Below are 55,411 nucleotides of genomic sequence, written 5' to 3'. Positions count from 1 at the left end.
GCCAGCACGCTGATGAAGGCAAAGGCGCCGCCGAGCCCACAGGCAACCGCCAGCCTGAGGTCGCTCAGGCTGATGCCATGCTTGCCGGCGACCGTCACCGCGGCAAAGAAGCCGAAGATGAACAGCAGCGTGTTGCCGGTCGGGCCAAACCCGCTCTCCTTCATGATCGCGTCGAGCGCCGTGCCGAAGAAGAAACCGAAGCCGGCAATGATCAGGAAGGCGAACAACAGCCAGGTCGTGTCGAGATGCAAAAACATGCCCACCCATGGCGCGCCGACGCGCCATGCCCCTCTTGGCACGGTTTGTTGAATTCGACTTAGCTTATGGATCAACCGTTTCGTTTTGCTTGCCGGATTGAACGGCATTAGAGCAATTGCCGTCATCAACCGTTCACCCCGGCAGCCTCCCACCCATGCAGAGCATCAAGCGGCTCATTCCCGCCTCCTTCGTCGTTCTGTGGGCGACAGGCTTCATCGGCGCGCGCTACGCCATGCCCTGGGCCGAGCCCTTTACGTTCCTTGCCATCCGCTTCGTCATAGCGGCGATCCTGTTTGCCGGCCTCGCCGTGCTGCTTGGCTCGCGCACGGCGACGCGCGACGAGGCGTTGCATGCGACGATGGCCGGCGTCCTCATGCATGGCGTCTATCTCGGCGCCGTCTTCTGGGCGATCCACCGGGGCATGCCGGCAGGGTTTTCGGCATTGATCGTCGGCCTGCAGCCGCTGATCACCGCCGTGCTCGCCGGCAGATTCCTCGGCGAGGCGATCCTGCCCCGCCATTGGGCCGGGCTCGCTGTCGGGCTTGTGGGCGTCGTCATTGTGCTGTGGCCGAAGCTCGGAGCGGTCGGCGGCGGCGTGACCGCGGCAACATTGACCGCCTCGCTCGTCTCGGTGCTTGGCATGAGCGCCGGCACCATCTGGCAGAAACGCTATGCTTCCGGCGGCGACCTGGTGTCGGCGACGATGTGGCAGTATGTCGGCGGCTCCGCCGTGATGATCCTGGGCTCGCTCGCCTTCGAGACGCGCGCCGTCACCGTCAATGGCGAGCTGATCTTTGCCATGGCCTGGCTGGTCCTGGTGCTGTCGGTCGGCGCCATCTTCCTGTTGATGGTGATGATCAGGGACGGCGAGATGTCGAAGGTCGCTTCGCTGTTCTACCTCGTGCCCGCCGTGACCGCGGTCATCGCCTGGATGCTTTTCGACGAGCAGCTCAATCTGCTGCAGATCGCCGGCATGGCGATCGCGACCCTTGGCGTAGGCCTGGCGACGGCGGGCAGGCAAGGGAAGGGAAGGGGAATTGAGGAATTGAAGAATTGAAGAACGGAGAACTGAGGAACTGAAGAACTGAAGAACTGAAGAAGAAGCCGGCAGCGCCGGATCGCTTTTTCTTCAATTCCTCAATTCTTCATTTCTTCAATTCCTCTACCGACGCAACTCACCCGACGCGCGCACGCGCCTCCAGATAGCGGCTGATGGCGGCGTTGAGCTCGCCGCCGAGGATGAAGATCGCCGAGATGATGTAGAGGAAAACCACCGCGATCATGATCGAGGCGAGCCCCGCATAGGTCGTCACGTAGGACGAGAAATGATCGAGATAGGTGGCGAAGATGGTCGAGCCGGCGAGCCAGGCGATCAGCGTGAAGACGATGCCCGGTATGATCGAGACAAAGCGGCGCTTGCCGGCCGGCAGCCAGATATGCACCGAGAACAGCCCGATGACGATGACGGTGGAGGCGACGACGTAACGCCACAGCGTGATGGTGCCCATATAGGGCTTGATCCATTCGAGATGCGCCTCCGCCAGCCTGGCCAGCAGAGGGGCGAACACCAGAAGCACGCTGACGGCCAGGAAACAGGCCGTGGCGATCAGCACGAAAATGATGCTTTGCACCCTGCGGTGGATGATGCCGCGCGTTTCGGTGACACGATAGGCCCGGTTGAGCGAGGTGCGCAGCGCCTCGATGCCGTTCGACGCGAAATAGGCGGCAAGCACGACGCCGTAGGTCAAAAGGTCGGTTCGCCTGACGGTGAGAACGTTCTGCACCTCGCGCGCGATCGGCTTGGCGATCTGCTCCGGCCAGGTGTCGAAGACGAGATGCACCGCCGTGTCCGAGAACGCCTGCGCGCCGAGGAAGCTGGCCAGTGTCGTGGCGAAGATCAGGAACGGAAACAACGCCATCAGCGAGGTGATGGCGAGATGGCTGGCCATCGCCCAGCCGTCGTCATTGTTGAAATGGCCGATCGCATCGTAGAGCACGCGCTTGACGGCGACGATATTCCTGAGCAAGGACCCGCGCTCCGCTCGATTGTGTCGACGCCGCGAATATGGGAAGTGATTGCAGCAAATGGCAACCCCAGGTCAGACAACGTCCACCGTCGCGAAAGAATTGCGCACCGTCATCGTCACCGGGGCCTCCTCCGGCATCGGCGCGTATTGCGCGCGGGCGCTGAAGGCGGAGGGCTGGCGGGTCTTCGCAACGGCGCGCAAGCCGGCCGACATAGCCGTGCTCGAGGCCGACGGCCTGGAGGCCTTCTATCTCGATTATCGTGAGCCGGAATCCATCGCCGCGCTGGTCGAGGCGGTGCTTGAACGCACCGGCGGCACGCTGGACGCGCTGTTCAACAACGGCGCCTACGCTCAGCCCGGCGCCGTCGAGGACCTGCCGGTCGCAGCGCTGCGCGAGCAGTTCGAGGCCAATTTCTTCGGCTGGCATGATCTCACCCGGCGCGTCATGCCGGTCATGCGTCGCCAGGGGCACGGCCGTCTCGTCCATTGCTCCTCGATCCTCGGACTGGCGCCTGTCCGCTTCCGCGGCGCCTATTCGGCATCCAAGCACGCCATCGAAGGCCTGATGCTGTGCATGCGCCAGGAACTCGACGGCAGCGGCATCCACCTTTCCCTCATCGAACCGGGACCGGTGACGTCGAAGATCGCCAGCAATGGCCTGCCCTGGTTCCTGAAGAACATCGATGTCGAAAAGTCCGTCCACCGCGCGGATTATCAGGCGCAGCTCGCCCGGCTCCAGGCCGGCGGCAGCGTGTCGAAGCTGAAGCCCGGGCCGGAGGTCGTGCACAACGCGCTCCGCCACGCGCTTCTGTCACAGCGCCCGCGCCCGCACTATGTGGTAACGGTGCCGGCCAGGATCGGCGCGGCACTCAAACGCATCCTGCCGGCGTCAATGCTGTACCGCGTGCTCGCCAGGCGCGCCTGACCGAAACTGAACCGGAGCCAGCCAGATGGTCATCGTCTTGAAGATTCTCGCCGTCATCGCGATGGCGGCCGTGCTGATCGTGCTGGTTCGCGGCCTGATCAACATGATGCGCGGCGGCTCCGGCGTCACCTCGAACAAGCTGATGCAAGCCCGTGTGATGCTGCAGGCCGTGGCGTTGGCGCTGCTGTTGCTGGTGGTCTATTTCACGCGCAAATAGAGGTCTTTTGGGGACGTTATGGTCAAGCTCAACAAGATCTACACCCGCACCGGCGATGACGGCACCACCGGGCTCGGCACCGGCGAGCGGCGGCTGAAATCCGACCTGCGCGTCGACGCCTATGGCACGGTCGACGAGGCCAATGCCTGCATCGGCATGGCCCGCATCCATACCGCCGGCCAACATCCCGCGATCGAGGCCATGCTGTCGCGCATTCAGAACGATCTGTTCGATCTGGGAGCCGACCTCGCCGTGCCCGACGGCGGCAAGCCCCTGGAATACGAGCCGCTGCGTATCGTCGCCGCCCAGACCGGCCGCGTCGAACAGGACATCGACCTCCTCAACAAGGACCTGCAGCCGCTGAAATCCTTCGTGCTGAACGGCGGCACGCCGGCCGCGGCCGCGCTCCATCTGGCCCGCACCGTGGCGCGCAGGGCCGAGCGCCTGATGGTGGCGCTGGCCCAGGATCCGACCGAGCATGTCAACCGCGAGGCGCTCAAATACGTCAACCGCGTCTCGGATTTCCTGTTCGTTGCCGCCCGTGCGGTCAATGACAATGGAAAGGCCGACGTGCTATGGGTTCCCGGCAAGAACCGCTGAATCCAGGGGCGGGAGGGTCCGATGTTCATCCCGCTTTACGACACCAACAGGCTGCGCCACATCCGTCTGCAATATGTGACGATCGGTCTGATGGTGGTGAATGCGCTGGTCTATCTGGCGACCACGCTTGGCGGTGAGAACTTCACCAATGCCGCGGTTCTCGGCCTCGGCTTCATTCCCTCGGTGGTCCACCACAAGGTCGAGCTGTCGCCTGAATTCGTCGTCATACCCGAAAGCCTCAGCTATCTCACCTATTCCTTCCTGCACGCCGACATTTTCCATCTAGGCGGCAACATGCTGTTCCTGTGGGTGTTCGGCGACAATGTCGAGGATGCGCTCGGCCACATACGCTACCTGATCTTCTACTTGGCCTGCGCTGTCGCCGGCGCTTTCTTCCAGGGGCTGGTGGCCTGGGATTCGCAGGTGCCGCTGATCGGCGCGTCCGGCGCCATTGCCGGCGTCGTCACCGCCTATCTGATTCTCTACCCTCGCGTGAAAGTCTGGGTGCTGGCCTTTGCCCGCATCCCCTTGCGCATTCCGGCCTTCATCCCGCTGATCCTCTGGATCCTGTTCCAGATCGTGATGTTCGCCGCCGGCGGAGAGGACCGGATTTCCTGGGCCTGCCATATCGGCGGCATCCTCGCCGGATTCGTGCTGGTGCTGGTGCTGCGCAGCCGCGGCGTGCCGCTGCTGGCCGGCGCCGACGGCGAGCCGGACCCGACGCCGAACATCCAGCAGCCGCCTGTCCCCGTCGAGCCCGCCGCGAGCGACGGCACCCCGGCGCAGCCGGGGTCGCAATGGGGCCGTGGAGCAGCGACGCCTCGGGACTGAACCGATTTGGGTGCCTCGTGGGATATTGACGCGCGGATTTGCCGCCACTACGGAAACGGCACCGCTGGGCGGATATTCCGCCCGTAATGTCGGCTTTCGACAACTCTGACAGGGCGTACGCTGCTATAGCGCCCCGACTATCTCAGGAGAGGTGACAGGAAAATGAAGATCCTTGTGCCCGTGAAGCGGGTTGTGGATGCCAACGTCAAGGTCCGGGTGAAAGCCGACGGACTCGGCGTCGAGCTCGCCAATGTCAAGATGGCGATGAACCCGTTCGACGAGATCGCGGTCGAGGAAGCGATCCGCATCAAGGAAGCCGGCAAGGCGGAAGAGATCATCGTCGTCTCGGTCGGCCCGCAGCAGGCGCAGGAAACGCTGCGCACCGCGCTCGCCATGGGCGCCGACCGGGCCATTCTGGTTAAGACTGACGAGCAGACCGAGCCGCTCGGCGTCGCCAAGGTGCTGAAGGGCGTGGTCGAGGCGGAGAAGCCCGGCCTCGTCATCCTCGGCAAGCAGGCGATCGATGACGATTCGAACCAGACCGGCCAGATGCTGGCGGCGCTGCTTGGCTGGTCGCAGGGCACCTTCGCCTCCAAGGTCGAGCTTGCCGGCGATCATGCCAAGGTGACGCGCGAGGTCGACGGCGGCCTGCAGACGGTCGAACTGAAGATGCCGGCGATCGTCACCGCCGACCTTCGCCTCAACCAGCCGCGCTATGCATCGCTGCCCAACATCATGAAGGCGAAGAAGAAGCCGCTCGACGAGAAGAGCCCGGCCGACTTCGGCGCCGACGTCAAGCCGCGCCTCAAGGTGATCAAGACCGAGGAGCCGGGCGGCCGCAAGGCGGGCGTCAAGGTGAAGTCGGTGGCCGAGCTGGTCGAGAAGCTGAAGAACGAAGCCGGCGTGCTCTAAGCGATCGGGAAAGGATAAAGACAATGGCAATTCTCCTCATCGCCGAACACGACAACGCAAGCCTTTCCGACCAGACCGCCAAGGCGCTGTCGGCGGCGCTCCAGATCGGCGCGGAAGTCGACGTGCTGGTGGCCGGCAAGGGCGCCAAGGGCGCGGCCGACGCCGCCGCCAAGCTGAAGGGCGTTCGGAAAGTGCTGCTGGCCGAAGCGGACGAGCTTTCGGAACGCCTCGCCGAGCCGACTGCGGCTCTCGTCGTCTCGCTTGCGGGCGGCTACGACACGATCATCGCGCCGGCCACTTCCGCCGGCAAGAACATCGCGCCGCGCGTCGCCGCCCTGCTCGACGTCGCCCAGGTGTCGGAAATCATCGAAGTGGTCTCGCCTGACACCTTCAAGCGGCCGATCTATGCCGGCAACGCCATCCAGACCGTCCAGTCGACCGACGCCAAGAAGGTCATCACGGTGCGCACCGCCTCCTTCGCGGCAGCGCCGGAAGGTGGTTCTGCCGCGGTCGAGACGGTCGGCGCCGCCGCCAACCCCGGCCTGTCGTCCTTCGTCGAGAACAAGCTCTCGGAGAACGATCGTCCGGAACTGACCTCGGCCAAGATCATCATCTCCGGCGGCCGCGCGCTCGGCTCTTCGGAGAAGTTCCAGGAAGTCATCCTGCCGGTCGCCGACAAGCTCGGCGCCGCGGTCGGCGCGTCCCGCGCCGCGGTCGACGCGGGCTATGCCCCGAACGACTGGCAGGTCGGCCAGACCGGCAAGGTGGTCGCGCCCGACCTCTACATTGCCGTCGGCATCTCCGGCGCCATCCAGCACCTGGCCGGCATGAAGGACTCCAAGGTGATCGTCGCCATCAACAAGGACGAGGAGGCGCCGATCTTCCAGGTTGCCGATTACGGCTTGGTCGGCGATCTCTTCGTCATTTTGCCGGAGCTGCAAAAGGCGCTTTGACGCCGTCCGTTCTGGCATATTAAAATCCAAAGGGTGGGGTAGACGAAGTCGCCCCGCCCTTTTAGTTTGCACTGCACAAAAAGCGGGCCATCAAGGTCCGGAGCCAATCCGGCGGTTCGCCTCCGGATTGCGGGAAACAAACAAGCAGGAGCGTCTTTGTACTTCAAGGAAGTGCGGACGTTCCGGACGGGATCGGGGTTCATGAGCAAGATCGAGACGATCGGCATTGTCGGCGCGGGTCAGATGGGTGGCGGTATCGCCCATGTCTCTGCGCTGGGCGGCTACAAGGTCCTGATCCACGACATATCGGCCGACCGGATCGAGAAGGGCATCGCCACCATCAGTGGCAACATGGCCCGCCAAGTCGGTTCCGGCAAGCTTGAGGAAAAGGCGCGCAACGAAGCGATGGCGCGCATCTCCGCCGCTCCGGCCATGGCCGACCTCGCCGCCGCCGACCTCGTGATCGAGGCGGCGACCGAGGACGAGACGGTCAAGCGCAAGATCTACGCGCAGCTCTGCCCGCAGCTCAATCCGGAAGCGATTCTGGCGACCAACACCTCGTCCATCTCGATCACCCGGCTTGCCGCCCAGACCGACCGTCCCGAGCGCTTCATCGGCATACATTTCATGAATCCTGTGCCGGTGATGAAGCTGGTCGAGCTAGTGCGCGGCATCGCCACCGAGGACCAGACCTTCGAGGCGGCCAAGACCTATGTGAAGCACCTCGACAAGACGATCACCGTCTCCGAGGATTTCCCGGCCTTCATCGTCAACCGCATCCTTTTGCCGATGATCAACGAGGCGATCTACACGCTCTATGAGGGCGTCGGCACGGTCGACGCCATCGATACCGCCATGCGGCTCGGCGCCAACCATCCGATGGGCCCGCTGCAGCTCGCCGACTTCATCGGCCTCGACACCTGCCTGTCGATCATGCAGGTGCTGCATGAGGGCCTGTCGGACTCGAAATACCGCCCTTGTCCGCTGCTGGTGAAATATGTCGAGGCCGGCTGGCTCGGCCGCAAGACTGGTCGCGGCTTCTACGACTATCGCGGCGACCATCCGGTGCCGACGCGCTGATCTTCCGCGGCTGAACCCTTCCGACGCCGTTCAGGACGCCGCGGCGAGCGGCATGGGCGGCACATCTCTCGAAGCTTCGTCCGGCGCGGCGGAAACGCAGCCGCGGCCTGCCGCCTTGGCATCGTAGCAGGCGGCATCGGCGCGGGCGATGATCTCATCCACCTCGCCGCAACCGGCGCGGATCGGCGCGAGCCCGATGCTGGCGCCGATCAAATGCGGGCGGCCGTCCCAGCTGAAATTGAGGTTGCAGATGGCATCGATGATCGAGCGCGCCGCGATCGGCCCGCGCGCCGCGTCGCCCGATTTGAGGATGACGGCGAACTCGTCGCCGCCGAGCCGCGCGACGATCTCTTCCGGGCCAAGCACATTGCGCAGGGTGTCGGCCACGCGCCTGAGCAGCGCATCGCCCGCGGCATGGCCGCCGGTGTCGTTGACGGCCTTGAAGTGGTCGAGGTCGACGAACATGAACTGATGCTCGCCGCCATTGAGGCGGCACTGGTCGACCAGTTCCTCCATGGTGCGCATGAAGCTCGAGCGGTTGGCGAGCCCGGTCAGCGCGTCATGGGCGGCGGCGTAGGCCAGTTGTCGCTGCAGGGCGCGCGCGTCGGTGAAGTCCTGGAAGACGATGACCAGGCCGCAGAACTGCTTGCGGTCGTTCATGATCGGCGACACCACCTGGCGGATGCTGCAGCGCGTGTCGTCGCGCCGCACGAGAACCGCGCGCGTGTTCTGGTCGCAACGAGGCTGTTCGCACGCCGAAGGACGCGTCAGGCCGATTCTCTGCCCGCTTTCCTCGTCGACCGCCCAATAGACATGGCCGAGCACCTTTCCAAGGGCTTCGCAGACGTCAACGCCGGTGAGCTTTTCCGCGACGGGGTTCATGAAGGTGATGCGGTTGGCGGCATCGGTGCAAATCACCGCGTCGCCGATCGACTGCAGCGTGACCCTCAGACGCTCCTTCTCGTCGGCCAGCATCGCCGCCGAAACCATCAGCCGCGTCTCGGCCTCCTTGCGCTGCGTGATATCGGTCAGGCTGCCGATGGCGCGGATCACCCGGCCCTCGGCGTCGCGCTCGATCGTCTTGCCACGGTCGAGGATCCAGACCCAGTGGCCGTCCTTGTGGCGCATCCGGAACTCGGCTTCGAAAAAGGGCGTCTCGCCGGCAAGGTGCGCGCGATCCGCCTCGGCGACGCGTGCCTGATCGTCGGGATGGATCATGGTCAGCCAGCGGTCCGGGTCTCCGTCGAGCTCGCCAGCGGCATAGCCCAGCATCTTCGCCCAGGTTTCGGAATAGGTTGTGCCACCCTTGCGCATATCGAGGCTCCAGACTCCCTGTCCGGTGCTGGTGAGCGCGAAATTCCAACGGGTCTCGGCCTCGGCGATGCGCGCCTCGGCCTGCTTGCGGGCGTCGATGTCCTCGATCTGCGACACCAGATAGAGCGGGCGGCCTGTCCCCTCTTCGCGGATGACCGAGCCCGCAAGCTGCGCCCAGACCGGAGTACCGTCCTTGTGCAGATACCGCTTCTCGAAATGGAAGGAGTGGATCTTGCCTTCCTTCAGGCTCATCATCGTCTCGCGGCCGATCTGCAGGTCGTCGGGATGGGTGATCTGGAGGAACGTCAGCGCCTCGATTTCCGATCGGGTATAGCCGAGCATGTCGGCGAAGGCCGGATTGGCCTGAACGATGCGCCCGTCGAGCCCGACAATGGCGACGCCGATCGCCGAATCCTCCATGGCCCGGCGGAAGCGCTGTTCGCTCTCGGCGATCTGCCGGCGATCGTCGACGATGCGTTGGATGAACATGGCCGACAGAAACAGCGTCGCGGCTGTGATGGCGATGGAAATCTGCAGGCAGAGCCTCAGCGCGTCGGCGCCAAATTCGAGGCGTGGCAGCAGGATCGATGCGGCGGCGGCAACCAGGCCGATTGCGAGCAAACCCTGCGCGGCGTGCCTGTCGGCACGAAGCCCTTTCCAGTTCAACCACGCCACGATGCGACCCACCCCAACACGCAACTGCACGTTGCCGCAACCCTGGCGGATCGGTTTTAAGGAATGGTTGCGCAGATGATGGCGATCGCTCCGCTAACCGGCAAACAATTGCCGGCATGATTAAAGGACTGTTTCGAAACAGCCCCGGCGGGCTACCAGCGCACGAAAAGCCGCCCGCCGATAGCCCCGAGCAGCGTCAGGAAGGCGATGGCGATCGTATACCAGGTGGCGACGAAGAGCGGCGAATCGTCGAAACAATGCGCGGCGTAGAAGGTTGCCGCGAGCCCGCCCGCGAGCAGCCCGGCCACCGCGCCAGCAAGCACCGGCCTGGTCGGCGCGCCGTAGCGCAGCATGCCGAGGAAGACCGCCAGCGGGCCGATGCCGATCAGCGGGATGAAAGTCATGCAGATCATCATGTTCGAGCCGACGAGCCGCTTGCCCCAATCGGCCTGGGGTACGACGAAAAGCTCCAGGACCACCGCCAGCACGACCAAAAGCGGCGCGGCGAGCATCCAGGCCATCTTCTGCCTTGTCGAAGCGCCCGGCACCGACAGCGCGCGGATCAGCGCGAAGGCGCTGACCGCAAGCACCAGCGTGAACACGAATTTCGACATGAAGCGCATCGTGTGCATGGCCGGCATGATGTCGGGACGCGGCCCGATGGTCGTGAAGAACACGGCTGCCGCGATCGCCACGGCAACGGAGACCGCCAGCCACCAGGCCTTGCCCATCGGCATGGCCTTCTTGCCGGCATCCGCGTCGAGCGCTTTGATCAGATCCTCTGTCCTCATGTCACTGTCGCCCGAATCTTTTAGCGATCGCGGCGAGGCCGCGATGCAGCGACACGCGCACAGCCGTTTCACTGACGCCGAGCTTGGCGGCGGTCTCGCCGATCGAATGACCGTCGACCGAAATTGACGAGACGACCGAGCGTTGCGTCGGCGGCAGTCCCTCGAGCGCCCGATTTATGTCGCGCTGGCTGACCGTCTCCGTCTCCGGCTCGGCGAAGGTCTCGGCGATCTCGTCGATCTCGACCTCGATGCGGCGCCCTCGCCGGCGGAACGCGTCGATAAGCTTGAAGCGGGCGATCGCGTAGACCCAGGGCAGCACCGGCGCATCCGGCCGCCAGGTGTGGCGTTTCACATGAATGGCAAGCAAGGTTTCCTGCACGACATCCTCGGGGTCGACTCCGCCCTGAACGATCTTGCGCCGGACAAAGCCGCGAACGAGGGCGGCGATGCGATGCAGAAAGTTGGCATAAGCCCTTTCGTCTCCCGCGATCGCGGCCCTGAGCAGCCCGGAGAGCTCTGCCTCGTCCTTGCCGGTCACAAGAGTTTACCCCCGAAGTTCGCGTCTCGGCCCTGGTTTGTTACGTGGCCGGCGAAATAATGTCCAAGCCAAACTGCCGCAAAATCACGAAAGTTTGCGGCATGGCGACGGATTGAAGCAGGGGCACAATCTTGACTACAATAATCAGGTATTGGTAGGTGAGCCGAGCCTGACCCCTGTCTCCAGATTTGAGGACGATGCCCCATGAAGAATGCCCTTTCCACGCTCGCCGGCGCTGCGATGGCGCTCGGCGTGATCGCCGGCCCGGCCATGGCGGAGGATCAAGGCATCGTCGTCTACAATGCCCAGCATGAGAGCCTCGCCAAGGAATGGGCTGCCGGCTTCACTAAGGAGACCGGCATCAAGGTCACGCTGCGCAATGGCGGAGACAGCGATTTCTCCAACCAGATCGTCGCCGAGGGCGCGGCCTCGCCGGCCGACGTCTTCCTGACCGAGAATTCGCCGGCCATGGCGCTGGTCGAGGCGGCCGGTCTGTTCGCCCCGGTCGACGCCGACACCCTCGCCCAGGTTCCCCAGGAATACCAGCCGTCGAGCGGCAAGTGGGTCGGCGTCGCGGCCCGCAGCACCGTCTTTGCCTACAACAAGGACAAGCTGAAGGAAGACCAGCTCCCCAAGTCGCTGCTGGACCTCGCCGATCCGAGCTGGAAAGGCCGCTGGGCCGCCTCGCCGTCGGGCGCCGACTTCCAGGCCATCGTCAGCGCCCTGCTCCAGCTGAAGGGCGAGGCCGCGACCGCCGACTGGCTGAAGGCGATGAAGGAGAATTTCACGGCCTACAAAGGCAACAGCACTGTCATGAAGGCGGTCAATGTCGGCGAGATCGATGGCGGCGTGATCTACCACTATTACTGGTTCGGCGATCAGGCCAAGACCGGCGAGAACAGCAAGAATGTCGGCCTGCATTATTTCAAGAACCAGGACCCGGGCGCCTTCGTTTCGGTATCGGGCGGCGGCGTGCTGGCCTCCAGCAAGCATCAGAAGGAAGCCCAGGCGTTCCTGAAGTGGGTGACAGGCAAGGGCGGCCAGGACGTGCTGAAAACGGGCACGTCGTATGAATATGCGGTCGGCAAGGATGCCCAGTCCAACCCGAAGCTGGTGCCGCTGGCCGACTTGCAGGCGCCGAAAATCGATCCGGCGACGCTGAATTCCAAGAAGGTCATCGACCTGATGACGCAAGCCGGCTTGCTTTAGTTCGCGTTCGTCCTAAAAGGGCAAGCGACCGTGCTCCCGCGGGAACTCGCTTCCGTGGGAGCGCTTTTGTTTTGGAGATGGCCTCGTCGATGACGATCATCTGCGTTTGCGGCCGCGGCCGCGGTTCATCACGTCGCTTCCGGGCGGCCTATTCCGACTGATGGCGTCCGCGATCCACCTCACGGCTTCCGCGCTGCCGGCGGCCGGAATGAAGAAGCGCCGGGCCATGTCGTGGATCACGCTCGCCGCGGCTTTGATCTCGCTCATCGCGCTGCTGCCTCTCGGCTTCATCGTCTGGATCGCGATCCAGACCGGCTGGGATACGGTGGTGGCGCTGATCTTCCGCCCGCGCGTCGGCGAGTTGCTGATCAACACGGTGCTCCTCGTCATCGTCACCGTGCCGATCGCCATCGCGCTGTCGGTGGCGCTGGCTTGGCTGACCGAACGCAGCGACCTGCCGGGCAATCGGCTGTGGTCGTGGCTGTCGGTGGCGCCGCTCGCCATCCCTGCTTTCGTGCACTCCTATGCCTGGATCAGCTTTGTCCCTGGCCTGCACGGGCTCTGGGCCGGCGTGCTGGTCTCCGTCATCGCCTATTTCCCGTTCCTCTATCTGCCGATCTCCGCCGCGTTGCGCCGTCTCGACCCGGCGCTGGAGGATGCGGCGGCGGCGCTTGGCCTTGGCCCGTGGCGGGTTTTCGCGCGCGTCGTACTGCCGCAGTTGAGGCTTGCCATCTGCGGCGGCTCGCTGCTGGTCGGCCTGCATCTTCTGGCCGAATATGGCCTCTATGTCTTCATTCGCTTCGACACCTTCACCACCGCGATCGTCGACCAGTTCCAGTCGACCTTCAACGGCCCGGCTGCCAACATGCTGGCCGCCGTGCTTGTGGCTTGCTGCCTTTTCCTGCTCGCCCTCGAGGTGATGATACGTGGCGAGGAGCGCTATGCGCGTGTCGGTTCCGGCGCCGCACGCAAGCAGCAGCGTGCCCGCCTCGGCCGCGCCGCCCTGCCTTGCCTGCTTTTGCCGGCCGGTGTCGCACTGCTGTCGCTCGGCGTGCCCTTCGTCACTGTCGGCCGCTGGCTGCTCGCCGGCGGCGCGGATGTCTGGCGCTGGGACGAGATCGGCCTGGCGCTCGGCCAGACGCTGTTCCTCGCCATCGTCGGCGCTGTGCTCGCGACGGTTGCCGCCATGCCGATGGCCTGGATCTCGATCCGCGCGCCAGGCCGGCTGCAGCGCCTGCTCGAGGGCTGCAACTACATCGTCGGCGCGTTGCCGGGCGTGGTCATTGCGCTGGCGCTGGTGACGATCACCGTACGCGTCGCGCTGCCGCTCTACCAGACGCTGTTCACCATCCTGTTCGGCTATGCGCTGATGTTCCTGCCGCGCGCGCTGATAAGCCTGCGCGCTTCGATCGCGCAGGCTCCGGTGGAGTTGGAGCGTGCCGCTTCCAGCCTCGGCCGGCCGCCAGTCAAGGCACTGTGGGCGACAACCATCCGCCTGTCGGCGCCCGGCGCCGCGGCCGGCATGGCGATGGTGGCGCTCGGCATCACCAACGAGCTCACCGCCACCCAGATGCTGGCGCCCAACGGCACCCGCACCCTGGCGATGGCCTTCTGGTCCTACAGCAGCGAGATCGACTACGCCTCCGCCGCTCCTTACGCGTTGATCATGGTGGCGATGTCGCTGCCGATGACCTGGTGGCTCTACGTCCAGTCGAAGCGGATGGCCGGACGATGAGCTTTCTCGAACTGAGCGATGTCGCCAAGAAGTATGGTCCGGTGACGGCGCTGGCCGGTGTCGACCTTCAGGTCGAAAGCGGCAGCCGCACCGCGATCGTCGGGCCGTCCGGCTGCGGCAAGACCACCTTGCTCAGGCTGATCGCCGGCTTCGAGGCGCCGGACCGCGGCCGCATCGCGCTTGACGGCAAGGTGCTCGCCAATGGCGACGCGGCCGTGCCGGCGCATCGCCGTGGGATCGGCGTGGTGGCCCAGGACGGTGCCCTGTTCCCGCATCTCAGCATCGCCGACAATATCGGTTTCGGCATCGCGCGGAATGCCGACAAGCGGGCCGAGCATATCGTCGAGCTTGCCTATATCGTCGGGCTGGACAAGGCGGTCCTGAAACGCCGGCCGCATGAGCTTTCCGGCGGCCAGCAGCAGCGCGTCGCGCTTGCCCGCGCCATGGCGATGAAGCCGCGGCTGATGCTGCTCGACGAACCCTTCTCGGCGCTCGACACCGGGCTTCGCGCTTCGATGCGCAAAGCGGTGGCAGAGCTTCTGGAAGAGGCGGGCATCACCACCATCCTGGTCACGCACGACCAAGCCGAAGCGCTGTCCTTCGCCAGCCAGGTGGCGGTGATGCGCGACGGCCTGTTCTCGCAGGTCGGGACGCCGCGCGAGCTCTATTTCCAGCCCAAGGACAGGATGGTCGCCGAATTCCTTGGCGACGCCATCATCGTGCCCGCCAGGATCGCGGATGGCTTCGCAGTGTCGCGGCTCGGCCGCATCGCCGTCGATACGAAGGAACGGCGCGATGTCGCGCGCATCATGCTGCGGCCCGAGCAAATCCTGCTCAAGCTCACCTCCCGCGAAGGTATGTCGGGCACGCCGGACATGCTGTTCGGCGAGGTGACGGACTGCGAATTCGCGGGCGCCGTCTGCACCGTGGCGGTACGGCTGCTCAACAGCCCGGATCCGCCGGACGCGGCCGCCATCGGCAACACGCCGCTCGTCTTGCGCAGGACAGGCATGGACGCGCCGTCCATCGGCGAGATCGTGCGGCTGACCGTCACCGGCAAGGCGCACGTATTCGCTTAATCTCCGCCTTGAAATAATGCAATTCTGCATTATCTTCAGCAGCCGGAGGCTGCACCATGACGACATTGACAGTTACAGCGCGTGGCCAAGTCACGTTCCGGAAGGATGTGCTCAAGCACCTCCGCATCCAGCCCGGTGACAAGATCAGGCTTGATCTTCTACCTGGTGGCCGGGCGGAGCTGAAAGCCGACCAGGGCAAGGGCTCCTGGCAAGAGCTGAGCGGGATGCTCAAGGGCAAAACCAACGGCGCCCGGCTTTCGATCGAGGAGATCAACGATGCGATCGCCGACGCCGGCGCTTCGAGCGGGATGCGCGGAATCGAGCGCAAGTGAAGGTCAGCCTCGACACCAACGTGCTGTTGTGGCTCATTGTCGGGGACGACGAAGCGCAGCAGCAGACCGCAGCCGAGACCCTGGAAAGGGCCGAACTGGTCGCGATCAGCGTTCAAGCGCTCTGCGAGTTCGTTTGGGTGCTGGACAGAAGCTACCGGGTCGCGCGGCCCGACATATCAGCCTCGATCCGTCGCATCCTCGATATGCGCAACGTCGTAGCCAACCGACCAACGATCGAGGCTGGCCAGGCCGTGCTCGACGCCGGCGGAGATTTCGCCGACGGCGTGATAGCGTTCGACGGTCAGTGGCTCGGCGGCAAAACCTTCGTGTCCTTCGATAGAAAAGCGGCAAAGCTGGTCGAAGGACAGGGAACGCCCACACTGCTGCTCGAGTGATCTACCGCACGCGTTGTCCCGTCGCCGGCGACCAGAGCGGCCATTGCTCGAGAAAGTCGTGGCTGTGGATAACGACGCGCTGCCCGTCGATCAGGATGATCGAATAGGCGGGCGGCGCCTGCTCGACCATCTCGTCGCCGACCACGTCGAGCATGAAGCGGGCATGCAGGCCCCGTTGCACCGAGAACGGAATGCCGGCGACGGTGCCGGCGATGTCGCGGTGGACATGGCCGAAGAAGATGTAGCGGACATTGCCGTGGCGCGTCAGCACGTCGATGAGCCGCTGCGGCTGCTCGAGCCCGAGCGGGTCGAGCAGCGTAAGCCCGAGCTCGACCGGCGGATGGTGCAGGAAGATATAGGCCGCCTTCCCCGCCACCTCGGCGAGCCTGGCATCGAGCCAGCCGAGCCGGTCGTCGCACAACTCGCCGGTGACGCGGCCTTCCGCCAGGCTGTCGAGGAAAATGAGCCGCCCTTCCGGCGTGTCGAAAACCGACTGCACGAAACCGTTTCCGTCGGTCCCGTTTTCCGGGAAGGCGGCGATGAGGTTGGCGCGCCGGTCGTGGTTTCCAGGCAGCAGCCGGTAAGGCACGGCAAGCCGGCTCAGCGCCGCCTTCAGGTCGGCATAGCTGTCGGCCTCGCCGTCGTCGGTCAGGTCGCCGGTGAAGATGCAGAGCGCCGCATCGCTGTGGCGCTGATTGATATGGTCGATGCAACGATCGAGCCGCTCATTCAGGTTCGCGCCATATCGTATCTCGCGCAGACGACCGAGATGGACGTCCGTAACCTGGATGACCTTCATGCCCTGAACCCTCAATCAAAATGTTCGCAAAAGCCGACGGAAAGGGATCATCCTTGGAGCGCCGGCTCCGGCACAGAAGCCTTGAACACCTCCAGCCTACCGCCTGTCTCCGAGGAGAAGAAGTGCAGGTCCGATTCGGCGAACTGCAGGCCGATCGTGCTGCCCGGTTCGGGGTGGACGGCCTCAGACGTCACGACGGAGAACGGCGCGCCGTCGAGATCGACATAGATGACACGGCCGGCGCCCAATTCCTCGATGAGGTCGACCGTCGCCGCGAGCGCTCCGGGCGTCCCCGGCGCCACCATGCGCACCGCTTCCGGCCGGACGCCGACCGCGACCTTCGAGCCCACGGCAAGGCCCGTGCGCGACACGCTGAGCTTGCGGCTGCCGCCGAGCAGCGAAATGCCGTCGAGCGTCACCGTGCCTTCGAGCATGTTCATCGCCGGCGCGCCGACGAAGGTGGCGACGAAGCGGCTTGCCGGCCGGCCGTAGACTTCCGCCGGCGTGCCGACCTGCTCGACGCGGCCGCCATTCATTACCACCAGCCGGTCGGCCAGTGTCATCGCCTCGACCTGATCATGCGTGACGAAGACGGAGGTGGCATTGAGCCGCCGGTGCAGCTTGCGGATTTCCGAACGCATCTGCACGCGCAGCTTGGCGTCGAGGTTGGAGAGCGGCTCGTCGAAGAGGAACACCTTCGGCTCCCGGATCATGGCGCGGCCCATGGCGACGCGCTGGCGCTGGCCGCCGGACAGCGCCATCGGCTTGCGGTCGAGCAGGTGCTCCAGTTCCAGGACGCGCGCCACCGCCTGGATGCGCTGGGTCCGTTCGGCCGACGGAACGCCGGCCACCTTCAGCGAATAGCCGATGTTCTGCGCCACGCTCATATGCGGGTAGAGCGCGTAATTCTGAAACACCATGGCGCAGCCGCGCTCGCGCGGCTCGAGCTTGTTGACGACCGTGCCGTCGATGGCGATCGTGCCGTCGGATATCTCTTCCAGCCCTGCGATCATCCTGAGCAGCGTGGACTTGCCGCAGCCGGAGGGTCCCAGGATGACGACGAATTCGCCCGAGGCGAAGTCGAGGTCGACGCCGTGCACGACCTGCGTCTTGGCATAGTTCTTCTTGACGCCGCGAATGGTGATGGAGGCCATTTCCTGTCTCCTTATTTTTCGGTGGCGATCAGGCCGCGCACGAACCAGCGCTGCATCAGCACCACGACGATCATAGGCGGCAGCATGATGATCAGTGTGCCAGCCATGGCGATATGCCATTCCGGCGCGCCGCCGACATTGGGGATGAGCTGCTTCAACTCGGTCACCGCCATCGCATGCGACTGGTCGGTGGTGATGAGCAATGGCCACAGATACTGGTTCCAGGCCCACAGGAACATGATGGTGCCGAGCGCCGCCATGTTGTTGCGCGACAGCGGCAGAAGGATATCGACGAAGAAGCGCAGCGCGCCGGCCCCGTCCATGCGCGCCGCCTCGGTCAATTCGTCCGGCACGGTCAGGAAGAACTGGCGGTAAAGGAACGTGCCGGTGGCGGTCGCGACCAGCGGCAGGATCAGGCCGCTATAGGAATTGAGCAGCCCCAGGCTGAGCTGGACCTGAACCCCAGACACCTTTTCGATCAGCCAGGACAGCCCTGTTAGGTCCATTATCGTCTGATAAGGCTCGAGCACATTGGCGACCACCGCATAGGTCGGCACGATGCGCACTTCGAGCGGCAGCATCAGCGTGATGAAGATCAGCCAGAAGATCAGCATGCGGCCGGGATAGCGGAAATAGACGATCGAGAAGGCGGTGAGCGCCGAGATGATCACTTTGCCGGCGGCAACGCCAAACGCCATGATGAAGGAATTGAGCAGCTTCGGGCCGAGATCGGCCGTCGTCCAGGCCGTCTTGATGTTGACCCAGAAATCGCTGCCCGGCAGCAGCGACATCGGCACGTCGTTGACGTCCTTCAGATTGTGCGAGGCGGCGATCGCCACGATGACGAACGGCGCCACGCAGAAGACGAAGCCGGCGAACAGGATGAGATGCGTGAAGAAATTGAGGATCGGAGTGCGCTCGACCATGGCCCGCCTCAACGATAATGCACGCGCCGCTCGATGAAGCGGAACTGGACGATGGTGAGCGCGATGATCAAGAGCATCAGGATGATGCTCTGCGCGGCCGCGCCGGAGTAATCCAGGCCTTTGAAGCCGTCGGAATAGATCTTGTAAACCATCAGATTGGTGGCATTGGCCGGCCCGCCGGCGGTCATGATGTCGACGATGCCGAAGGAATCCTGGAAACTCTCGGTGATGTTGATGACCAGCAGGAAGAAGATCGTCGGCGTGATCAGCGGGAACTGGATGTCCCAGAACCGCCGGATGACGCCGGAGCCGTCCATCGCCGCCGCCTCGATCAGCGAACGCGGGATCGCCTGCAAGGCAGCGAGGAAGAAGATGAAGTTGTAGCCGACATATTTCCAGGAAAAGGCGATGATGACGGATGCCATCGCGTCGGCGCCGTCGAGGCCGGGGTCCCAGAAGCCCGGCCAAACCTTGTTGACGACGGCCATGAAGCCGGCTTCCGGCGCCAGGATGAAACGAAATGCCAGCGCCAGCGCCGGCGCGGCGATGCCGTAAGGCCAGATCAGCACCACGCGATAGAGCCACGAGCCGGCGAGCTGCCGGTCGGTCAGGGCGGCGAGCACCAGCGCGATGACCATCGCCAGGCCCGTGCTGATCCCGGCGAAGATCATGCTGGCGGTGATGGAATTCCAGTAGTCGGCATTGGCGAGGATCGAGCGGAAATTGTCGAGCCCGACCCAGATGTTGCCGCCACCCCAGGGCTGCTGCAGCGTCAGCGACCAGTAGACCGCCTGGCCGGCCGGCCAGTAGAAGAAGGTGAAGATCAGGATGAGCTGCGGCACCGCGAACAGGATGCCGATCGTCCATCTGCCGAAAGTGACGCGTTTTTCCATCGATCCGCCGATGCAGTGGAATCCATCAGCCCGCCTTCGCGGGACAAACTAGATATGAAATGGCCGCCCGTCGAATCTCGACGGGCGGCCGTTGCGCTATCCGGGATCAGGGCAGGGTCTTACCTGGATAGGTCTGCTGGAAGCGATCGAGGATGGCGTCGCCGTTCTTGACCAGGGTGTCGAGGCCTTCCTGCACGCTGACCTTGTTGGCGAAGATCGCCTGCATCTGCGTGCCGAACTCGGCGCGGATCTGGGTGAAGTTGCCGAGGCGGATGCCGCGGGTGATCTCGGTCGGCTCCGACGCGGTCAGGCTGGCGATGGCCACCTCGCGGCCCTTATAAGGCGCCTTGTCGTAGAAGCCGTTGGATTTCATGAAATCGAAGCCCGATTTCGTCACCGGGATATAGCCGGTGTTGGTCGACCAGAACAAAGCGGTCTTGGGGTCGTGGATGAAGTTGAGGAAGGCGGCCGCGCCCTTGTATTCGGCGTCCGACTTGCCGGACAGCACCCACAGCGAGGCGCCGCCGACCAAAGAGTTCTTGCGCTCGGTGCCGGCATAGACCGGCAGCTCGGCGACATCCCAGCTCATGCCTTCCTTCTGGGTGCGGCCGACAGTGCCGTGGTCGCCGACCGAAGTCAGGATGACCTGGCAGGTGCCGGTGGCGAAGGCCTGCACCATGTCCTGGCCGAGATCCTTGGATTTGATCTTGATCAGACCCGCGTCATACCACTTCTTCAAGTCGGTGACATACTGGACGAACTTGGTCTTGTTGACTTCCAGACGCGCATCGAGGCCGTCATAACCGTTGTTCTTGGTGGCGATCGGCTGGTTGTGCAGCGCCGAGAACTGCTCCATCAGCTGCCAGCTTTCGTTGGCCGAGATGTTGATCGCCATCGGGCAGTCATAGCCGGCGTCCTTCAGCGCCTTGAGGTCGGCGCCGACATCTTCCCAGGTCTTCGGCGCCTCGGTCTTGCCGATCTTGGCGAAGGCGTCCTTGTTCCAGTACATCAGCGCCGTCGAGGAGTTGAACGGGAAGGACAGCATCTCGCCCTTCGACGTCGCGTAATAGCGGGCGATGCCGGGGAAATAGTCGCTGTAGTCGATCTTGTAGCCGTTCTCCTCCATCAGCTTGTCGGCGGGCTTGTAGGCGCCCGACAGCATCATGGTGGCGGTGCCGACGTCATAGACCTGGACGACGGTGGGCTGCTTGCCGGCGCGGAAGGCGGCGATCGTGTTCTGCAGCGTGGCGTCGTAATTGCCCTGGCTGGTGCAAACGACCTCGTAGTCCTTCTGCGAAGCGTTGAAGTTCTTGCACAGCGTGTCGACGACGCGGGCGAGATCGCCCGAAAGACCGAACCAGAAATCGAATTTGACCGGCTCGGCAATAGCAGGAACCGCAAGCGCGGTGCTGAGCGCGCTGGCGGCAAGGGCAGCAAAGCCCCGCTTGATGATCGTCATGGTCTTCCCTCTTGAGTGGCAGTGTGACAAGGGTTTTGCGCAAGTCCTTGCCCGCTCTCATAGAGAAGGTATGTGACAGTTCTGTTGTGGGCCCGAAGCCCCTGTGGACAGCCAGTCTCTCCTCCCCTGGCAGCGGCAGCGCCGGCATGAAAACGTCACATCGGCGCTCTAGAGCATGATCCCGAAAAGTGGGAACCGGTTTTCGGACAAGATCATGCTCCAACAAAGAATTGGATCAGGATGGCGATTCAACGAAACGTCATCCTGATCAGGTAGCTAGGGCGCCGCCAAGCGGTGAAAAGACCTCTTTGATTAACCGGCTAACTGAATGAGACAAGACATGCTGGTTCCGCAGCTCACGCACGTGCCCGTCGCCGTCCGCAACGCCATGCGGGACGGGCCGCGCGACAGCGCCACCCATCTGCGCCACGCCGCCGCCGTTCCCGCCCTCGGCGAGATTGAGATCGGCGGCAAGGCTTCGCGTGAAAGCGCCGGTGAGAGCCTGACCGTCATGGCCTGGAATGTCGAGCGGCTGCGCCACGTTGATGCCATCGCCGAAATCATCGCCGGCCAGGCGCCACACGTCGTGCTGCTGTCGGAAGTCGACAAGGGCATGGCGCGCTCCGGCAACGGCCATCTTTTGAGCCGGCTTGCTGATCGCCTGGGCCATTCCTACGCCTATGGCGTCGAGTTCCTCGAACTCGGCACCGGCAATGAGACGGAGCAGGCGGCAAATGGCGGCGCCGAGAATGCGGAGGGCTTCCACGGCAACGCCATAACCAGCACCGTTCCGCTGCTGCGGCCTTTTCTCGTTCGCTTCGACGCCGCTGGCGCCTGGTTCCTGCCGGAGCACGGCCAGCCACGCATCGGCGGCCGCATGGCGCTCGGCGGCCAGGTGATGTTAGGCGACCGCCGTGTGACCGTCGTTTCGGTGCATCTCGAGAACCGCACCACGCCAGCAGGCCGCGCCGACCAGACCCGCCATCTGCTCGATGCCATCGACAGATATGATGCGGAAACGCCTGTTCTCATCGGCGGCGACTTCAACACGCTCACCGCCACCTATCCCGAACGCAATGACGACCCAGACGCGTGGCGAAAGCGCATCGCCGCCGAACCGGACCGGCTGATGTGCCCGGAGCGTCATGAGCCCTTGTTCGCGGTGTTTGCCGAGCGTGGCTACGACTGGCGCGAGGCCAACGCCTTCGACAAGCCGACGCAGCGGCGCGCGGCCGGCGACCTGACGCCCGCCGGCCATATCGACTGGTTCTTCACCCGCGGCCCTTCGGCAAGCGCACCCGCGACGCTGCCGGCGGTCTTGCCGGACGGCAGCCCGAGCGCCGACCACGAGGCGCTGGTGGTCACGGTGCGGGTGAAGTGACGGCCTTCAGGATCGACCAATTCCCGCTGGCTCGGCCCAATGATTCCAGGCATGGCCTCCCTGACAGATACAACCTGGGACGCACGCAGCGGTTGCGGGCGGCATAACCGATTCTTCAGCTGCCGGGCCCTAATCAATTCCGTTGCCTTGATTGATGTGGGAAGATCAGGTGAAGCAAGATGTTGACCGTCTATAATTGTATCGTGAACGAGCACGATCTGAGACTGGTCGCACTGGCCGCGCTGATTTGTGGAATTTCTTGTTTCACCGCTGTCAATCTGCTCCGCCATGTCGTGCAATCGACCAGCCGGAACCGTTATGCCTGGCTGCTGATTGCCGCCGCTTCCACCGGCTTTGGCATCTGGGCGACGCATTTCATCGCCATGATCGCCTTCACGCCGGGAATACCCAACGCCTACAACGCCGAGCTTTCGGTCGCTTCGCTGGCGGTTTCCGTTCTTCTGACGGCCGCTGGGATATGGATCGCAACCGTGCGCACCGGCATCGACCACTATCTCGTCGGTGGCGCCGTGCTCGGCATTGGCATCGCGGCGATGCACTATACCGGCATGGCGGCTTTCGAGGTCGAAGGTCGGATCGTCTGGAACCAGCTGCTGGTCGCGGCATCGCTGGTCTCGGGTATATCACTTGCCGCGCTTTCGCTGTTTATCGTGCTGCGTCGCCCGTCGACCCTGGCGACAGTCGCCGGTGCCGTCCTGCTGACGCTGGCGATCTGCACGCTGCATTTCATCGCCATGGCCGCCGTCTCGATCTATCCGGATTCCTCGATCGAGATCTCGAAATTCACGATCGCTCCGATGTCGCAGGCTTTCGCAGCCGCGACGGCAAGCCTCGTCATCCTGGTGCTGGCGGCCACCGCGCTGTGGATCGATCTGCGCTTCCGCCGTCACAGGATCGAGGCGGAGCGCATGCACGGCCTCGCCAATGCTGCCGTCGAAGGCCTCATCGTCTGCGACGGCAACCGCATCGTCAGCGCCAACGACAGCATCGCGGCGCTGAGCGGCATCGCCGCCGGCGCGCTGAACACGATGAGGCTGGGCGAGCTGTTCGGCGAACGAATTGCGTCGGCCGTTGCCACCGGCAACGGACAGGCGCAGGAAGCCGACCTCCGCGGTCAGGACGACAGCCGGATACCGGTGGAGCTGATCGCCAGGAGAATCGATTATTGCGGCAAGCCGCATCTGGTCGTGGCCGTGCGCGACATACGCGAACGCAGGAAGGCCGAACAGGAGATCATGCGGCTTGCGAATTACGACCCGCTCACCGGCCTTGCCAACCGCCGTAGCTTCGCCAGCCGTCTGGAAGCCGAGATCGCCGCGTCCGCGCCAGATGGCAAAAGCAGTGGCAAAGGTAGCCAGCTGGCGCTCATGCTGCTCGACCTCGACCGGTTCAAGGAAGTGAACGACCTCTTCGGCCACGCCGCTGGCGACGCCGTGCTGCAAAAGGTGGCTCACTGCGCCTCCAGCGTGCTGCGCCACGGCCAGATGCTGGCCCGGCTTGGCGGCGACGAATTCGCCATCATCGCCCCCAACCTTCCTGACCCGCAGGCGGCGGGCCGCATAGCCGAGGCGGTGCTTTCGGCTCTGCGCCAGGAAAACCGGTTGTCGCCCGGCGGCATGGTGTCGGCCAGCATCGGCATCGCGCTTTACCCGCTCGATGCCGACGAACAGGCGGCGCTGGTCAGCCATGCCGACACCGCGCTTTATCGCGCCAAGGCCGAAGGCAAGGACACCTTCCGCTATTTCGAGGCCTCCATGGGTGCCGAGGCGCGCGACCGGCGCAGCCTGGAGCAGGATCTGCGCCAGGCAGTGGCGCGCGGCGAATTCCGGCTCGTCTATCAGCCGCAGAAGGAAATCAGCAGCGGCAGGATGATCGGCTTCGAAGCCCTGCTCCGCTGGCAGCATCCCGACCGCGGCGAGGTTCCGCCTTCGGTGTTCATCCCGGTGGCCGAGGATAGCGGTTCGATTGCCCAGATCGGCGAGTGGGTGCTGTCGACCGCCTGCGAGGAGGCCGCGACATGGAAGAACCCGCTGACGGTCGCTGTCAACGTCTCGGCGGTGCAGCTTCACAATCCAGATTTCAGCCGCAAGGTGCATGAGGTGCTGCTTCGCACCGGCCTGGCGGCGGGCCGGCTCGAGCTCGAGATCACCGAGACGGCGTTGGTGAAGGACATGCCGCGCGCGCTGGCCACCTTGCGTCAGATCAAGGCGCTGGGCGTACGCGTGGCGATGGATGATTTCGGCACCGGCTATTCCTCGCTCTCCAACCTGCGCGCCTTCCCCTTCGACAAGATCAAGATCGACGGGTCCTTCATCAAGTCGGTCGACCGCAACGGCCAGGTCGCGACCATCGTGCGCGCCGTGCTCGGCCTGGGGCGCGGCCTCGGCCTGCCGGTCCTGGCCGAAGGCGTCGAGACGCTCGACGAATTGCGCTTCCTCGATGCCGAGGATTGCGACATCGGCCAGGGATATTTTCTGGGCAGGCCCGGCCCGATCGAGGCGTTCAGCGAGCTCACGGGTGTTCCGGCGGCCGATGACGGCGTCAAGGAAGACGCGGCAACCGCCAAGGTCGAAAATGTCCGGGGCGGCAGCATCCTGATGCTGCAGCCGGCAGCGGCCGCGCGTTCAGGCTGAAGCAGGACCCCAAAAGTGGAAACCGCTTTCGAAGGAGATTCTGGTGTGACAAATGATGAAATTAGGATGACGGTTCAACGAAACGTCGTGTTGTAGCAGGACGGAACGCGATCGCACTCCCTGCTTCCAGCGGCGCATCGCTTGGCCGACTGATCTGCGAACGAAGCGCTGTGGCTAAGGCAAACCCAATCTGCTCGCCTTGGCGGAACTAGATCCGCAATATGAGATTTGGACTCTTCGTTCCTCACAGTCTCTCTTGTGGAAACCCACGTGAACTTGAACACGTAATTTGACGTTTACTCAAGTCCCCCCCAATTTCGGCTAATGTTCGAGATCACCCGCGACGATATTGCTGCACTGAACGATGAAAATTTGCGGTCGCTAATCGGCCGTCTCTGCGAGGCCACGCTCCAGCGCGCGAATCTCCCTGTCTCTGCGGCGACTTGGGGCGGCGACCAAACCGCCAAAGACGGCGGCGTTGATGTGCGTGTGGCGCTGCCCGCAGGAAGCAAGATCGAGGGCTTCATACCAAGGGCCGCAACCGGCTTTCAGGTGAAGAAGCCTGACATGCCCCGATCGGAGATTCCGAAGGAAATGAGGCCGAATGGCGTCATTCGTCCGGTGATTGAGGAACTGGCTGCCGCGGATGGCGCCTACATCATCGTAAGCTCAAGTGGATCCACCGCCGATTCAGCGCTTAACAATCGCCGAGCGGCGATGGCGGAAGCGGTAAACAGCATTGCTGACGCCGAAAAGCTGCATCTCGACTTCTATGACCGCAATCGTATCGCGAGCTGGGTGCGTGCCAATCCGGGGCTGATTGCGTGGGTTCGTTCCCGGGTTAGAAGGCCCATCCCCGGGTGGAAGTCTTACGGGGACTGGTCAAGCGTGCCGGCGGGCGCGGATAAACGCTATCTTCTTGATGACGAGGCACGCATCAAGACGGGCAACAAAGACGATGGTGAAGGCCTGTCGGCCGTAGATGGCATCAACCGCATGCGAGATGCGCTGCGAAAACCAGGTCAGGTTGTTCGTCTTGTTGGCCTCTCAGGTGTTGGCAAGACACGGCTGGTCGAAGCCTTGTTTGACAATACTGTGGGCGCGAACGCGCTGGACCCTTGCCTCGCCTTTTATACCGACGTTGCCGATGGGCCTGATCCACAGCCAAAGGTTCTTGCCTCTGAGCTGACCGCGGCCGGCACGCGCGCGATTTTGGTGATTGACAACTGCCCTCCGGAAACGCACCGGCACCTATCGGAGGTGGTGCGTGCCTCGGGCTCAGCGGTCAGCGCCATCACCGTAGAATATGACATCCGCGAGGATCAGCCAGAAGGCACAGACGTTTTCTCGCTGGAAACATCGTCGGTGCCTCTGATCGCAAAATTGGTGGCGGGTCGCTTCCCGGACTTATCACAGCTCGACAGCCGCAGGATTGCCGAGTTCTCAGGCGGCAACGCGCGGATAGCACTTGCGCTTGCCGGCACCGTAAAGAAAACCGAGACGGTCTCTGGGCTCACCCACACCGAATTGTTCAAGCGTCTCTTCCAGCAACGCCACGAGCACGATGCGGGGCTGTTGCAAATCGCGGAAGCCTGTTCGTTGGTTTACTCATTTCAAGGGGAAGACCTGACGGGCGAGAATGCGGAACTGCCCGTGCTCGGCGGGTTGATCGGAAAGACCGCCCAGGAGGTGTTCACCGCAGCCGCTGAACTGAAGCGGCGGGATCTTTTGCAAAAGCGTGGGGAATGGCGCGCGATCTTGCCCCACGCTATCGCAAACCGACTTGCGGAACTGGCTCTTCAGAATATCCCCTATTCCATTATAGAAGCCGCGATTGTGAATGGGACGTCAGAGCGCCTGTTGCGCTCTTTCTCGCGCCGCCTTGGCTATCTCGACAGCAGCAAGGAGGCCCAGGCCATCGCCAAAGGCTGGCTTGCACCGGGCGGCCTTCTCTTCGATGTGTCGAACCTAAACCCGCTTGGCCACGCGATGCTCGAAAATGTCGCGCCGGTACAGCCTCGAGCAACACTTTCCGCGCTTGAGAATAGCTTCGCCAATACAGACGTGGATGCGCTACTGGCCGGCGCACCTCTTATCCGGCTGTTGCATGCGCTCGCCTATGACGCTGAATTGTTCAAACGTTCCGTGGCATTGTTGTGCAAGTTCGCGGGCATGCATGGTGTGGTGGTCGACAGCGATGCCGAGAAGGCAATCGCGCCTCTCTTCTACGTCGCTTTTTCCGCGACCCACGCACCGTTGTCGATGCGCCTCGAAGTAGCGACAGAATTTCTAAAATCAGACATGCCGGTTGAATGCCATCTCGGCGTCAAGGCGTTGGAAGCCATGATGACAACCGAGCACTTCAGGCCCTATTCCAGTTTTGAGTTCGGCGCGCGGTCGCGGGACTATGGCTACCATCCAAAGAGTAAAGCCGAGTACGATCAGTGGTTCGGCGATGTGCTCAAGACAGCGGAACCCTTCGCGCTACATGACAGCAAAGTCAGAGTACGGGTTCAGAAAAGCATCGCCCGCAAATTTCGAGGCCTCTGGGCGAATGCGGGCCAGTACTACGCGCTGGAGCGCATCTCCAGGGCAATTGCCAAGGACGGTTTTTGGCGCGAGGGTTGGATCGCAACACGGCAAACCCGGCGATACAGCGCGAAAATGCTGGATGCCCGGGCACTGCAACGCCTTACCGAACTGGAGGAATTTTTAAGACCGAAGGATTTGATCGATAGCGTACGGGGAATCGTGCTCGGAGAAAGAGGAGGCAGCCTTGATGACTTCGAGGATGATGACGAAATGGACATTGCCGAGCGCTTGAAGCGCGTCGCCGAGGCTGTTGTGGAATTTGGAAAAGAAGCCGCAGCCGACGAAAAAGCTCTCGCTACAGTCCTTCCGGAACTCATCGGCGGCCATGGGCGGCTTTTCGAATTTGGGCAGGGACTTGCCCTGGGCGCGGACGAGCCGCGCGTCATGTGGAAGCGATTGGCCGCCCAAGTGGCCTCAGCCCAACAGCCAAATGTGCAACTGTTGCGTGGCTTCCTCAATGGGCTTCAAACAAAGGAAGCCACGGCAACACAGGCATTCCTTGATGAAGCCGTAGATGATGCCGTTCTCGGCAAATGGCTGGTCGATCTTCAGGCGAGCGTCACGATCGATGAGGTAGGTGTTGGCCGCTTCCATCGCGCCTTAGAGCTTGGCAAGGTCACTGCCCACGACTTCTTCGTTCTGGTTGGCGGGCGCGTTTGCGATCCAATTCCGGGACCTGCATTTCGTGACCTAGTGGTTGCGATTGCTGCGAAACCCGACGGCTATCCCATCGCCCTGCAAATCGTCATGATGCGCCTACATTCGGACGGCAGCGCGGGACGGAAGCCAAAAGCTGAAACACTTGAGGCTGGGCGCATTCTTCTTAGCCGGCATTCATTCGAGCCAGATCCCAGGCGAATTGATCACAGTGACCACACACTGGGCGGTATCGCAAAGAGCTGCTTGAACGGGCCAGAAGGCGCTCCCGTTGCACGCAAGATATGGCGCGACTTGAAAGCGGCCATTGAGAAGGACGAGGTTTACGCCTGGGACCACAACGACCTTTTGCAAGCCCTATTCAAGATCCAACCTGTAATCATGCTGGACGAGCTCGTTGCGGGTAACGAGCAGGATCGCCGGAACAGCATTGATATCGTTCAGGATGTGATGCACGGCCATCCAAATCCGGTTAGTGAGGTTCCAGATCATGTCATTTTAGAATGGTGTGCGGCCGACCCGGAACCTCGCTATCCCTTTGCTGCTGCCGTCGCCGAGCTTTTCACCCGCTACGATGGTACGGCCGCGCTGGAATGGCGGCCAATCGCCAAAGCGCTTTTGGAGCGCGCGCCTGACCCGGTCGCGGTGTTTGAAGAGATTAACCTCTGGCCAAGAAGCTTTGAGGGGGTCGTACGCGACGGAATGCGAGGTTCGCCTTAACTTGCTCGACCGGCTTGAGACCGGAACCAACCCAGGCCTGATCGCGACGGTCAAGGAAACGCGCGCCAGGCTCGCCGAAACGATAGCCAAAGAACGACGCGAGGAGTTGGAGAAAGACCGGGCGGAAAGCGGTCGCTTTGAATGAACGCGGCCGGCTTATGTTTCGCGATTTAGCCGAAAAATTCGTCGCGGTGGATGCCTCACCTCTCGGCGCACCAGCAGCAGCGCGGTTTCCGTGCGGAATTGCGTTCCCCGACTGGCGTCACGGCGCGAGCGCCGCTTCCACCAGGCGCTTGGCGTCGGGGCTCGACCATTCGGCCGGGCCGTTCATATGCGCGATCAAGCAGCCGTCCGCGTCGATCAGCATGGTGACCGGAAGCCCGAGCGCCAGGCCGCGCGTCTTCGCCTCGTTGAACAGGGCGATCGTCGGATCGCGGTAGAAGCCGAGCGTCTCGACGCCGATTTCCTTGAGGAACTTCTTCGGCTTGGTATCGTCGCCCGTATCGACATTGACCGCGACGACCTCGAAGTCCTTGCTGCCCTTCTCCTTCTGCAGCGCGTCGAGCGCCGGCATCTCGGCGCGGCAAGGCGCGCACCATGTCGCCCACAGATTGAGCAGCACCGTCTTGCCGGCATGGTCGGCGATCGTCATCGGCTTGCCATCGGGACCGTTGAAGGCGAGGCTTTTCAGCGATTGCGGCGGATCGGCTGGCTGCAGCGCCGCGACCTGGCCAACCGCTTTTGCGGCGACGGTCTTGGCCCGGGTTGCCTTGGCCGCACAGGCGGTGTCGTCTTTGCCGGCGGCCGCAGCGACCTTCTCCGGAGCGTTGTTGCCAGAACCGCTCTCGCTGACATATACCGCGACCGCGCCGGCCAGCACGCCCGCCACCAAAGCGGCAAGGATTAGGCGCGTAGCCGGAAAAAAGAATCTCTTGCCGTCTGCCATTTTCAAAACTGCTCCGGAGCACGGGTTATAGCGATGAGCGACAAGAAGGCCAGCAACCAGATGTGGGGCGGACGTTTTGCCTCGGGTCCGGCCGCGATCATGGAAGCGATCAACGCGTCGATCGGCTTCGACCGCAAGCTCTATGCGCAGGACATAAGCGGATCGATCGCCCATAGCGAGATGTTGGCTGAAACGGGCATTATTTCGGCGGCCGATCAAGAAAAAATCGCTCACGGGCTGAACACGATCCTGAAAGAGATCGAGGCCGGCACCTTCGAATTCTCCACCAGGCTGGAAGACATCCACATGAATGTCGAGGCCCGCCTTGCCGACCTGATCGGCCCTGCGGCCGGACGTCTGCACACCGCCCGCTCGCGCAACGACCAGGTGGCGGTCGATCTGAGGCTCTGGGTCAAGCAGGAATGCCAGCGCGTCGCCGAGGCATTGAAGGACTTGATCGCCGCATTCCTCGAACGCGCCGAGGAGCATGCGGCGACCGTCATGCCCGGCTTCACCCATATGCAGGCCGCGCAGCCGGTGACTTTCGGCCACCATTGCATGGCCTATGTCGAGATGTTCGGCCGCGACCTCTCGCGCGTCCACGACGCCATCGAGCGCATGGACGAAAGCCCGCTTGGCGCGGCGGCGCTTGCCGGCACCAGCTTTTCCATCGACCGTCATATGACCGCGAAGGCGCTCGGCTTCCGCGAACCGACGCGCAATTCGCTGGACAGCGTTTCGGACCGCGACTTCGCGCTGGAATTCCTGAGCCTCGCCGCGATCTGCGCGACGCACCTCTCGCGGCTCGCCGAGGAGATCGTCATCTGGTCGACGCCGCAATTCGGCTTCATCCGCCTGTCGGATTCCTTCTCCACCGGCTCCTCGATCATGCCGCAGAAGAAGAACCCGGACGCCGCCGAGCTGGTGCGCGGCAAGACCGGCCGCGTCAACGGCCATCTCGTCGGCCTGCTGACCGTGATGAAGGGCATGCCGCTGACCTATGGCAAGGACATGCAAGAGGACAAGGAAGCGGTCTTCGACGCCGCCGAGACGCTCGACCTGATGCTGGCGGCGACCACCGGCATGGTGCGCGACATGACCGTCAACGCCGCCGCCATGAAGAAGGCCGCCGGCGCCGGTCACGCCACCGCGACCGACCTCGCCGACTGGCTGGTGCGCAATCTCGGCCTGCCCTTTCGCGAGGCGCACCATGTCACCGGCCGCGCCGTGGCGCTCGCCGAGGAGAAGAAGGTCGGCCTGGAGAAGCTCTCGCTGGAGGACCTGCGCTCGATCCATCCCGGCATCACCGACGACATCTTCTCGGTGCTTGCCGTGCAGAATTCGGTGAAGAGCCGGGTGAGCTTCGGCGGCACCGCGCCGTCCGAAGTGCGCAAGCAGATCCGCTACTGGAAAAAGCGGCTCGCCAAGGCTTAATGCCTGTCGCCAGAAGTGCATAGCGGTTCTGGGACAACGACATGCATCAAAACAAATGCATGTCGCCCGGACGTGTGCAGCGGTTCTGGGCACGATATGCATCAAAACAATTGCCCGGATGCAAAGTGCCGAAAACTCGGCTAAAAGCGGCGGCACAGGAAACAATTTCAAACGGATGGATCGATGACCCGTAGCAGGATTTTGGTGACGCTAGCGCTGCTGGCGGCGGTTGTCACCGTCACGGCCTGCGGCAGGAAGACCGGCCTCGACACGCCCTATGAGGCGGCGGAGCAGGCGCGCAAGGATGCGGAAAAAGCCAAGCAGCCCCTCCCGCCCGAGCCGGAGAAACCGGTCAAGGACAGGAAGTTCATCCTCGATCCACTGCTCTAGAGCCGACGGGATCGCTCGATCTCACCACGCTCCAACTTTCGGGACCAACCCTCGTGAACCATTTCGACTACCGCGACGGCGTGCTCCATGCCGAGGACGTCGCCATCCCCGATATAGCAGCCGAGGTCGGCACGCCTTTCTACTGCTATTCGACGGCGACGCTGACCCGGCATTTCCGCGTTTTCAGAGAAGCCTTCGCCGGCCTCGACGCGCTGGTCTGCTACGCCATGAAGGCGAACTCCAACCAGGCCGTGCTGAGGACGCTGGCCAGGCAAGGTGCTGGCGCCGACGTGGTCTCGGAAGGCGAATTGCGCCGTGCCCTGGCCGCCGGCATCCCGGCCAGCAAGATCCTGTTTTCCGGCGTCGGCAAGACCGCGCGCGAGATGGATTTCGCGCTCTCCGCCGGCATTCTTTGCTTCAATGTCGAATCCGAGCCTGAACTCGAACTGCTGTCGGCGCGCGCCGTGGCGCTCGGCAAGGTGGCGCCCATCTCGCTGCGCATCAATCCGGATGTCGATGCCAGGACACACAAGAAGATCTCGACCGGCAAGGCCGAGAACAAGTTCGGCATCCCGTGGCAGCGCGTGCGGCAGGTCTATGCCCGCGCGGCCGAATTGCCCGGCATCAAGGTGACCGGCATCGACACCCATATCGGCAGCCAGATCACCGAATTGCAGCCCTTCGACGACGCCTTCGCGCTGCTGGTCGAGCTGGTCGGCGCGCTGCGCGCCGACGGACATGCGATCGAGCATGTCGATCTCGGCGGCGGCCTCGGCATCCCCTACCGCGTCGACAACAGCCCGCCGCCGCTGCCCGACGCCTATGCCGAGATCGTCAGGAAGCATGTCACCAGGCTCGGTCTCAAGGTGATGTTCGAGCCCGGGCGCCTGATCGTCGGCAATGCCGGCATCCTGGTGTCCGAGGTCATCTATGTGAAGGAAGGCGACGCCAGGAATTTCCTTATCGTCGACGCCGCCATGAACGACCTGATCCGGCCGACGCTCTATGACGCTTTCCACGACATCCGGCCGGTGGTGCAGCCGCCCGCCTCCACACCCCGCATGAAGGTCGACGTCGTCGGCCCGGTCTGCGAGACCGGCGACTTCCTCGGCCACGACCGCGACCTGCCTAGGCTGAAGGCCGGCGACCTGATCGCTGTTTCGACCGCCGGCGCTTATGGCGCGGTGCAGGCCGGCACCTACAACACCAGGCTTCTTGTGCCGGAGGTTCTGGTCGACGGCGACCGCTTCCATGTCGTGCGCCCCCGCCAGACCTATGAGGACCTGATCGGGCTGGATTCCGTTCCCGACTGGCTGAAGTAGCCGAGCGGTGACGCCTTAAGGAGCAAGCCATGCTGGAGAAAAAGACGATCACGCGCGAGCGCATCGCCGCCGTGGAGCCGCGCATCCGCCCCTATATCCGCCATACCCCGGTCATACGCGTCGACATGGCGGATTTCGGCCGTCCCGCCTTTCCGGTCGACCTGAAGCTCGAAAGCCTACAGCATTCCGGTTCCTTCAAGGCGCGCGGCGCCTTCACCAACCTGCTCGAACGCCAGGTGCCCGAGGCCGGCGTGGTGGCCGCGTCCGGCGGCAACCACGGTGCGGCCGTCGCCTACGCCGCCATGAAGCTTGGGCACAAGGCCACGATCTTCGTGCCCGAGGTCAGTCCCCCGGCCAAGCTCGCGCGCATCCGTAGCTACGGCGCGGATCTGGTCGTCGGCGGGGCCCGCTATGCCGAGGCGCTGGCCGCCAGCGAGGACTTCGCGGCGCGGACCGGCGCCCTGCAGATCCACGCCTTCAACCAGGAGGAAACGCTGCTCGGCCAGGGCACGCTCGGCCTGGAGATCGAGGCCGATCTGCCCGAGATCGACACGCTGCTGGTTGCCGTTGGCGGCGGCGGCCTGATCGGCGGCATAGCCGCCTGGTTCGCGGGTCGCATCCGCATCGTCGCCATCGAGCCCGAGGGCGCTCCGACGCTTTATCGCGCTTTGGAGGCCGGAGAGCCGGTCGACGCCCCGGCCGAAGGCATTGCCGCCGACTCGCTGGCCCCGAAGCGCGTCGGCGAGATGATGTTTCCGATCGCCGAAGCCTTCGTCGAGCGCTCTATCCTGGTCAGCGACGACGACATCATAGCTGCGCAGAAGGCGCTGTGGGACCGCGTGCGAATCATCGCCGAGCCGGGTGGCGCAGCGGCCTTCGCCGCCATGCTTTCCGGGCGCTATGTGCCGGCGGAGGGCGAGCGCGTGGCGGTCCTGGTCTGCGGTTCCAATACGAATCCTGGCAATTTCTGATCATAACCCGGCAAAACCGCTTCACGTTTTTGGAACCCGCCTCGCCTTTGCCGTGTTTGCTGGTATCCTTCTGGTGATGACGTCCGGGCTTACGCCCGGGCAGGAAGGGCCGATGACGGAACGACCCATTTCCAGCGGCGAACGCGGCCTGGCCTTGCGCTTGGCGCTCAGCCGGTTGGCGACGCGGGCCTCGATGGTCTTCGAGCGCGGCTGGCCGCTCGTGCTGCCGCTGTTGATCGCCATCAGCCTGTTTCTCAGCTTTTCGTGGTTCGGCCTGTTCCCGCGTCTGCCCGACGTCGCGCGCATCGGCCTCTTGATCCTGTTCGCCCTGTCCGGGGTCGCGGCGCTCTATCCGCTGCGTTTCTTCCGCATGCCCTCTGCCGCCGAGATCGACAGGCGTATCGAGGCGGCAAACCAGTTGCTGCACAGCCCGGTCCAGGTGCAGACCGATCGTCCCAGCGGCGCCGAGAGCATCTTCTCGCAGGCCTTGTGGCGCGAGCACCAGAAGCGGATGGCCGAGCGGCTGTCGAGCCTCGGCGCCGACCGACCGCGCAGCCGCGTCCCGGACTACGATCGCTGGGGCCTGCGCGCCGTGGCGGGGCTGCTGTTCGTCACCGCTTTGGCCTTCTCCTTCGGGCCCTTCGGCGGCAGGGTCAGCGACGGCTTCGTTGCCCGCGCCGCGCGCGATACCGTGCCGCCGCGCATCGACGCCTGGGTGACGCCGCCCGCCTATACCGGCAAGGCGCCGCTGTTCCTGACCGCCGACGCCAACCAGGCGGTCCAGACCTTCTCGGTGCCGCAAGGCAGCGACGTTTCGCTGCGCGTCACGGGCAGTTCCGGAGAGGAGACGCTAAGCTACGCCGATCAAGACGGCAATGCGCGCGCCATCGAGCCCGCGGCGCCCAAAGGCCCCGCGCCTGCCAGCCAGGCCGCGCCCAAAGTGCGCCAGTTCTCCGGCAAGCTGGATTCGAACGGCACGCTGACGCTGAAATCCGCCGAAAGCGATCTCGGCCACTGGGCCTTTGCCGTCATTCCCGACAAGCCGCCGGCGATCCGCTTCGTCGGCGAGCCGAAGCGCGCCGTCAACGGCTCCATGGAGCTGAACTACGAGATCGATGACGATTACGGCGCAGCCTCGGCCAAGGCCGTTTTCGAGCTGTCGGATCCGCCGGCCGCCAATGCGCATCCGCTCTACGGCCCGCCGGACCTGCCGCTGACCCTGCCGCGCCGCGGCGGCAAGACGAATGCGGCCAAGACGACCAAGGACCTGACCGAGCATGTCTGGGCCGGCAGCGGCATCAAGCTGACGCTGAGCGTCACCGACGATGCCGGCCACACCGCGACCAGCGAAACCAAGACGCTCATGATGCCGGAGCGGCCCTTCGCCAACCCGCTGGCCCGCGCGGTGATCGAGCAGCGCCGGCTGTTGGCGCTGGATACCAACGCCAAGCCGCGCGTTCTCGACCTGATGGACGCGATCACGCTGCGGCCCGAGGACACGTTCGACAACATGTCGAACTATCTCGCCATCGTGAGCGCAAGGAGCCGTCTGAAGCTCTCCGAGAGCGACGACCAGCTGCGCAACGTCGTCTCCTATCTCTGGGAGCTCGCGCTCGGCATCGAGGAGGGCAATCTCTCGGCCGCCGAGCGGCGGCTGCGCCAGGCGCAGCAGGCCTTGCAGGACGCCATCAAGAATGGCGCCAGCGATCAGGAGATCGAGAAGGCGATGAAGGAACTGCGCGAGGCGATGAACCAGTTCCTGCAGGAATTCGCCCAGCGCGCGCAGCAGAACCCGAACGCGCCGCAGATGCAGCAGAACGGCCGCGAGCTGCGCCAGAGCGACATCGACCGCATGATGGATCAGATCGAAAACCTGGCCAAATCCGGCGATCGCGACAAGGCGCAGCAGCTTCTCTCCGAGCTGCAGGACATGATGAACAACCTGCAGGCCGGCCGCCAGCAGCAGGGCGGCGAGCAGGACAGCGAGCTGCGTCAGCAGATGGACAAGCTCGGCGACATCATGCGTCGCCAGCAGGAGATGATGAACGACACCTTCCGCCTGGACCAGATGCAGCGCGGTCAGCGTGGCGAAGGCGGCGAGCAGCAGCAGCTTGGCGAGGATGGCGAGCAGGGCCAGCCCAATGACCAGCAGCGGCCGGGTCCCGGCCAAGACCGCGATCCGCTGGCACGGCCGAAAATGTCGCCGAAGGATTTCGCCGATGCATTGAAGCAGTTGCAGGAAGGCCAGGGCCAGCTGCAGAGCGAGCTCAATCAGCTGAAGAAAGGGCTCGAAGGCATGGGCATGGAGCCCAATGAGGGTTTTGGCGAAGCCGGAAAGTCGATGGGCAATGCCGAGCAATCGCTCGGCCAGGGCGACGGCGACCAGGCCGTCGGCCACCAGGGTCGCGCGTTGGAAGCGCTGCGCCGCGGCGCCAAGGACATGATGAAGCAGATGCAGGCCATGCAGGGGGACCAGGGAGGCAGCGAGCAGGGCGGTCGCGAGCAGAATGCCGACCGTGACCCGCTGGGACGGCCGCGCGCCACCAATGGCCCCGATGACGGCACTTCGGTCAAGGTTCCCGACGAGATCGACGTCCAGCGCGCCCGCCAGATCCTCGACGCGATCCGCAAGCGGCTCGGCAATGCGCTCAGCCCCGACATCGAGCGCAGCTATCTCGAACGGCTGCTGGAGCTGAAGTAGCTTCTGCCTCACAGCTGTTAGACTGGATGTGACGGCCCTTGCCCACTTTTGGGATGCTGGCGGGACAGCGCCCCCCTCTGTCCTGCCGGACATCTCCCCCACTTGGGGGGAGATCGGATGTCGTCACCGCTTTCGCCAATTGCCAGCGCCGCAATCACCAACACCGCAGGAAAAGCGCGGTCGCGGGAACTGGCAATCTCCCCCCTTGTGGGGGAGATGTCCGGTAGGACAGAGGGGGGCGCGAAGGATCGCTGTGCGTCGGTATCTATGCCGCAGGCGCGACCTGCCTTGTCAGCATGAAGGCGTCGCGGATCGCGTTTTCCATGCCGTCGATCGCCTCGCCGGTCGCGAGCGGATTGCGATGCAGGACGACGTTTGACGAATCGATGTCGCCGAAGCCGTCGGCGGCCGTCAATTCCCGGCAATCGGGCGGGATGTTGCTGCGCGAAATCGGCGCGATCGCCAGGCCGGAAGTCACCGCGAGCGTCAGGCCGCCATTGGTGTCGCTGGTATAGGCGACGCGGTAATCGAGGCCGCGCTGCTGCAGCGACTTGATGGCGAAGTCGCGGCACCAGCCGTTGCGGCTGTAGAGCGCGATCGGCACCGGCCGGTCCTCATGCATGCGGTGCAGCGTCGAAGTCACCCAGACCGTCGGGTCGTGCATCAGCACCTCGCCGCCGGAAGAGCCCTCCCATTCGAACACCACGGCGAGATCGAGCTCGCCGGCCGCGAGCGCCCTCACCTGCGAATCCGAATGCGCGTAGCGCACCGTGACCTCGACGCGCGGATGGCGCTTGGCGAATTCGCCCAGCGCCCGCGACAGGATCGAGCGGCCATATTCGGCCGGGATGCCGATGCGCACCAGCCCGCCAAGCGGCGGCGCCACCAGCGAGGCAGCCGTTTCGTCGAGCAGCGAGACGATCCGGCGCGCATTGGCGATCAACTCGCCGCCGCGGCGCGTCAGCGCCACGCCGCGCGAGCCGCGCTCGAACAGATTGTCGCCGACCATGTCCTCCAGCTTCTTCATCTGCATGGACACGGCCGATTGCGTGCGCCCGGCTTTCTCCGCCGCGCGCGTGAAATTGCCGGTTTCGGCCACCGCCACGAAGGTGCGCAGGAGGTCGCTGTCGAGGACTGGTCTCATCGAAAACCGCCATAAGCAAATCTGATTGCTGGCATCATCCCAATTCGTTTGCAACATGTCAAACGCCGCAGGATAGTTCCCATACCCATTGGATAGGCGGTCGCGAGTCGGCCGCGGACCAATCGAAGAGTCCTCACTCGTACCCGCTGCGCGAAACGGTAGCGGGTTCTTTTTAAGAGCATGATCCCGAACCGAAGGACCGCGTCAGCGAAAAGTGGGAACCGGTTTTCGGGCGAGATCATGCTCAAACAACAAGAGTTGGAGCAGGATGACGGTTCAACGAAGCGTCATCCTGCTCTAGGAGCAATTCCAGGAAAAGTGCTTGCGGTTTTCCGTCCGGAATTGCGTGAAATGAATATCGATGCGGCTCGCGGGGGGCCGAGACTGATGCGGAACCGGTTGGTGCTTGGCATTCTGAGCCTCTGCCTCGGCGTGCTGGTCTTTTCGCTGCAGGATCCGCTGGTGAAGGCGGTGTCGGGCGGCTATCCGGTGACCGAGGTGATGGCGATCCGCGCCATCGTCGCGCTGCCGATCCTGATCGTCATCGTCCAGGCCGATGTCGGCCTGAAGGCGGTGCTGTCCAAGCGCTTCGGCCTGCTGACGCTGCGCGCCTTCATCCAGTTCTCGTCCTATACGGTCTATTATCTCGCGATCGCGGCCTTGCCCCTGGCAGACGCGGTGGCGCTCTATTTCATGGCGCCGCTGTTCATCATGGCGATGGCCGGACCTTATCTCGGCGAGCGCGTCTCCTGGAAGACGCTGGCGACGGTGCTGATCGGCCTTGTCGGCGTGCTGGTGATGGTGCGCCCGGGCGCCGGCGTGTTCGACTGGGCGGCGCTGCTGTCGCTGGGCTCGGCCTTCCTATACGGCTTTTCGCAGTTGATGGCGCGCCGCATCGGCGACACCGAATCATCGACGGTGATGGCCTTCTACCAGAACGGCGCTTATCTCAGCGGCGCCGTCGCGGTCGCGACCGTCTTCCATCTCGCCGGCATCACCCATGCGGCGCATCCGAGCGTCGAATTCCTGGTGCGGCCGTGGGTGTGGCCGACGATGCCGGATTTCCTGAAGATGGCCGCCTGCGGCTTCGTCGCTTCCGCCGGCATGATCCTGCTGTCGCAAGCCTACCGAATGGCGCCGGCAAACCGCGTCGCCACCTTCGAATACACCGGCATCCTGTGGTCGCCGCTGTGGGGTTTCCTGTTCTTCGCCGAAGTGCCGCGCGAGACGACCGTGCTCGGCGCGGCGCTGATCATCGGCGCCGGCCTGCTTGCGCTCACCGGCGAGCGCCGGCGAAGCGCAGCACCCGCGGCCGGTGCGGTCTCAAGCGAAGCAGCTTAACGCCTTGCCGACGCGGGCGCGGATCTCGGCAAGCGTGAACGGCTTCTGCACGACGTCGAGGATGATGCCGTTGAGCTCCTCGGCGCGCTCGCGCTGGTCGGCATAGCCGGTCATCAGCATGATCCGCAGCGTCGGGAACTCTCTTGCGGCGGCAGTCGCCATCTCGATGCCGTCCATCTCCGGCATACGGATGTCGGACACCACCAGATCGTAGCCGCCGCGGGCCTGCCGGATCGCGTCCAGCCCTTGCGACCCATCGGTGGCGACGGTGACATCATGGCCGTCGCGCTCCAGAGCGCGGGCGGCGAGGGTGCGGACGGACTCATCGTCCTCGACGATCAGAAGCTTTGCCATGCCGAGATAGATGCCGGCGAAACGTTGACGTTTTCTGAAAATTCTAACGATCAGCGGCTTTTCGGGGCGAAACGGGGGCTCTTCAGGCGTCGCCCTTCACCACCCCGACAAACGGCAGTTCGCGAAACGCGTGGGCGACGTCCATGCCATAGCCGACCACGAAATAGTCCGGGCAGTCGAAGCCGACATAATCGGCGTTGAGCGCGGTCTGACGGCGCATGCGCTTGTCGAGCAGCACCGCGATGGCGCAGCTCCTGGCGCCGCGCGCCAGCATCAGATCGCGGGTGTAGGAAAGCGTCTTGCCGGATTCCAGTATGTCGTCGATCAACAGCACGTCGCGGCCGGCGACCTCGTTGTCGATGTCGCGCAGCACCCTGACCTCGCCGCTCGTGGTGCCGGCGCCGTAGCTCGAGATGAAGATGAACTCGACTTCCGGCGACAGGCCGACATCATGCATGGCGCGGATGAGATCGGCCGCGAAGACGAACGAGCCCTTGAGAATCGATATCACCAGCAGGTCATGGTAGTCGCGCCCGGCGATTTCCTTGGCGAGCTCGAGATTGCGGCGCGCGATTGCCGACGCCGAAAACAGCACCTCGATGTCCTTGCCGCGCACAACTGGCATTCTTTCGTCCTTCAGAATCACCTGGGATGCCAGGTGCTAGGTGTATCGAGATTCAGGTCAGGCCGAGCCGAGAACGATGGCTTCCGAGAACCGGAGCGGAGCGTACCTGAAGTGCGTGAGCACCGGAAGCGCAGGAAGCCGTCGTTCGCAGGCCGGCCTCACCTGAATATCGGCATACCTAGCCGGCGAAGATTACTGCGACAGTCCTGACGCCGTTTCTAGGCACATCGAGGCGGCTGGAAAAGCCGAATCTTTCGCCGGGTGCCAGTGCGCGATTGGATGTCCCCAGCCTGTAGCGGATGATATTGCGGTCGTTGTCGGTGACGCGGATTTCGAGCGGCGGCAATGCTTGCGATGTCAAACCGTCATTGGCTGCCTCGCCATCGACGAACAACACCGGTTTCAGGCCCGACGCATCGATGCGCGACGTCACGCCGGAAATGGTGAGTGCGCTCGCCGGCCCAGCGGTCACCCAGAACGGACTGTGCCGGACCAGCGCATGACCGCCCGACACCCAGAAGGAGGAGAGTGCTATGCCGACTCCGGCGATCCAGAACATCGGGCCGCCCCGCGACGGCCGCGACGGCGCGGCATCCGGCTTGCGCAGCATGCCCATGCCTTCGATCGGCGGCGGCGGCGGGATCTGCGGCTGGGGCGGCGACCGCTCCGGATGCGCGGCAAAACGCGGCAGCACCACATAGTCGGCATCGACGATGTCGGCCGCATTGGACATGGCGCGCTCCGGCGCGGCATGTGTTGCCGGGCCGGTCATGATTTCGCCGGAAACGGGGCGCGCGGTTCTATTCTCAGCCATTACGGCACCAGTGCAGTCTTCGTTTCTTTTGCGTAAACGGAATTGGTTAACGCTTCCCCACCGGAATGGCCTTGACGAGTACCGATCGTAGAAAAATTAACCGCCGGTTAACCATGCCGGCCGATGGTCTGTTAATGTAGATCGTGGCGCGTCGCCGCCGAAAGTTTCAGGTCGCCGAACGTGATCCGCTTCGAAAATGTCGGCCTCCGCTATGGCATGGGTCCGGAGATCCTCCGCGACATCTCCCTGCACATTCCGGAGCGCTCCTTTCAGTTCCTGAGCGGCCCCTCGGGCGCCGGCAAGACGACGTTGCTGCGCCTTTTGTTCATGTCGCTGAAGCCGACGCGCGGCCTGATCACCATCTTCGGCAAGGACCGTTCGCGCATCTCGCGCAGCGAATTGCCGCTGCTGCGCCGCCGCATCGGCGTGGTGTTCCAGGATTTCCGCCTGCTCGACCATATGACGACCTACGAGAATGTCGCGCTGCCCTTGCGCGTGCGCGGGCGCGAGGAGGCGAGCTACCGCACCGACGTCACCGAGCTACTGAAATGGGTCGGCCTTGGCGACCGCATGCATGTGCTGCCGCCGGTGCTGTCGGGCGGCGAGAAGCAGCGCGCCGCGATCGCGCGCGCGCTGATCGAGCAGCCGGAGATCCTTTTGGCCGACGAGCCCACCGGCAATGTCGATCCGCCGCTGGCGCGCCGGCTGCTGAGACTCTTCATCGAGCTCAACCGGCTGGGCACCGCAGTCGTCATCGCCACCCACGACCTCGGCCTGATGGAGCAGGTCGATGCGCGTCGTATGATTCTGGCCGGTGGAAGGTTGGACGTCTATGACTGACTTTCCGGCCGATCACCTCCAGGATGAAGCCGAGGCGCCGGTGACGGTCCGGCGCGTCCAGCGCAAGACGGCGCCGATCGTGCCGGCGCAGAACATCGCCGGGCGGGCGCTGGTGCTGGTCATCGCCATCATGACCTTCCTGTCCTGTCTCACCTTCGGCGCGGTGACGCTGGTGCGCGACACCGCCTCGGTCTGGGAGAACCAGATCTCGCGCGAGGCGACGATCCAGATCAAGCCGGCCGACGGCCTCGACATGGAGGCGGCGCTTGCGCAGGCCTCGCAGATCGCCAGCGAGTTCCCCGGTGTGAAGGGCACCAAGATCATCGACCGCGACGCGACGGCGCGCCTTTTGGAACCATGGCTGGGCAGCGGCCTCAACATCGACGAGTTGCCGGTGCCGCGCCTCATTATCGTCACCATCGACGAGGCCAGCCCGCCTGACTTTGCCGCCATGCGCGCCGCCATCACGCCCAAGATCCCGACCGCCGCGCTCGACGACCACCGCACCTGGGTGGACCGCCTCGTCGCCATGGCGCACACCACGGTGACGATCGGCATCGCCGTTCTGGCGCTGATGCTCTCGGCGACGGTGCTGACGGTGGTGTTCGCCACGCGCGGCGCCATGGCCGGTAACGGCCATATCATCGAGGTGCTGCATTTCGTCGGCGCCGAGGCGCGTTTCATCGCGCGCGAATTCCGCTGGCATTTCCTGGTCACCGGCATGAAGGGCGCGGCAGCCGGCGGAGCGCTCGCGATCGTCGTCTTCATCGTCTTTTCCTGGTGGTCGTCGCGCAACATGGCGACGCCCGAGGCCGACCAGGCGACCGCCTTATTCGGCAATTTCGCCATTGGCTCCGCCGGCTATTTCGGCGTCGGCCTGATGGTGCTTGTGATCGGCGCGCTGACCGCGGCCACCTCGCACGCGACCGTCGTCGCCTATCTCAGCGACATCGACGTTCGCCAGCCGGACGCGGGCTGATCCATGAGCTCCAGCCGAAAGCCCGTGGAAGGCGTTGCATACAAACAAGGCAACGATCACGGCTTGGGCAGATGCCGTAACGCAAAGTGCGCCGCCTCACCTATCAAAGGCCGCATTTCGGAGTTAACCATTAGAAGCTTTCAGGATTAACCTGGGGATGATGGAAGCGCGGGAGCAGATCGAGACGGCTGGACGGATGCCGGCAGTGCGTGCGCGCGCCGCCGCCCCCGCCGAGTTTGGTCGTCTGCGGCTCGCCCTGCGCGTCTGCGGTTTCGTCGCTCTCGCCGCGCTGGTGCTTTTTGCCGGCGGCTTCGGCTGGTTCGCCGACAAGGTCAGCCATATGACGACCCCGCTCGATCCGGCCAGGGCGGATGCCATAATCGTGCTCACCGGCGGGCAGTCGCGGCTCGACGCCGCCATGGACCTGCTGGCGTCCGGCAAAGGGGAACGGCTGCTGATCAGCGGCGTCCATCCGTCGGCCACCAAACGCCAGTTGCAGGCGGCGATGGGTGGTGACAAGCGGCTCTTCTCTTGCTGTGTCGACATCGACCGTGCCGCGCTCGACACCATCGGCAACGCCGAAGAAAGCGCCAAATGGGTGGAAAACCACGCCTATGGCAGCATCATCATCGTCACCAACAATTACCACATGCCGCGCAGCCTGCTCGAGATGGGCCGGCTGCTGCATGGCGCGCGCCTTGAGCCCTATCCGGTGGTCAACACCAATCTCGGCAATGGCGGCTGGCTGACCAAGCCGGAAGCGCTGCGCGTGCTGCTGACCGAATACAGCAAATATGTGCTCTCGCTGGCGCGCGGCTTCCTGCCGCTTCGCACGACGCCCGAGGGCATGACGCTTGCCCAAGCATCGACCGCGGTGAAGAACTAGACCTTAGCCTCCAAATTATCTCGCAAGCGGGCAATCTCCTGCTCCAGGCCGGCGATGCGCCGATCGCGCTCGGCGAGCGCCGCCGCGACATCCGCCGCCTCGAAACGCTGCGGTATGTGCTGCGGACAATTGGCATCCCACGCCGTGACCGTGAACAGGATCGCCTGCTCCGGCTTTGCCTTGTAGTCCGCCGGCATCAGCTTCGCCGTCAGCTCCGGGTCGTTTTCGACGACCCGCGCCCTGCCCCAGACCTTGATGCGCTGCCTGAGCATATAGTCGATCAGGAACAGGAAGGCCTGGTCGTTGTCCTGCAGGTTGCCCTGGGTGATGAACTGGCGGTTGCCGGAGAAATCCGCGAAGCCGATCGTGTGCTCGTCCAGCACCTTGAGGAAGCCGGCCGGCCCGCCACGATGCTGGATGTAAGGCTGGCCTTCGGCATTGGCCGTCGCAAGGAACACGCTGGACTGCGCTTCGATGAAGGCGGCAAGGTCCGGCGTGATCGTGGCCCGCCAGCCGCCGCGCTGCTCGACGCGCGCATAGGAATCGCGCGATCCCTTGCGCGACTGGATCGCCTTGACGGTCGGTGTGAAGGCGACGTCGCTGGTGAATTCGTTCATGCCGGCGCTCCTCGGACAGGATGGCATGTCATTACCCTCTTCCGAAAATCGGATGTAGAGAGCATATTTGCAATTCACCCTTCCAGATTTCGGAAGAATAATGGATCGCCTCGACGCCATGTCCCTGTTCGTCGCTACGGTGGAGGCCGGCAGCCTTTCCGCCGCTGCCAGGCGTGCCGGCGTGCCGTTGGCGACGGTGAGCCGCAAGCTCTCCGACCTGGAGAAGCATTTGAAGACGCGTCTGCTCAACCGCTCGACGCGGCGCCTGGTGCTGACGGATGCCGGCCAATCCTACCTCGCCGCCTGCCGCCGCATTCTCGATGAGGTGAATGAGGCCGAGCGTACCGCTGCGGGCGAATATTCGAGCCCGACAGGCGAGCTGGTCATCACGGCACCGGTCGTCTTCGGCCGCCTGCATGTGCTGCCCGTGATCACCGACTTTCTCGCCATCTATCCGCAGGTGGACGTCCGCCTGACCTTGTCGGACCGGATCACCCAACTGGTCGAGGAGCATATCGATTTGGCCCTGCGCATCGGCGAGCTGCCGGATTCGGCCATGGTCGCGATCCGCGTCGGCTCGATCCGCCGCATCGTCTGCGCAAGCCCGGCTTACCTTGCCTCGCAGGGCACGCCGGAGAAACCATCTGAGCTTGCGGGTCACAGCTGCGTCACCTTCGAGGGCCTTGCCTCTCCCGCGACATGGAGTTTCGGAGCGGGCAAGACGGAAACCACGATCCCGGTCCGCTCGCGCCTGCAAGTCAACACCGCCGAAGCGGCGATCGATGCCGCCATCGCCGGGCTTGGCCTGACGAAAGTGCTCTCCTACCAGGCGGACGCCGGCGTGCGCGCCGGCACGCTGCGGGTGGTGCTGGAGCCATTCGAGTCGCCGCCCTGGCCGGTAAGCCTCGTCCATGCCGGCCAGGGCCGGCTGCCGGTGAAATTGCGCGCCTTCCTCGATTTTGCAGCGCCGCGCCTCAAGGAGCGGCTGGCGCGGTCATTGTAAGCAATTCCAGGAAAAGTGCATCGCGGTTTTCCGTCCGGAATTGCGGCAAACCAAGAGTGGCCGGCATTTCGACCGTGGCGGCGTTTCCTTTTTGCCGCCGCTTGGTGTAACCAACGCACACTTCCTCACGGGCCCCTTGCATGCTCATCATCCGCTCGCTGGCGTTCAACCTCGTCTTCTATCTCAGCCTGATCGTCCAGATGATCTTCTGGACCCCTTTCTATTTCCTGGCGCCGCGCCACCGTGCCTGGTTCGTGCCGAAATTCTGGTCGCGGACCTCAATGTGGCTCTATGACAAGATCGCCGCGACGAAGAGCGAGATCACCGGTGTCGAGAACCTGCCCGAAGGGTCCTTCATCCTGGCGCCGAAGCACCAGTCCTTCTGGGATGCGATCGCCTTCTTCCCCTATCTCGACGACGCGCTCTACATCCTGAAACGCGAGCTGACCTGGATCCCTTTCTTCGGCTGGTACATCATGAAGATGCGCATGATCCCGGTCGACCGCGGCAGCCGTTCGAAAGCGCTGAAAGCGGTCGTCGTCGCGACCAGACAGGAGATGGACCGCAACCCGCGCCAACTGATCATCTATCCCGAAGGCACGCGCCGCGCGCCGGGCGCCGAGCCGTCCTACAAATACGGCATCGTCGAGATCTACACGCAGCTGGGCGTGCCCGTGGTGCCGGTCGCCCATGTCGCCGGCCTCTATTGGCCGCGCCGCAAGTTCCTGCGCTATCCGGGCACCATCAAGGCCCGCTTCCTGCCGCCGATTCCACCAGGGCTCGGCAAGGAGGAATTCATGCAGCGGCTGATCGGCGAGACGGAAGCCGCCTGCGACCAGATGCTTGTCGAGGCCGCGCAGGCGCCGAACCCGCCGCCCATGCCGCCGACGGCGGTCAAGCGCCTAGCGGAACTCGGCGTAACGGCCAGGACCTGATCCGCTACCGCAGCACCGCCAGCAAGGTCGTCAGCACCAGCGTCGCGGCAAACACCAGGTTGATGACCCGCGACGCCAGCGGATGGCGCAGGAACCGTGCGAAGGCCGTTCCTGCGAGCAGCCACACGACGTGGATGGCGACAATCATCGCGGCAAGCACCAGCAGCCTGGTGAAAATGCCGAGCGGATCGGGCTGAGACGCCGCGCCGGCGTACACGGCGCCAATCGCCACATAGGCCTTCGGGTTGGCGGCGGCGAGCGCGAAGCCGCCGAGAAAATCGGGTTTTGTCGCCGTGCTGCCGCGCTCGGCCAATGGCGGCGCCGTCGCTATCTTGAAGGCGAGATAGAGGATGTAGGCGGCCGAAAGGATCGCCAGCACCGGCGCCACTCCCGGTACCGAGGTCAACATGCCGAAAATCCCGGCCGCCACAGCCAGAAGCACGGCGATCGTGCCGAGCACGACGCCCGCGGTGTAACTCAGGGAAGGACTCAGACCGAAAGCCGCGCCGACGGCGGTGACGCTGATCGTCGCCGGTCCCGGACTGCCCATGACGACCGTCGCGGCCAAGACAAGCGCCAGCACTTGCTGCCAGGATTGTGGATCGCCCAGAACACCACCAGCCATGCCGAACCTCCTCCTGCCGCGATGCGCAGGATTTAGGAGGGACCGTCATGGCCGTCTTGGATGATCGTGCGAGTATCGACTGCGCCAAGGCGTGTTGAGATTACGAGCTGGCCCGGTCGAGCGCCGCGACATCGTCGGCCGAAAGCTTGAGCGATGCGGCGCGGATCAGGCTGTCCATCTGGGCCGGCGTCGTGGCGCTGGCGATCGGCGCGGTGATGCCTGGACGCGCGATGATCCAGGCCAGCGCCACTTCCGCCTGCTTGGCCGAATGGCGTTCGGCCACTGCATCGAGCGCGGACAGGATGCGCATGCCGCGCTCGTTGAGGTAGCCGGCCACGCCCTCGCCGCGCGCGCTTTGCCCGAGATCGGGCTTGCTGCGGTATTTCCCGCTCAAAAATCCCTTGGCCAGGCTGAAATAGGTGATGACGCCGATATCCTCAGCCTTGCAGAGATCGAGCAGCGGTCCGTCGAGCGATGAGCGATCGTACAAATTGTATTCAGGCTGCAGGACCTCGTAACGCGGCAGGCTGCGCAGGCCGGCCACGTCGAGCGCCGCGCGCAACTGGCCGGCATCGAGATTGGAGCAGCCCGGATAGCGGATCTTGCCTTTTTCGAGCAGGCGCTGATAGGCGCCGAGCGTTTCCTCGTAAGGCGTGGCCGGGTCCGGCCAGTGCGACAGATAGAGGTCGATGACATCGACCTGCAGCCGTTTGAGCGATGCCTCGACCGCCTTTTCGATATAAGCGGCGGAGAGGTCGCGCTTGCCCTGGCCCATATCCGAGCCGACCTTGGTGATGATGACCACCTTGTCGCGGTTGCCGCGGCTCTTCATCCAATTGCCGATGATGGTTTCCGACTCGCCGCCCTTGTTGCCGGGAACCCAGCGCGAATAGGCATCGGCCGTATCGATGGCGTTCAGGCAGGCTCCGGCGAACCGGTCAAGTAGATCGAAGGAGGTCTTCTCGTCGGCGGTCCAGCCGAAGACGTTGCCGCCCAGGACCAGCGGCGCGATTAAAAGGTCGGTGCGACCGAGACGGCGTTTCTGCAAGACTGATCTCCGTGATGCTGGAACGGGCCTGACGCCCAGGGATGGGATGCCGCTAAGCTAGGTCGTGGCCGGCCGAGGTCAAAGGCATGGTTTGCTTTTTGATCGGACCAGCACTTCACGAAGACGAGACCTGACGGCCCACCTCTTCCAGCCAGTGATCGCGGATGCCGAGCGCCTCGAGATGCTCGAGCGTGCTCAGCACATAATCCTCATTCCGGCCCGACTGGCCGACGGCGCCGCGAACGATCCTTGCCGCGTGATCGGCATCGAGCGCGCCAGCATATTGTTCATGCCGCCGGTCGACGATGTAGGCGACCGCCTCGACCGAAACGCCCTCTCCTTTCCCGTCCCTGCCCAGTCGGACATCGAGCATGCGTTCGAGATAGACGCTGGTCACCAGCTCTCGCTCGCGCAGGTAGGAAAGCACCTCGTCGCGCAGATTGCCGGGGACGCGGTAGGCGAGGCCGATGCAGGAGCCGCCCCGGTCGAGGCCGAGCACCAGACCCGGCCGTGCGCGCGTGCCGCGATGCACGAAGGAATAGACGCAAAGCGAGCGGCGGTAGCCGTAAAGCCGGGCGCGGCGCGTCTCGACATGGGCGAATCCGGGCCGCCAGATCAGCGAGCCATAGCCAAAAACCCAAAAATCGCCCATATCGCCAAGCCTGATCGCATTCGAGTGAACGACACCGCACCGGAGAGTGCTTCTTCTGTCCCCCGCTTGTTTGCGTGAAGCAAACGCCTGCACGCCGGGGTTAACGAGAGCCGCAGCATGACGTCAAGTGACGAGCGATCGCCCAAACCCCGCCGCCGGCTGCTTTGGCTCGCGGCGTTCATCGCCGTGCTATTCGCCTTCTACAGCGGCGGCTGGTTCTATCTCGCCGAAAGGCTCAAGACCGAAGCCGACCAGGCGGTGGCGCGGCTGGGCAGCAAGGGGATCGCCGCCGGCTGCGCCAACCTCACCGTCAGCGGTTTTCCGATGAGCTTCACGGTCTCCTGCGACAACATCGCCTATGAGGACGACGCCCGGAAAGTCGCTGCGTCTACCGGGAGCTTCAACGCCGTCGCCGCGATCACCGGCCCCTTGTCGCCGGTCGCCGATCTGCGCGGGCCGCTGCGCACGATCGCGCCCGGCATGCCGCCGCTCTGGATCGACTGGGACCAGTTGCAGGCCAAGGTCAAAGTGTGGTGGCCGCTGCCGCGCAGTGTCTCGCTGCAGGCTGAGGGCCTGAACGGTCAGACCGACCCCCAGGACGACACGGATCCGATGCAGCTGTTTAGCGCCGGCAAGGCGGCCGGGCAATTGCAGCCGGCCGGCCAGGACATCAACTATGTCGGCAGCTTCGGCGATCTGGAGATCAATGCGGACGCTATCGAGGGACGCGTGCTGCCGGCGCTGGACGGCACCGGCGACGTGACGCTGAAGAACGGCGTGGCGTTGATCTCGGCCCCGCCGAAAAGCCTGCGCGGCCAGTCGATCGACATTACCAAACTCGACCTGTCGTCGGGAACCGCGCGCATCACCGTATCCGGACCGGTCTCCGTCGATGCGGAAGGGCTGGTCGACGGGGACCTGATGATCAAGCTCAAGGACCCGAAAGCGGTGGCGGCCATCCTCGCCGGGGCCGTTCCCGAGCATAAAAGCGAAATCGAGCAGGGTTTTGCCGCCCTGGCCATGCTCGGGAAGGAACCGTCGATGCCGCTGAAGATCGTCAAGGGTAAGGCTTCGCTCGGCTTCATTCCGCTCGGCAAGATCAAGCCGCTCGAGTAACACGACGATGGCGAAGCCGGTCAGACTGCTCAGCGTCGGAGCCTTCACCCTCGACACCATTCTCCGAGTCGAGACGCTGCCCGCGCACCAGGGCAAGTTCATCGCCAGCGACGGCGTCCAGATCGCTTCCGGCATGGCGACGAGCGCCGCCTGCGCCGCGCATCGCCTCGGCGCCGAGGTCTCGCTATGGGCAAGCGCGGGGGACGATCCGGTCGGCGACCAGCTGATCGCCGACATCAAGGCCGAAGGCATCGACTGCAGCCTTATCCGCCGGGTTCCCGGCGCGCGTTCGGCGCTGGCCGCGATCGTGGTCGATGCGTATGGCGAGCGCATCATCGTCCCCTTCTACGACAAGAAGGCGCAGGCCGATCCTGAAACGCTGCCGCTCGCCGACCTCTCCGGCTTCGACGCCGTTCTGGTCGATGTCCGCTGGCCGGGCGCCGCGGCGCTCGCTCTGAGCGCTGCCCGATCGATCGGCCGTCCGGCGATCCTGGATGCCGATACAGCACCCGTCGAGGTGCTGGAGCAGCTTCTGCCGTCGGCCTCGCATATCGTCGCGTCCGAGCCTGCGGCGCGCATCGTCTGCGGCCATGCGCTCGACCCGGAAAGCGCTTGCGCCGACCTCGCCTCGCGCACCGATGCCTTTGTCGCGGTGACCGGCGGCGCCGCTGGAACCTGGTGGCACGACCGGGCGACCGGACGCGTACGCCATGTCGAGGCACCGAAGGTCAAGGCGGTGGATACGCTCGCCGCCGGCGACGTTTTCCACGGCGCCTTTGCCGTCGGCCTCGCCGAGGCCATGCCGATGGAAGAGGCCCTGCGCTTCGCCAGCGCCGCAGCCGCGCTCAAATGCCTGCGCTTCGGCGGCAGGCTGGGCGCGCCGGACAGAGCCGAGACGCTCGCCATGATGGCGGCGCACTGGCCGCCAGTCCGAAGAGGCAAAGGGAGCTGAGATCAGGTCAGGCCGAGTCGAGAATGGTGGCTTCCGAGAACCGGAGCGGAGCGTACTTTAATACGTGAGCACCGGAAGCGCAGGAAGCCGGCATTCGCAGGCCGGCCTCACCTGAATATCAGTTCCCTTTGGGATGCTCGACCGCCTGCCGGCCAAAATCCGGCACATCGATATCCTGGCCGGCCTCGATGATCGAGCGGCGGATGGCGCGCGTGCGGGTGAAGAGATCGAACAGCTTCTCGCCGTCGCCCCAGCGGATCGCCCGCTGCAGCGAGGCCAGATCTTCCGAGAACCGCGCCAGCATCTCCAGGATCGCGTCCTTGTTGTGCAGGCACACGTCCCGCCACATCGTCGGATCGGAGGCAGCAAGGCGGGTGAAATCGCGGAAACCGGAGGCGGAATATTTGATGACCTCGCTCTTGGTCACCGCTTCCAGATCGTCCGCCGTGCCGACGATGTTGTAGGCGATGATATGCGGCAGGTGCGACACGATCGCCAAGGTCATGTCGTGATGCTGCGGGTCCATCGTATCGATGTTGGAGCCGCAGCGCCGCCAGAATTCCGAGAGCGTCTCGAGCGCGGCGGGATCGGTGCCCGGCAGCGGCGTGAAGATGCACCAGCGGTTCTCGAAGAGATCGGCAAAGCCCGCATCGGGTCCGGACTTTTCGGTGCCGGCCAGCGGATGACCGGGAATGAAGTGCACGCCTTCCGGCACGTGCGGCTCGATCTGCGCGATGACGGAAGCCTTGGTCGAGCCGACATCGGTGAGGATGGCGCCCTTCTTCAGCGCCGGCGCGATCTCGGCCGCGACCTCGCCGGACGAGCCGACCGGGACCGAGACGATGATGAGATCGGCATCGCCCACCGCTTCTTTTGCCTCCGTCGTGTAGGAATCGCCAAGGCCCAACTCCTCGGCGCGCTTCAGCGTCGATGCGCTGCGCGTCGCGATGGCGATATGACGCGCCAGGCCTTCACGGCGGATGACGCGGGCGAGCGACGAGCCGATCAGGCCGATGCCGACCAGCGCTATTTTCTCGAACATCGGTGATGCCATGGTGTCTAGCTTTTCAGGAAGGTCTTCAGCGCGTCAATGACGCCGCGGTTGGCTTCCTCGGTGCCGACGCTCATGCGCAGCGCGTTGGGAAAGCCGTAGCCGGTGACGCGGCGCAGGATATAGCCGCGCGCGCTCAGGTAATCGTCCGCGGCCGCCGCCGAATGTTCCTTGTCGTCGGGAAAATGGATCAGCACGAAATTGCCGACGCTGGGCGTGACGCGCAGGCCGAGCCCGGTCAGCTCCGCGCTGAGCCATGTCAGCCATTTCTCGTTATGCGTCACGCTGCGCTCAATATGGGCGCGGTCGCGGATGGAGGCGATGCCAGCCTCGATCGCGGTGGCGTTGACGTTGAAGGGGCCGCGAATACGGTTGATGGCATCGACGATATGCGCCGGCCCGTACATCCAGCCCACGCGCGCCCCGCCGAGGCCGAGCTTGGAGAAGGTGCGTGTCATCACCACGTTCTCGGCGCTGCCGGCAAGCTCGATGCCGGCTTCATAGTCGTTGCGCCGCACATATTCGGCGTAAGCCGCATCAAGCACCAGAAGCACGTTCTTCGGCAGGCCGGCATGCAGCCGCCGCACCTCGCTGAACGGCAGGTAGGTGCCGGTCGGATTGTTCGGATTGGCAAGGAACACGATACGCGTCTTGGGCGTAACCGCGGCGAGGATCGCGTCGACATCGGCGCGCTCGTCGGTTTCCTTCACCGCCACCGGCTTGGCGCCCGTCGCCTGGATGTAGATCTTGTAGACCATGAAGGCGTGTTCGGTGAACACGGCCTCGTCGCCCGGCGCGAGATAGGTCTGCGCCAGAAGCCCCAGGATCTCGTCCGAGCCGTTGGAGCAGATGATGTTCGCAGGGTTCAGCCCATGCACCTCGCCGATCGCCTCGCGCAGCCGCCGCGCGGTGCCGTCGGGATAGACGTCGAGCTTCGCCGCCACCTCGCGCGCGGCCTCGATCGCCTTCGGCGAAGGCCCCAGGGGATTTTCGTTCGACGACAGCTTGTAGACTTTCGTCACGCCGGCCGGCGCGCTGCTTTTTCCCGGCACATAGGCCTCGATGTCCATGATGCCCACGCGGGGCGTCGGACGGGGCTGATCCTGCTTCATGTCACAAATCCGTCGAGAAGGCCTCAAGGCCGCAGCGGAAATACAGGCCACGGGCTGCAATGTCGAGTGCTGGCGCTGCGGCAGCCCCTGTCGGCATAGAGGCTACCCCCGTTGACGAACAGCGGCTCCGGTCCTAGAAGGTCAGCCAGACTTCCGTGGTGATTTGGCCGGTCGGCTTGCAGCCACGTTAAACAACTCGCTAAAGGGCCGTTTGCAACCTGTAACCGGCTTTGCGACGGCAAGCCGGTTTTTTGTTGTCCGCCGCCGGCCGGACACTGCGTCGTGTCGAGACCGATGCGGGACAGGATCGAGGACGGACATGGCCGCTCAGCGCGCTGCAAGAACCAACGACGAGGCCGACCATCCGTCGAGCCCGGTGCTGCAGTTCGGCCCCGACAAGCCGCTGAAGCTCGACGCCGGCACGCTGCTCTCGCCTTTCCAGATCGCCTACCAGACCTACGGCAGCTTGAACGACGCGCGCTCCAACGCCATTCTCGTCTGCCATGCCCTGACTGGCGACCAGCACGTCGCCAACACCAATCCGGTGACCGGCAAGCCGGGCTGGTGGGAAGTGCTGATCGGTCCCGGCAGGATCATCGACACCAACCGCTTCTTCGTCATCTGCGCAAACGTCATCGGCGGCTGCCTCGGCTCGACCGGCCCGGCCTCGACCAATCCAGCGACCGGCAAGCCTTACGGCCTGGACCTGCCGATCATCACCATACGCGACATGGTGCGCGCGCAGGCGATGCTGGTCGATCATTTCGGCATCGAAAAGCTATTTTGCGTGCTCGGCGGCTCGATGGGCGGCATGCAGGTGCTGGAATGGGCGGCGAGCTATCCGGAGCGGGTCTTCTCGGCGCTGCCGATCGCCACCGGCGCCCGCCATTCCTCGCAGAACATCGCCTTCCACGAGGTCGGCCGGCAGGCGGTCATGGCCGATCCGGACTGGCATGGCGGCAAATATCTCGAGTTCGGCAAGCGCCCGGAAAAGGGGCTCGCCGTCGCGCGCATGGCCGCCCACATCACCTATCTTTCGGAAGCGGCGCTCCACCGCAAGTTCGGCCGCAACCTGCAGGACCGCGAGGCGCTCACCTTCGGCTTCGACGCCGATTTCCAGATCGAGAGCTATCTGCGCCACCAGGGCATGACCTTCGTCGACCGCTTCGATGCCAATTCCTATCTCTATCTGACCCGCGCGATGGACTATTTCGATCTTGCCGCCGATCACGGCGGGCGCCTCGCCGATGCCTTCGCCGGGACCAGGACGCGCTTCTGCCTGATTTCCTTCACCAGCGACTGGCTGTTCCCGACCGAGGAGAGCCGCTCGATCGTGCATGCCTTGAACGCGGCGGGCGCTTCCGTCTCCTTCGTCGAGATCGAGACGGATCGCGGCCACGACGCTTTCCTGCTCGACGAGCCGGAGCTGTTCGCGGCCATCAACGGCTTCATCGGTTCGGCAGCACGCGCAAGGGGGCTCAGCCTATGAGCGTCAACCGCGCCCAGCGTGTCGACCTCGAAGTCGTCACCGATCTCATTCCGGCCAAGTCGCGCGTGCTCGACGTCGGCTCGGGCGACGGCGTCCTCCTGGAACTGCTGCAGGAGACCAAGCAGGTCGATGGCCGCGGGCTGGAACTGTCGCAGCGTGGCGTCAACGAATGCGTGGCGCGCGGCCTCTCCGTGATCCAGGGCGACGCCGACACGGATCTGAAATTCTATGCCGACAAGGGCTTCGATTTCGTCGTGCTGTCGCAGACGCTGCAGGCGACGCGCAACCCGAAGGTGGTGCTCGATGAGCTGCTTCGGATCGGTAACCGCGCCATCGTCTCCTTTCCCAATTTCGGTCACTGGCGCGTGCGCTTTTCGCTGCTGACCAAAGGCAGGATGCCGGTCACCAAGGACCTGCCCTATTCCTGGTATGACACGCCCAATATCCACTTCTGCACCATACGCGACTTCGTCAACCTGTGCGAAGAGCTTGGCGCGACCGTCGAGAAGGCGACCGCGCTCGACGCCAACGGCCAGAAGATCGGCCTGTCGATGCCGTGGTGGTTCTGGAACTTCTTCGGCCAGCAAGCGGTGTTTCTGCTCAGGCGCTGACGCCGCCGCGCGATCGGTTCCATGAACGCATGATTCTCACCGCCGGCTCTTGCCGGCGGACGGCCTCCGCGGACCGGAAGGCCGATTGTGTTGCCATCAAACCGCAACGTTGCGGAAAAGCCCCCCGTTTCGCATTTCTCGGCCGGCTCGGCGTGACACACAGGTGGCTTTTTTGTAGCGTCGACCGCAAATCACAGGTGGGAAACATAGCCATCAAACCCATCCGACACGCGCCAGATCCGACCGGTGGCAGCCCGATGTCGAACCAGGACGTTCCGCTGATCTCAGTGATCACGCCGACCCATAACCGGCGCAGTCAGGTCGTACGTGCGGTGAAAAGCGTTCTG

The 55,411-nt window shown here is 64.2% G+C and carries 54 protein-coding genes and 1 riboswitch (2 of these 55 only partly in view); of the genes, 33 read left to right on the top strand and 21 right to left on the bottom strand.

The window, feature by feature from the left end; all coding sequences use genetic code 11:
- Positions 1 to 257, bottom strand: partial view of a hypothetical protein gene (locus tag EJ072_RS20640; protein ID WP_126081061.1) — the 5' portion only. Its footprint begins 31 nt before the window's first position; the window shows 257 of its 288 coding nt (coding positions 1-257); it begins with the start codon at positions 255 to 257; its stop codon lies off the left edge, out of view.
- 155 nt (positions 258 to 412) lie between these two features.
- Between EJ072_RS20640 and EJ072_RS20635 the strand changes: the two genes are divergently transcribed.
- Positions 413 to 1,315 carry a DMT family transporter gene (locus EJ072_RS20635; protein WP_126081060.1) on the top strand — a complete coding sequence of 301 codons (903 nt, stop codon included), beginning with the start codon at positions 413 to 415 and terminating at the stop codon, positions 1,313 to 1,315.
- A gap of 118 nt (positions 1,316 to 1,433) precedes the next feature.
- Here EJ072_RS20635 and EJ072_RS20630 read toward each other — a convergent pair whose 3' ends face one another.
- Positions 1,434 to 2,285 carry a YihY/virulence factor BrkB family protein gene (locus EJ072_RS20630; RefSeq protein WP_126081059.1) on the bottom strand — a complete coding sequence of 284 codons (852 nt, stop codon included), beginning with the start codon at positions 2,283 to 2,285 and terminating at the stop codon, positions 1,434 to 1,436.
- Positions 2,286 to 2,343: 58 nt separating this feature from the next.
- Between EJ072_RS20630 and EJ072_RS20625 the strand changes: the two genes are divergently transcribed.
- From EJ072_RS20625 to EJ072_RS20595, 7 genes are all read left to right on the top strand, one after another.
- Positions 2,344 to 3,210, top strand: a complete 867-nt coding sequence (locus EJ072_RS20625; RefSeq protein ID WP_126081058.1) for an SDR family oxidoreductase — start codon at positions 2,344 to 2,346, stop codon at positions 3,208 to 3,210.
- A gap of 25 nt (positions 3,211 to 3,235) precedes the next feature.
- A complete protein-coding gene (locus EJ072_RS20620; protein WP_042641360.1) occupies positions 3,236 to 3,427 on the top strand; it encodes a twin transmembrane helix small protein in 192 nt (63 codons plus the stop codon).
- A gap of 18 nt (positions 3,428 to 3,445) precedes the next feature.
- Positions 3,446 to 4,027, top strand: a complete 582-nt coding sequence (locus EJ072_RS20615; RefSeq protein WP_126081057.1) for a cob(I)yrinic acid a,c-diamide adenosyltransferase — start codon at positions 3,446 to 3,448, stop codon at positions 4,025 to 4,027.
- Positions 4,028 to 4,048: 21 nt separating this feature from the next.
- Positions 4,049 to 4,858: a rhomboid family intramembrane serine protease gene (locus EJ072_RS20610; RefSeq protein WP_126081056.1), complete on the top strand. Its 810-nt coding sequence runs from the start codon at positions 4,049 to 4,051 to the stop codon at positions 4,856 to 4,858.
- 162 nt (positions 4,859 to 5,020) lie between these two features.
- Entirely contained in the window at positions 5,021 to 5,770 is a 750-nt protein-coding gene (locus EJ072_RS20605) for an electron transfer flavoprotein subunit beta/FixA family protein (protein ID WP_126081055.1), read from the top strand.
- Between the two features lie 23 nt (positions 5,771 to 5,793).
- The gene (locus EJ072_RS20600) at positions 5,794 to 6,723 is read left to right on the top strand and encodes an electron transfer flavoprotein subunit alpha/FixB family protein (protein WP_126081054.1); all 930 of its coding nucleotides are present in this window, start codon (positions 5,794 to 5,796) and stop codon (positions 6,721 to 6,723) included.
- Between the two features lie 201 nt (positions 6,724 to 6,924).
- Positions 6,925 to 7,803 carry a 3-hydroxybutyryl-CoA dehydrogenase gene (locus EJ072_RS20595; protein ID WP_126081053.1) on the top strand — a complete coding sequence of 293 codons (879 nt, stop codon included), beginning with the start codon at positions 6,925 to 6,927 and terminating at the stop codon, positions 7,801 to 7,803.
- A 30-nt stretch (positions 7,804 to 7,833) separates the two neighbouring features.
- On the opposite strand, the gene EJ072_RS20590 is transcribed toward EJ072_RS20595, so the two are convergent.
- The 3 genes from EJ072_RS20590 to EJ072_RS20580 all read right to left on the bottom strand — a co-directional run bounded on the left by EJ072_RS20590 (position 7,834) and on the right by EJ072_RS20580 (position 11,121).
- Positions 7,834 to 9,792 (bottom strand): PAS domain S-box protein, encoded by a 1,959-nt coding sequence (locus EJ072_RS20590; RefSeq protein ID WP_245466922.1) that lies wholly within the window; start codon positions 9,790 to 9,792, stop codon positions 7,834 to 7,836.
- 152 nt (positions 9,793 to 9,944) lie between these two features.
- Complete coding sequence (locus EJ072_RS20585; RefSeq protein ID WP_126081051.1) at positions 9,945 to 10,583, bottom strand: NrsF family protein; 639 nt, start codon at positions 10,581 to 10,583, stop codon at positions 9,945 to 9,947.
- A 1-nt stretch (position 10,584) separates the two neighbouring features.
- Entirely contained in the window at positions 10,585 to 11,121 is a 537-nt protein-coding gene (locus EJ072_RS20580) for a sigma-70 family RNA polymerase sigma factor (RefSeq protein ID WP_126081050.1), read from the bottom strand.
- Between the two features lie 204 nt (positions 11,122 to 11,325).
- Between EJ072_RS20580 and EJ072_RS20575 the strand changes: the two genes are divergently transcribed.
- The 5 genes from EJ072_RS20575 (at position 11,326) to EJ072_RS20555 (ending at position 15,871) form a co-directional block, all read left to right on the top strand.
- Complete coding sequence (locus EJ072_RS20575) at positions 11,326 to 12,330, top strand: iron ABC transporter substrate-binding protein (protein WP_126081049.1); 1,005 nt, start codon at positions 11,326 to 11,328, stop codon at positions 12,328 to 12,330.
- Between the two features lie 160 nt (positions 12,331 to 12,490).
- Positions 12,491 to 14,065, top strand: a complete 1,575-nt coding sequence (locus tag EJ072_RS20570) for an iron ABC transporter permease (protein ID WP_126081048.1) — start codon at positions 12,491 to 12,493, stop codon at positions 14,063 to 14,065.
- Complete coding sequence (locus EJ072_RS20565; RefSeq protein WP_126081047.1) at positions 14,062 to 15,144, top strand: ABC transporter ATP-binding protein; 1,083 nt, start codon at positions 14,062 to 14,064, stop codon at positions 15,142 to 15,144. Before EJ072_RS20570 ends, EJ072_RS20565 begins: the two co-directional genes overlap by 4 nt.
- A gap of 56 nt (positions 15,145 to 15,200) precedes the next feature.
- Complete coding sequence (locus tag EJ072_RS20560; RefSeq protein ID WP_126081046.1) at positions 15,201 to 15,476, top strand: AbrB/MazE/SpoVT family DNA-binding domain-containing protein; 276 nt, start codon at positions 15,201 to 15,203, stop codon at positions 15,474 to 15,476.
- Positions 15,473 to 15,871, top strand: a complete 399-nt coding sequence (locus EJ072_RS20555; RefSeq protein WP_126081045.1) for a type II toxin-antitoxin system VapC family toxin — start codon at positions 15,473 to 15,475, stop codon at positions 15,869 to 15,871. Before EJ072_RS20560 ends, EJ072_RS20555 begins: the two co-directional genes overlap by 4 nt.
- 1 nt (position 15,872) lies before the next feature.
- On the opposite strand, the gene EJ072_RS20550 is transcribed toward EJ072_RS20555, so the two are convergent.
- From EJ072_RS20550 to EJ072_RS20530, 5 genes are all read right to left on the bottom strand, one after another.
- On the bottom strand, positions 15,873 to 16,670 hold the full coding sequence (locus tag EJ072_RS20550) for a phosphodiesterase (RefSeq protein WP_126081044.1): 798 nt from the start codon (positions 16,668 to 16,670) through the stop codon (positions 15,873 to 15,875).
- A gap of 47 nt (positions 16,671 to 16,717) precedes the next feature.
- Positions 16,718 to 17,824 carry a sn-glycerol-3-phosphate ABC transporter ATP-binding protein UgpC gene (gene ugpC, locus EJ072_RS20545; protein WP_126081043.1) on the bottom strand — a complete coding sequence of 369 codons (1,107 nt, stop codon included), beginning with the start codon at positions 17,822 to 17,824 and terminating at the stop codon, positions 16,718 to 16,720.
- Between the two features lie 11 nt (positions 17,825 to 17,835).
- Entirely contained in the window at positions 17,836 to 18,750 is a 915-nt protein-coding gene (locus EJ072_RS20540) for an ABC transporter permease subunit (protein ID WP_126081042.1), read from the bottom strand.
- Between the two features lie 8 nt (positions 18,751 to 18,758).
- Positions 18,759 to 19,643, bottom strand: coding sequence for an ABC transporter permease subunit (locus EJ072_RS20535; RefSeq protein ID WP_126081041.1), 885 nt, complete (start codon positions 19,641 to 19,643; stop codon positions 18,759 to 18,761).
- Positions 19,644 to 19,749: 106 nt separating this feature from the next.
- Positions 19,750 to 21,102 carry an extracellular solute-binding protein gene (locus EJ072_RS20530; protein ID WP_126081040.1) on the bottom strand — a complete coding sequence of 451 codons (1,353 nt, stop codon included), beginning with the start codon at positions 21,100 to 21,102 and terminating at the stop codon, positions 19,750 to 19,752.
- Between the two features lie 340 nt (positions 21,103 to 21,442).
- Between EJ072_RS20530 and EJ072_RS20525 the strand changes: the two genes are divergently transcribed.
- From EJ072_RS20525 to EJ072_RS36075, 4 genes are all read left to right on the top strand, one after another.
- On the top strand, positions 21,443 to 22,483 hold the full coding sequence (locus EJ072_RS20525) for an endonuclease/exonuclease/phosphatase family protein (protein WP_126081039.1): 1,041 nt from the start codon (positions 21,443 to 21,445) through the stop codon (positions 22,481 to 22,483).
- 179 nt (positions 22,484 to 22,662) lie between these two features.
- A complete protein-coding gene (locus EJ072_RS20520) occupies positions 22,663 to 25,137 on the top strand; it encodes an EAL domain-containing protein (RefSeq protein WP_126081038.1) in 2,475 nt (824 codons plus the stop codon).
- 324 nt (positions 25,138 to 25,461) lie between these two features.
- Positions 25,462 to 29,106 carry a hypothetical protein gene (locus EJ072_RS20515; RefSeq protein ID WP_126081037.1) on the top strand — a complete coding sequence of 1,215 codons (3,645 nt, stop codon included), beginning with the start codon at positions 25,462 to 25,464 and terminating at the stop codon, positions 29,104 to 29,106.
- A gap of 1 nt (position 29,107) precedes the next feature.
- Positions 29,108 to 29,251, top strand: coding sequence for a hypothetical protein (locus EJ072_RS36075; RefSeq protein WP_189343060.1), 144 nt, complete (start codon positions 29,108 to 29,110; stop codon positions 29,249 to 29,251).
- Positions 29,252 to 29,368: 117 nt separating this feature from the next.
- On the opposite strand, the gene EJ072_RS20510 is transcribed toward EJ072_RS36075, so the two are convergent.
- Positions 29,369 to 30,052, bottom strand: coding sequence for a TlpA disulfide reductase family protein (locus EJ072_RS20510; protein ID WP_126081036.1), 684 nt, complete (start codon positions 30,050 to 30,052; stop codon positions 29,369 to 29,371).
- 33 nt (positions 30,053 to 30,085) lie between these two features.
- Here EJ072_RS20510 and argH point away from each other — a divergent pair, with 33 nt between their 5' ends.
- The 5 genes from argH (at position 30,086) to EJ072_RS20485 (ending at position 36,870) form a co-directional block, all read left to right on the top strand.
- Positions 30,086 to 31,486 carry an argininosuccinate lyase gene (argH, locus tag EJ072_RS20505; RefSeq protein ID WP_126081035.1) on the top strand — a complete coding sequence of 467 codons (1,401 nt, stop codon included), beginning with the start codon at positions 30,086 to 30,088 and terminating at the stop codon, positions 31,484 to 31,486.
- Positions 31,487 to 31,669: 183 nt separating this feature from the next.
- Positions 31,670 to 31,876, top strand: coding sequence for a lipoprotein (locus tag EJ072_RS20500; protein ID WP_126081034.1), 207 nt, complete (start codon positions 31,670 to 31,672; stop codon positions 31,874 to 31,876).
- 53 nt (positions 31,877 to 31,929) lie between these two features.
- Entirely contained in the window at positions 31,930 to 33,198 is a 1,269-nt protein-coding gene (gene lysA, locus EJ072_RS20495) for a diaminopimelate decarboxylase (protein ID WP_126081033.1), read from the top strand.
- A gap of 29 nt (positions 33,199 to 33,227) precedes the next feature.
- Entirely contained in the window at positions 33,228 to 34,169 is a 942-nt protein-coding gene (locus EJ072_RS20490; protein ID WP_126081032.1) for a threonine/serine dehydratase, read from the top strand.
- Between the two features lie 112 nt (positions 34,170 to 34,281).
- Positions 34,282 to 36,870: a TIGR02302 family protein gene (locus EJ072_RS20485; protein ID WP_126081031.1), complete on the top strand. Its 2,589-nt coding sequence runs from the start codon at positions 34,282 to 34,284 to the stop codon at positions 36,868 to 36,870.
- Positions 36,871 to 37,135: 265 nt separating this feature from the next.
- On the opposite strand, the gene EJ072_RS20475 is transcribed toward EJ072_RS20485, so the two are convergent.
- On the bottom strand, positions 37,136 to 38,014 hold the full coding sequence (locus EJ072_RS20475) for a LysR substrate-binding domain-containing protein (protein ID WP_126081029.1): 879 nt from the start codon (positions 38,012 to 38,014) through the stop codon (positions 37,136 to 37,138).
- Positions 38,015 to 38,401: 387 nt separating this feature from the next.
- Between EJ072_RS20475 and EJ072_RS20470 the strand changes: the two genes are divergently transcribed.
- Positions 38,402 to 39,355 carry a DMT family transporter gene (locus tag EJ072_RS20470; protein ID WP_126081028.1) on the top strand — a complete coding sequence of 318 codons (954 nt, stop codon included), beginning with the start codon at positions 38,402 to 38,404 and terminating at the stop codon, positions 39,353 to 39,355.
- Here the strand turns inward: EJ072_RS20470 and EJ072_RS20465 are convergent.
- From EJ072_RS20465 to EJ072_RS20455, 3 genes are all read right to left on the bottom strand, one after another.
- Positions 39,338 to 39,709 carry a response regulator gene (locus EJ072_RS20465; RefSeq protein WP_126081027.1) on the bottom strand — a complete coding sequence of 124 codons (372 nt, stop codon included), beginning with the start codon at positions 39,707 to 39,709 and terminating at the stop codon, positions 39,338 to 39,340. The genes EJ072_RS20470 and EJ072_RS20465 overlap by 18 nt on opposite strands.
- A gap of 82 nt (positions 39,710 to 39,791) precedes the next feature.
- Entirely contained in the window at positions 39,792 to 40,334 is a 543-nt protein-coding gene (gene hpt, locus EJ072_RS20460; RefSeq protein WP_126081026.1) for a hypoxanthine phosphoribosyltransferase, read from the bottom strand.
- Positions 40,335 to 40,512: 178 nt separating this feature from the next.
- Entirely contained in the window at positions 40,513 to 41,148 is a 636-nt protein-coding gene (locus EJ072_RS20455; protein WP_126081025.1) for a hypothetical protein, read from the bottom strand.
- A 180-nt stretch (positions 41,149 to 41,328) separates the two neighbouring features.
- On the opposite strand from EJ072_RS20455, the gene ftsE reads away from it, so the two are divergent.
- From ftsE to EJ072_RS20440, 3 genes are all read left to right on the top strand, one after another.
- On the top strand, positions 41,329 to 41,988 hold the full coding sequence (gene ftsE / locus EJ072_RS20450) for a cell division ATP-binding protein FtsE (RefSeq protein WP_040998894.1): 660 nt from the start codon (positions 41,329 to 41,331) through the stop codon (positions 41,986 to 41,988).
- On the top strand, positions 41,981 to 42,967 hold the full coding sequence (locus EJ072_RS20445; protein WP_126081024.1) for an ABC transporter permease: 987 nt from the start codon (positions 41,981 to 41,983) through the stop codon (positions 42,965 to 42,967). The genes ftsE and EJ072_RS20445 overlap by 8 nt, the downstream gene beginning before the upstream one ends.
- Before the next feature lie 157 nt (positions 42,968 to 43,124).
- Positions 43,125 to 43,853, top strand: a complete 729-nt coding sequence (locus tag EJ072_RS20440) for a YdcF family protein (RefSeq protein ID WP_126081023.1) — start codon at positions 43,125 to 43,127, stop codon at positions 43,851 to 43,853.
- Here the strand turns inward: EJ072_RS20440 and EJ072_RS20435 are convergent.
- Complete coding sequence (locus EJ072_RS20435) at positions 43,850 to 44,470, bottom strand: pyridoxamine 5'-phosphate oxidase family protein (RefSeq protein ID WP_126081022.1); 621 nt, start codon at positions 44,468 to 44,470, stop codon at positions 43,850 to 43,852. The genes EJ072_RS20440 and EJ072_RS20435 overlap by 4 nt on opposite strands.
- Positions 44,471 to 44,570: 100 nt before the next feature.
- On the opposite strand from EJ072_RS20435, the gene EJ072_RS20430 reads away from it, so the two are divergent.
- Both EJ072_RS20430 and EJ072_RS20425 read left to right on the top strand, forming a co-directional pair.
- Positions 44,571 to 45,473 (top strand): LysR family transcriptional regulator, encoded by a 903-nt coding sequence (locus EJ072_RS20430; RefSeq protein ID WP_126081021.1) that lies wholly within the window; start codon positions 44,571 to 44,573, stop codon positions 45,471 to 45,473.
- A gap of 140 nt (positions 45,474 to 45,613) precedes the next feature.
- A complete protein-coding gene (locus tag EJ072_RS20425; RefSeq protein WP_126081020.1) occupies positions 45,614 to 46,408 on the top strand; it encodes a 1-acyl-sn-glycerol-3-phosphate acyltransferase in 795 nt (264 codons plus the stop codon).
- A 4-nt stretch (positions 46,409 to 46,412) separates the two neighbouring features.
- Here the strand turns inward: EJ072_RS20425 and EJ072_RS20420 are convergent, their stop codons facing one another.
- From EJ072_RS20420 to EJ072_RS20410, 3 genes are all read right to left on the bottom strand, one after another.
- Complete coding sequence (locus tag EJ072_RS20420; RefSeq protein ID WP_126081019.1) at positions 46,413 to 47,033, bottom strand: LysE family translocator; 621 nt, start codon at positions 47,031 to 47,033, stop codon at positions 46,413 to 46,415.
- 100 nt (positions 47,034 to 47,133) lie between these two features.
- Positions 47,134 to 48,081 carry an aldo/keto reductase gene (locus EJ072_RS20415; protein ID WP_126081018.1) on the bottom strand — a complete coding sequence of 316 codons (948 nt, stop codon included), beginning with the start codon at positions 48,079 to 48,081 and terminating at the stop codon, positions 47,134 to 47,136.
- A gap of 115 nt (positions 48,082 to 48,196) precedes the next feature.
- Positions 48,197 to 48,733 carry a gamma-glutamylcyclotransferase gene (locus EJ072_RS20410; RefSeq protein WP_126081017.1) on the bottom strand — a complete coding sequence of 179 codons (537 nt, stop codon included), beginning with the start codon at positions 48,731 to 48,733 and terminating at the stop codon, positions 48,197 to 48,199.
- Between the two features lie 117 nt (positions 48,734 to 48,850).
- Here EJ072_RS20410 and EJ072_RS20405 point away from each other — a divergent pair, with 117 nt between their 5' ends.
- Positions 48,851 to 49,849 (top strand): DUF2125 domain-containing protein, encoded by a 999-nt coding sequence (locus EJ072_RS20405; RefSeq protein WP_126081016.1) that lies wholly within the window; start codon positions 48,851 to 48,853, stop codon positions 49,847 to 49,849.
- Between the two features lie 7 nt (positions 49,850 to 49,856).
- Positions 49,857 to 50,801 carry a sugar kinase gene (locus EJ072_RS20400; RefSeq protein ID WP_126081015.1) on the top strand — a complete coding sequence of 315 codons (945 nt, stop codon included), beginning with the start codon at positions 49,857 to 49,859 and terminating at the stop codon, positions 50,799 to 50,801.
- A gap of 118 nt (positions 50,802 to 50,919) precedes the next feature.
- Here EJ072_RS20400 and EJ072_RS20395 read toward each other — a convergent pair whose 3' ends face one another.
- Together EJ072_RS20395 and hisC are read right to left on the bottom strand one after the other, a co-directional pair.
- Complete coding sequence (locus EJ072_RS20395) at positions 50,920 to 51,855, bottom strand: prephenate/arogenate dehydrogenase family protein (protein WP_189343059.1); 936 nt, start codon at positions 51,853 to 51,855, stop codon at positions 50,920 to 50,922.
- A 5-nt stretch (positions 51,856 to 51,860) separates the two neighbouring features.
- Complete coding sequence (gene hisC, locus EJ072_RS20390) at positions 51,861 to 52,964, bottom strand: histidinol-phosphate transaminase (protein WP_126081013.1); 1,104 nt, start codon at positions 52,962 to 52,964, stop codon at positions 51,861 to 51,863.
- 145 nt (positions 52,965 to 53,109) lie between these two features.
- Positions 53,110 to 53,187: riboswitch (SAM riboswitch) on the top strand.
- 96 nt (positions 53,188 to 53,283) lie between these two features.
- On the opposite strand from hisC, the gene EJ072_RS20385 reads away from it, so the two are divergent.
- The 3 genes from EJ072_RS20385 to EJ072_RS20375 all read left to right on the top strand — a co-directional run.
- Positions 53,284 to 54,453: a homoserine O-acetyltransferase gene (locus tag EJ072_RS20385; protein WP_126081012.1), complete on the top strand. Its 1,170-nt coding sequence runs from the start codon at positions 53,284 to 53,286 to the stop codon at positions 54,451 to 54,453.
- The gene (metW, locus tag EJ072_RS20380) at positions 54,450 to 55,064 is read left to right on the top strand and encodes a methionine biosynthesis protein MetW (protein WP_126081011.1); all 615 of its coding nucleotides are present in this window, start codon (positions 54,450 to 54,452) and stop codon (positions 55,062 to 55,064) included. The genes EJ072_RS20385 and metW overlap by 4 nt, the downstream gene beginning before the upstream one ends.
- A gap of 257 nt (positions 55,065 to 55,321) precedes the next feature.
- Positions 55,322 to 55,411, top strand: the start of a protein-coding gene (locus EJ072_RS20375; protein ID WP_126081010.1) for a glycosyltransferase family A protein. The gene runs 840 nt beyond the window's last position; 90 of the gene's 930 nt are visible here — the first part of the coding sequence; its start codon is at positions 55,322 to 55,324; the stop codon falls past the right edge of the window.

It is taken from the genome of Mesorhizobium sp. M2A.F.Ca.ET.046.03.2.1 (assembly GCF_003952425.1).
Lineage (GTDB): Bacteria > Pseudomonadota > Alphaproteobacteria > Rhizobiales > Rhizobiaceae > Mesorhizobium.
This window is presented reverse-complemented; position numbering and strand designations above follow the sequence as displayed.

Excerpts from the sequence above, each read along its gene's own strand:
- EJ072_RS20635 (WP_126081060.1), top strand. The coding sequence starts at position 413 with ATGCAGAGCATCAAGCGGCTCATTCCCGCCTCCTTCGTCGTTCTGTGG.
- EJ072_RS20625 (WP_126081058.1), top strand. The coding sequence starts at position 2,344 with ATGGCAACCCCAGGTCAGACAACGTCCACCGTCGCGAAAGAATTGCGC.
- EJ072_RS20620 (WP_042641360.1), top strand. The coding sequence starts at position 3,236 with ATGGTCATCGTCTTGAAGATTCTCGCCGTCATCGCGATGGCGGCCGTG.
- EJ072_RS20615 (WP_126081057.1), top strand. The coding sequence starts at position 3,446 with ATGGTCAAGCTCAACAAGATCTACACCCGCACCGGCGATGACGGCACC.
- EJ072_RS20610 (WP_126081056.1), top strand. The coding sequence starts at position 4,049 with ATGTTCATCCCGCTTTACGACACCAACAGGCTGCGCCACATCCGTCTG.
- EJ072_RS20605 (WP_126081055.1), top strand. The coding sequence starts at position 5,021 with ATGAAGATCCTTGTGCCCGTGAAGCGGGTTGTGGATGCCAACGTCAAG.
- EJ072_RS20600 (WP_126081054.1), top strand. The coding sequence starts at position 5,794 with ATGGCAATTCTCCTCATCGCCGAACACGACAACGCAAGCCTTTCCGAC.
- EJ072_RS20595 (WP_126081053.1), top strand. The coding sequence starts at position 6,925 with ATGAGCAAGATCGAGACGATCGGCATTGTCGGCGCGGGTCAGATGGGT.
- EJ072_RS20585 (WP_126081051.1), bottom strand. The coding sequence starts at position 10,583 with ATGAGGACAGAGGATCTGATCAAAGCGCTCGACGCGGATGCCGGCAAG.
- EJ072_RS20575 (WP_126081049.1), top strand. The coding sequence starts at position 11,326 with ATGAAGAATGCCCTTTCCACGCTCGCCGGCGCTGCGATGGCGCTCGGC.
- EJ072_RS20570 (WP_126081048.1), top strand. The coding sequence starts at position 12,491 with ATGGCGTCCGCGATCCACCTCACGGCTTCCGCGCTGCCGGCGGCCGGA.
- EJ072_RS20565 (WP_126081047.1), top strand. The coding sequence starts at position 14,062 with ATGAGCTTTCTCGAACTGAGCGATGTCGCCAAGAAGTATGGTCCGGTG.
- EJ072_RS20560 (WP_126081046.1), top strand. The coding sequence starts at position 15,201 with ATGACGACATTGACAGTTACAGCGCGTGGCCAAGTCACGTTCCGGAAG.
- EJ072_RS20550 (WP_126081044.1), bottom strand. The coding sequence starts at position 16,670 with ATGAAGGTCATCCAGGTTACGGACGTCCATCTCGGTCGTCTGCGCGAG.
- ugpC (WP_126081043.1), bottom strand. The coding sequence starts at position 17,824 with ATGGCCTCCATCACCATTCGCGGCGTCAAGAAGAACTATGCCAAGACG.
- EJ072_RS20540 (WP_126081042.1), bottom strand. The coding sequence starts at position 18,750 with ATGGTCGAGCGCACTCCGATCCTCAATTTCTTCACGCATCTCATCCTG.
- EJ072_RS20535 (WP_126081041.1), bottom strand. The coding sequence starts at position 19,643 with ATGGAAAAACGCGTCACTTTCGGCAGATGGACGATCGGCATCCTGTTC.
- EJ072_RS20530 (WP_126081040.1), bottom strand. The coding sequence starts at position 21,102 with ATGACGATCATCAAGCGGGGCTTTGCTGCCCTTGCCGCCAGCGCGCTC.
- EJ072_RS20525 (WP_126081039.1), top strand. The coding sequence starts at position 21,443 with ATGCTGGTTCCGCAGCTCACGCACGTGCCCGTCGCCGTCCGCAACGCC.
- EJ072_RS20520 (WP_126081038.1), top strand. The coding sequence starts at position 22,663 with ATGTTGACCGTCTATAATTGTATCGTGAACGAGCACGATCTGAGACTG.
- EJ072_RS20515 (WP_126081037.1), top strand. The coding sequence starts at position 25,462 with ATGTTCGAGATCACCCGCGACGATATTGCTGCACTGAACGATGAAAAT.
- EJ072_RS20510 (WP_126081036.1), bottom strand. The coding sequence starts at position 30,052 with ATGGCAGACGGCAAGAGATTCTTTTTTCCGGCTACGCGCCTAATCCTT.
- argH (WP_126081035.1), top strand. The coding sequence starts at position 30,086 with ATGAGCGACAAGAAGGCCAGCAACCAGATGTGGGGCGGACGTTTTGCC.
- EJ072_RS20500 (WP_126081034.1), top strand. The coding sequence starts at position 31,670 with ATGACCCGTAGCAGGATTTTGGTGACGCTAGCGCTGCTGGCGGCGGTT.
- EJ072_RS20490 (WP_126081032.1), top strand. The coding sequence starts at position 33,228 with ATGCTGGAGAAAAAGACGATCACGCGCGAGCGCATCGCCGCCGTGGAG.
- EJ072_RS20485 (WP_126081031.1), top strand. The coding sequence starts at position 34,282 with ATGACGGAACGACCCATTTCCAGCGGCGAACGCGGCCTGGCCTTGCGC.
- EJ072_RS20475 (WP_126081029.1), bottom strand. The coding sequence starts at position 38,014 with ATGAGACCAGTCCTCGACAGCGACCTCCTGCGCACCTTCGTGGCGGTG.
- EJ072_RS20470 (WP_126081028.1), top strand. The coding sequence starts at position 38,402 with ATGCGGAACCGGTTGGTGCTTGGCATTCTGAGCCTCTGCCTCGGCGTG.
- EJ072_RS20465 (WP_126081027.1), bottom strand. The coding sequence starts at position 39,709 with ATGGCAAAGCTTCTGATCGTCGAGGACGATGAGTCCGTCCGCACCCTC.
- hpt (WP_126081026.1), bottom strand. The coding sequence starts at position 40,334 with ATGCCAGTTGTGCGCGGCAAGGACATCGAGGTGCTGTTTTCGGCGTCG.
- EJ072_RS20455 (WP_126081025.1), bottom strand. The coding sequence starts at position 41,148 with ATGGCTGAGAATAGAACCGCGCGCCCCGTTTCCGGCGAAATCATGACC.
- EJ072_RS20445 (WP_126081024.1), top strand. The coding sequence starts at position 41,981 with ATGACTGACTTTCCGGCCGATCACCTCCAGGATGAAGCCGAGGCGCCG.
- EJ072_RS20440 (WP_126081023.1), top strand. The coding sequence starts at position 43,125 with ATGATGGAAGCGCGGGAGCAGATCGAGACGGCTGGACGGATGCCGGCA.
- EJ072_RS20435 (WP_126081022.1), bottom strand. The coding sequence starts at position 44,470 with ATGAACGAATTCACCAGCGACGTCGCCTTCACACCGACCGTCAAGGCG.
- EJ072_RS20430 (WP_126081021.1), top strand. The coding sequence starts at position 44,571 with ATGGATCGCCTCGACGCCATGTCCCTGTTCGTCGCTACGGTGGAGGCC.
- EJ072_RS20425 (WP_126081020.1), top strand. The coding sequence starts at position 45,614 with ATGCTCATCATCCGCTCGCTGGCGTTCAACCTCGTCTTCTATCTCAGC.
- EJ072_RS20420 (WP_126081019.1), bottom strand. The coding sequence starts at position 47,033 with ATGGCTGGTGGTGTTCTGGGCGATCCACAATCCTGGCAGCAAGTGCTG.
- EJ072_RS20410 (WP_126081017.1), bottom strand. The coding sequence starts at position 48,733 with ATGGGCGATTTTTGGGTTTTTGGCTATGGCTCGCTGATCTGGCGGCCC.
- EJ072_RS20405 (WP_126081016.1), top strand. The coding sequence starts at position 48,851 with ATGACGTCAAGTGACGAGCGATCGCCCAAACCCCGCCGCCGGCTGCTT.
- EJ072_RS20400 (WP_126081015.1), top strand. The coding sequence starts at position 49,857 with ATGGCGAAGCCGGTCAGACTGCTCAGCGTCGGAGCCTTCACCCTCGAC.
- EJ072_RS20395 (WP_189343059.1), bottom strand. The coding sequence starts at position 51,855 with ATGGCATCACCGATGTTCGAGAAAATAGCGCTGGTCGGCATCGGCCTG.
- hisC (WP_126081013.1), bottom strand. The coding sequence starts at position 52,964 with ATGAAGCAGGATCAGCCCCGTCCGACGCCCCGCGTGGGCATCATGGAC.
- EJ072_RS20385 (WP_126081012.1), top strand. The coding sequence starts at position 53,284 with ATGGCCGCTCAGCGCGCTGCAAGAACCAACGACGAGGCCGACCATCCG.
- metW (WP_126081011.1), top strand. The coding sequence starts at position 54,450 with ATGAGCGTCAACCGCGCCCAGCGTGTCGACCTCGAAGTCGTCACCGAT.